Origin of the sequence: Slackia isoflavoniconvertens (genome assembly GCF_003725955.1) — a bacterium.
In the GTDB taxonomy this organism is placed as follows: Bacteria; Actinomycetota; Coriobacteriia; order Coriobacteriales; family Eggerthellaceae; genus Slackia; species Slackia isoflavoniconvertens.
The window spans coordinates 1-57,671 of record NZ_QIBZ01000002.1 but is presented as its reverse complement, the minus strand read 5'-3'; the positions used below and the strand labels follow the sequence as shown (position 1 = coordinate 57,671).

At 58.3% G+C, this 57,671-nt stretch carries 39 protein-coding genes, 3 tRNA genes and 1 pseudogene (1 of these 43 running past the window's edge); 27 read left to right on the top strand and 16 right to left on the bottom strand.

What is annotated here, in order from left to right; genetic code table 11:
- Positions 1–2,233 carry the 3' portion of an ABC transporter permease gene (locus tag DMP05_RS01300; RefSeq protein WP_123218820.1) on the top strand. It extends 1,259 nt beyond the left edge of the window, so 2,233 of the gene's 3,492 nt are visible here — the last part of the coding sequence; its start codon lies beyond the left edge, outside the window; the stop codon is at positions 2,231–2,233.
- A gap of 196 nt (positions 2,234–2,429) precedes the next feature.
- Here the strand turns inward: DMP05_RS01300 and DMP05_RS10055 are convergent, their stop codons facing one another.
- The 4 genes and pseudogenes from DMP05_RS10055 to DMP05_RS10265 form a co-directional block, all read right to left on the bottom strand.
- A complete protein-coding gene (locus DMP05_RS10055) occupies positions 2,430–3,677 on the bottom strand; it encodes a hypothetical protein (protein ID WP_244594992.1) in 1,248 nt (415 codons plus the stop codon).
- A gap of 419 nt (positions 3,678–4,096) precedes the next feature.
- Positions 4,097–5,023, bottom strand: coding sequence for a DegV family protein (locus DMP05_RS01290; protein ID WP_123218819.1), 927 nt, complete (start codon positions 5,021–5,023; stop codon positions 4,097–4,099).
- 59 nt (positions 5,024–5,082) lie between these two features.
- Positions 5,083–5,607 carry a LysR family transcriptional regulator substrate-binding protein gene (locus tag DMP05_RS01285; protein WP_123218818.1) on the bottom strand — a complete coding sequence of 175 codons (525 nt, stop codon included), beginning with the start codon at positions 5,605–5,607 and terminating at the stop codon, positions 5,083–5,085.
- A gap of 347 nt (positions 5,608–5,954) precedes the next feature.
- Positions 5,955–6,080 (bottom strand): annotated as a pseudogene (locus DMP05_RS10265) (LysR family transcriptional regulator); the annotation flags it as partial.
- A 126-nt stretch (positions 6,081–6,206) separates the two neighbouring features.
- Between DMP05_RS10265 and DMP05_RS10045 the strand changes: the two are divergent.
- The gene (locus DMP05_RS10045; protein ID WP_244594990.1) at positions 6,207–6,635 is read left to right on the top strand and encodes a hypothetical protein; all 429 of its coding nucleotides are present in this window, start codon (positions 6,207–6,209) and stop codon (positions 6,633–6,635) included.
- Positions 6,636–6,854: 219 nt separating this feature from the next.
- Here the strand turns inward: DMP05_RS10045 and DMP05_RS01270 are convergent, their stop codons facing one another.
- From DMP05_RS01270 to DMP05_RS01260, 3 genes are all read right to left on the bottom strand, one after another.
- Complete coding sequence (locus tag DMP05_RS01270; protein ID WP_123218817.1) at positions 6,855–8,042, bottom strand: pyridoxal phosphate-dependent aminotransferase; 1,188 nt, start codon at positions 8,040–8,042, stop codon at positions 6,855–6,857.
- A 127-nt stretch (positions 8,043–8,169) separates the two neighbouring features.
- Positions 8,170–8,820 (bottom strand): nitrous oxide-stimulated promoter family protein, encoded by a 651-nt coding sequence (locus tag DMP05_RS01265; protein WP_123218816.1) that lies wholly within the window; start codon positions 8,818–8,820, stop codon positions 8,170–8,172.
- Positions 8,820–9,455: a DUF1836 domain-containing protein gene (locus DMP05_RS01260; RefSeq protein WP_161957436.1), complete on the bottom strand. Its 636-nt coding sequence runs from the start codon at positions 9,453–9,455 to the stop codon at positions 8,820–8,822. Before DMP05_RS01260 ends, DMP05_RS01265 begins: the two co-directional genes overlap by 1 nt.
- 184 nt (positions 9,456–9,639) lie before the next feature.
- Between DMP05_RS01260 and DMP05_RS01255 the strand changes: the two genes are divergently transcribed.
- The 7 genes from DMP05_RS01255 (at position 9,640) to DMP05_RS01225 (ending at position 17,845) form a co-directional block, all read left to right on the top strand.
- Positions 9,640–10,704, top strand: a complete 1,065-nt coding sequence (locus tag DMP05_RS01255; protein ID WP_123218814.1) for a DegV family protein — start codon at positions 9,640–9,642, stop codon at positions 10,702–10,704.
- Positions 10,705–10,774: 70 nt separating this feature from the next.
- Positions 10,775–11,701, top strand: a complete 927-nt coding sequence (locus DMP05_RS01250; protein WP_123218813.1) for a LysR family transcriptional regulator — start codon at positions 10,775–10,777, stop codon at positions 11,699–11,701.
- A gap of 163 nt (positions 11,702–11,864) precedes the next feature.
- Positions 11,865–13,700, top strand: coding sequence for a glutamine--fructose-6-phosphate transaminase (isomerizing) (glmS, locus tag DMP05_RS01245; protein ID WP_123218812.1), 1,836 nt, complete (start codon positions 11,865–11,867; stop codon positions 13,698–13,700).
- A 348-nt stretch (positions 13,701–14,048) separates the two neighbouring features.
- On the top strand, positions 14,049–14,576 hold the full coding sequence (gene acpS, locus DMP05_RS01240) for a holo-ACP synthase (protein ID WP_123218811.1): 528 nt from the start codon (positions 14,049–14,051) through the stop codon (positions 14,574–14,576).
- A gap of 13 nt (positions 14,577–14,589) precedes the next feature.
- Entirely contained in the window at positions 14,590–15,507 is a 918-nt protein-coding gene (locus DMP05_RS01235; protein WP_123218810.1) for an ADP-dependent NAD(P)H-hydrate dehydratase, read from the top strand.
- Between the two features lie 277 nt (positions 15,508–15,784).
- Positions 15,785–16,381, top strand: a complete 597-nt coding sequence (locus DMP05_RS01230) for an HdeD family acid-resistance protein (RefSeq protein WP_161957435.1) — start codon at positions 15,785–15,787, stop codon at positions 16,379–16,381.
- Positions 16,382–16,507: 126 nt separating this feature from the next.
- A complete protein-coding gene (locus tag DMP05_RS01225) occupies positions 16,508–17,845 on the top strand; it encodes a TFIIB-type zinc ribbon-containing protein (RefSeq protein ID WP_123218809.1) in 1,338 nt (445 codons plus the stop codon).
- A 52-nt stretch (positions 17,846–17,897) separates the two neighbouring features.
- Here the strand turns inward: DMP05_RS01225 and DMP05_RS01220 are convergent, their stop codons facing one another.
- Entirely contained in the window at positions 17,898–19,358 is a 1,461-nt protein-coding gene (locus DMP05_RS01220) for a helix-turn-helix domain-containing protein (RefSeq protein ID WP_123218808.1), read from the bottom strand.
- Between the two features lie 284 nt (positions 19,359–19,642).
- Between DMP05_RS01220 and DMP05_RS01215 the strand changes: the two genes are divergently transcribed.
- Entirely contained in the window at positions 19,643–21,535 is a 1,893-nt protein-coding gene (locus DMP05_RS01215) for an FAD-dependent oxidoreductase (RefSeq protein WP_123218807.1), read from the top strand.
- A gap of 169 nt (positions 21,536–21,704) precedes the next feature.
- On the opposite strand, the gene ligA is transcribed toward DMP05_RS01215, so the two are convergent.
- On the bottom strand, positions 21,705–24,023 hold the full coding sequence (ligA, locus tag DMP05_RS01210) for an NAD-dependent DNA ligase LigA (protein WP_123218806.1): 2,319 nt from the start codon (positions 24,021–24,023) through the stop codon (positions 21,705–21,707).
- A 163-nt stretch (positions 24,024–24,186) separates the two neighbouring features.
- On the opposite strand from ligA, the gene DMP05_RS01205 reads away from it, so the two are divergent.
- Positions 24,187–24,591 (top strand): histidine kinase, encoded by a 405-nt coding sequence (locus tag DMP05_RS01205; protein WP_244594989.1) that lies wholly within the window; start codon positions 24,187–24,189, stop codon positions 24,589–24,591.
- Between the two features lie 130 nt (positions 24,592–24,721).
- On the opposite strand, the gene DMP05_RS01200 is transcribed toward DMP05_RS01205, so the two are convergent.
- Positions 24,722–25,480 carry a sulfite exporter TauE/SafE family protein gene (locus DMP05_RS01200; RefSeq protein ID WP_123218805.1) on the bottom strand — a complete coding sequence of 253 codons (759 nt, stop codon included), beginning with the start codon at positions 25,478–25,480 and terminating at the stop codon, positions 24,722–24,724.
- A gap of 141 nt (positions 25,481–25,621) precedes the next feature.
- Between DMP05_RS01200 and DMP05_RS01195 the strand changes: the two genes are divergently transcribed.
- The 14 genes from DMP05_RS01195 to DMP05_RS01125 all read left to right on the top strand — a co-directional run bounded on the left by DMP05_RS01195 (position 25,622) and on the right by DMP05_RS01125 (position 48,188).
- Complete coding sequence (locus DMP05_RS01195; protein ID WP_123218804.1) at positions 25,622–26,371, top strand: aspartate/glutamate racemase family protein; 750 nt, start codon at positions 25,622–25,624, stop codon at positions 26,369–26,371.
- A 217-nt stretch (positions 26,372–26,588) separates the two neighbouring features.
- Positions 26,589–27,641: an aminotransferase class IV gene (locus DMP05_RS01190; RefSeq protein WP_161957434.1), complete on the top strand. Its 1,053-nt coding sequence runs from the start codon at positions 26,589–26,591 to the stop codon at positions 27,639–27,641.
- Positions 27,642–28,599: 958 nt separating this feature from the next.
- Positions 28,600–29,610, top strand: coding sequence for a dipeptidase (locus DMP05_RS01185; protein WP_123218802.1), 1,011 nt, complete (start codon positions 28,600–28,602; stop codon positions 29,608–29,610).
- Between the two features lie 104 nt (positions 29,611–29,714).
- Positions 29,715–32,984 carry an FAD-dependent oxidoreductase gene (locus DMP05_RS01180; protein ID WP_123218801.1) on the top strand — a complete coding sequence of 1,090 codons (3,270 nt, stop codon included), beginning with the start codon at positions 29,715–29,717 and terminating at the stop codon, positions 32,982–32,984.
- A complete protein-coding gene (locus DMP05_RS01175) occupies positions 32,977–33,474 on the top strand; it encodes a DUF1667 domain-containing protein (RefSeq protein ID WP_123218800.1) in 498 nt (165 codons plus the stop codon). Before DMP05_RS01180 ends, DMP05_RS01175 begins: the two co-directional genes overlap by 8 nt.
- A gap of 667 nt (positions 33,475–34,141) precedes the next feature.
- Positions 34,142–35,362, top strand: a complete 1,221-nt coding sequence (locus DMP05_RS01170; protein ID WP_123218799.1) for an argininosuccinate synthase — start codon at positions 34,142–34,144, stop codon at positions 35,360–35,362.
- 123 nt (positions 35,363–35,485) lie between these two features.
- On the top strand, positions 35,486–36,913 hold the full coding sequence (gene argH / locus DMP05_RS01165) for an argininosuccinate lyase (RefSeq protein ID WP_123218798.1): 1,428 nt from the start codon (positions 35,486–35,488) through the stop codon (positions 36,911–36,913).
- A gap of 256 nt (positions 36,914–37,169) precedes the next feature.
- Positions 37,170–40,253, top strand: coding sequence for a DEAD/DEAH box helicase (locus DMP05_RS01160; RefSeq protein WP_123218797.1), 3,084 nt, complete (start codon positions 37,170–37,172; stop codon positions 40,251–40,253).
- 132 nt (positions 40,254–40,385) lie between these two features.
- A tRNA-Lys gene (locus DMP05_RS01155) sits at positions 40,386–40,461 on the top strand.
- A gap of 40 nt (positions 40,462–40,501) precedes the next feature.
- A tRNA-Gln gene (locus DMP05_RS01150) sits at positions 40,502–40,575 on the top strand.
- A gap of 362 nt (positions 40,576–40,937) precedes the next feature.
- A tRNA-Thr gene (locus DMP05_RS01145) sits at positions 40,938–41,013 on the top strand.
- 1,018 nt (positions 41,014–42,031) lie between these two features.
- A complete protein-coding gene (locus tag DMP05_RS01135) occupies positions 42,032–43,882 on the top strand; it encodes an NAD(P)-binding protein (RefSeq protein WP_123218795.1) in 1,851 nt (616 codons plus the stop codon).
- The gene (fdhF, locus tag DMP05_RS01130) at positions 43,875–46,592 is read left to right on the top strand and encodes a formate dehydrogenase subunit alpha (protein WP_123218794.1); all 2,718 of its coding nucleotides are present in this window, start codon (positions 43,875–43,877) and stop codon (positions 46,590–46,592) included. The genes DMP05_RS01135 and fdhF overlap by 8 nt, the downstream gene beginning before the upstream one ends.
- 321 nt (positions 46,593–46,913) lie before the next feature.
- Positions 46,914–48,188, top strand: coding sequence for an ArsB/NhaD family transporter (locus tag DMP05_RS01125; protein WP_123218793.1), 1,275 nt, complete (start codon positions 46,914–46,916; stop codon positions 48,186–48,188).
- Positions 48,189–48,316: 128 nt separating this feature from the next.
- Here the strand turns inward: DMP05_RS01125 and DMP05_RS01120 are convergent, their stop codons facing one another.
- The 6 genes from DMP05_RS01120 to ilvA form a co-directional block, all read right to left on the bottom strand.
- Positions 48,317–48,841, bottom strand: coding sequence for a CarD family transcriptional regulator (locus DMP05_RS01120; protein ID WP_123218792.1), 525 nt, complete (start codon positions 48,839–48,841; stop codon positions 48,317–48,319).
- Between the two features lie 361 nt (positions 48,842–49,202).
- Positions 49,203–50,267 (bottom strand): 3-isopropylmalate dehydrogenase, encoded by a 1,065-nt coding sequence (gene leuB / locus DMP05_RS01115; RefSeq protein ID WP_123218791.1) that lies wholly within the window; start codon positions 50,265–50,267, stop codon positions 49,203–49,205.
- Positions 50,268–50,506: 239 nt separating this feature from the next.
- On the bottom strand, positions 50,507–51,004 hold the full coding sequence (locus DMP05_RS01110; protein ID WP_123218790.1) for a 3-isopropylmalate dehydratase small subunit: 498 nt from the start codon (positions 51,002–51,004) through the stop codon (positions 50,507–50,509).
- A 221-nt stretch (positions 51,005–51,225) separates the two neighbouring features.
- Positions 51,226–52,485: a 3-isopropylmalate dehydratase large subunit gene (gene leuC / locus DMP05_RS01105; RefSeq protein ID WP_123218789.1), complete on the bottom strand. Its 1,260-nt coding sequence runs from the start codon at positions 52,483–52,485 to the stop codon at positions 51,226–51,228.
- 152 nt (positions 52,486–52,637) lie between these two features.
- Positions 52,638–54,311 carry a 2-isopropylmalate synthase gene (locus tag DMP05_RS01100; protein ID WP_211326826.1) on the bottom strand — a complete coding sequence of 558 codons (1,674 nt, stop codon included), beginning with the start codon at positions 54,309–54,311 and terminating at the stop codon, positions 52,638–52,640.
- 182 nt (positions 54,312–54,493) lie between these two features.
- Positions 54,494–55,714: a threonine ammonia-lyase gene (ilvA, locus tag DMP05_RS01095; RefSeq protein ID WP_123218788.1), complete on the bottom strand. Its 1,221-nt coding sequence runs from the start codon at positions 55,712–55,714 to the stop codon at positions 54,494–54,496.
- Positions 55,715–56,107: 393 nt separating this feature from the next.
- Here ilvA and DMP05_RS01090 point away from each other — a divergent pair, with 393 nt between their 5' ends.
- Complete coding sequence (locus tag DMP05_RS01090; RefSeq protein ID WP_123218787.1) at positions 56,108–56,488, top strand: RidA family protein; 381 nt, start codon at positions 56,108–56,110, stop codon at positions 56,486–56,488.
- A 9-nt stretch (positions 56,489–56,497) separates the two neighbouring features.
- The gene (locus tag DMP05_RS01085; protein ID WP_123218894.1) at positions 56,498–57,301 is read left to right on the top strand and encodes an ABC transporter ATP-binding protein; all 804 of its coding nucleotides are present in this window, start codon (positions 56,498–56,500) and stop codon (positions 57,299–57,301) included.
- Positions 57,302–57,671: the final 370 nt, after the last annotated feature.

Here is a 57,671-nt window from a genome sequence, read left to right as displayed (position 1 = left end):
GTTGCAGGCGCAAATTGATGCGTTGAATCCGGCCGATCCTACGCATGAGGAAACGAAAGCGAAAAAAGCAGCTCTCGAGCAGCAGTTGCCTCAAGCCAAGGCGGCTTTGTCGCAGCTCCAGCAGCAGCAAGCGCAGCTTGAATCCCAGAAAACTGAAATCGAGGCGGGCATCGTTCAGCTTCAGGCGGGCATCGCTCAAATCGATACGGAAACCGCGGGCGTGCCTGAGCAACTTGCGGCGGGCGAGCAGGAGCTTGCTGCCCAGAAGGCTGCGGCCAACCAGGGCTTCGCGAGCGGTCAGGCCTCGCTTGATGCCGCTGCGGCGCAGCTCGCCCAAGGCCAGGCGCAGCTCGATGAGGGCCGCGCTCAGCTCAAAAGCGGCCAGGCCGAATATGCCGACGGTTTGTCGCAGTGGGAAAACGGCGCTGCCGAGCTTGCTGATAAGCGCGCCCAGGCCGAGGCCGAATTCGCCGATGCCGAAGCGCAGCTCGCCGACGCCCAAGCCGAGGTGGACGACATTGCCACTATGGATGCCGACGTGTATGCGCTCGATTTGAAGAAGAACATCGGCGCCGAAAGTTTCCGTTCTGACGCGGGACGCATTGACCAAATTGCGCAGGTGTTCCCACTGCTGTTCTTCCTTGTGGCCGCCTTGGTTTCGCTTACGACTATGACGCGCATGGTCGATGAAGAGCGCGTGCTCATTGGCACGTTTAAGGCGCTTGGCTATTCCAATGGGCGCATCGCCTCGAAGTATTTGGTGTATGCCATGGTTGCCAGCGGCGTGGGTTCAATCGTGGGCATTGTACTGCTGTCGCAATTCCTGCCGTGGTTCATCATGAATGCGTACGCGATTATTTATGTTGTGCCGTGCAGGCCTACGCCAATCGACCCTGCTCTGTTCTTGCTGGCGGCGGGCCTTTCCGTGGGCATCACGGTTGCGGCAACGCTGTTCGCTGCGATGGCCACCCTGCGCGAAAAGCCGGCAGCCCTTATGCTGCCGCGCGCGCCGAAGGCCGGCAAGCGCATCCTCCTCGAACGCATTCGTCCGCTGTGGAGTCGCATGTCGTTCAGTTGGAAGGTCACCGCGCGCAACCTCTTCCGCTATAAGCGCCGTTTCTTCATGGCGATTATTGGCATTGCAGGCTGCACGGGGCTTTTGCTCACCGGTCTTGGCTTGCAAAACGCCATCAACGACATCATCGACAAGCAGTATGGCGAGCTGTACCACTACAACGCCATCGTGCGCATGGATCCCGATGCTGCCGATGCCGAAAAGAATGCCGTGGCCAAACGCGTCGAGGCCGACTCCGAAGGTCCGAAGGCATGGGTGCTTACCGAGAACAAAATTGTGCGCACTCCGGGCGCGTCGGATGAAATCGACCAACGTGTCGAGTTGAACGTGCCGCAAGATACGCAGGAATTCGGCAACTTCAACACGCTGCGCACGCGCGTGGGCCACAAGCCCCTCGCGATTGACGATGAAGGCGTGCTCATAAGCGAGAAGCTCGCGACGAAGCTGGGCGTTTCGGTGGGCGATTCCATCGCGATTTACGACGAGGATGCCATTGGCAACGCGACGGGCGAAGGCCGCGAGGTGCGCGTGTCGGGCATTATGGAGAACTACGTGGCGCAATACGTGCTCATGTCGCCTGCGTTGTACGAATCCACCATGGGTGAAGCGCCTTCGTACGCGACGCTGCTCGCGAACGTTGCCGAGGGCGATGACGTGCGCGAAGTGTTCAGCGACGAGGTGCTCGCGATGGATGGTGTGAAAACCGTGACGTATAACGACGAAACCATCAACAGCTATCGCAGCATGCTGAAGAGCGTCGATTCGGTCGTGGTGGTGCTTGTGGTTGCTGCGGCCTTGCTCGCGTTCGTGGTGCTGTACAACCTCACGAACATCAACATCACCGAGCGTGTGCGCGAGATTGCCACGCTGAAGGTGCTTGGTTTCACGCCGCATGAGGTGAACGCGTATATTTATCGTGAAACCATGCTGCTTTCGCTGATTGGCGCATTCGTTGGTTTGTTCCTTGGCATAGCTATGGAAGGCTATGTTGTAATCACCGCCGAGGTCGATCAAGTGATGTTCGGCCGCGAAATTCACACTTTGAGCTTCGCTATCGCATTTGCGCTCACCATGCTGTTCTCGGTTATCGTGACTTTGGCGATGAAATTCAAGCTCAAGAAAATCGATATGGTCGAAAGTTTGAAGAGCGTCGACTAACGAACGCGCAGGGCGATTAGCCAAATGGCAAACATAATTGCCCTGAACGGCGACGGGCCTGCAGAACGATGCAGGCCCGCTTTTGTATGTATGCATGCGCTTTCTTGGAGTTGCCTGTGGGGCTGAATTCGTTTTCACTTGGGCGCGTGTTGCCGCCTTGCGGCTTTTCTTGCCGAGCGAAATATTTCGCCGTGGGCTACTTGCCCGACCCCGCTTGCGACGATGCGCTCGATTCCGATCCCGTTGACCCTGAATTTGTGGCATTTCCGCCCGAATCCGTTGAGCCAGAGCCAGAGCTGTTTGCGTTGTTGGAATTTGAATTCGTATTATTGCTGGAAGTTTGGCCGGAGCCTGAGTCGCTTGAGGATGGGCTGTTGTTGCCGCTTGCGGAGCTCGAGTTCTCCGATCCCGAATTCGTGTTGCTGGAGTTTGTGCCCGATTCAGTTGCGGATGAAGAGTTGGAAGCGTTCTGCGTCGAATTCTGTTGAGGGGATTGCGGAGCGCTGTTCTTCTCGTTTTCGTTTTGAGTTGTTGTCTCGGCCTTCTTGGCATCATGGGCTTTTTCGGTGTCATTGCTGGTCGCAGCGCTGCTTTCGTCTGCAAGCTGGCTCGTTACGACTTCACCGGTGAACGGGGCTACTTTTGTACCGATGCCTTCGCCACCGGTGAACATAAGCACGAGGCCCGCGAACAGCAGGATTGCCGCAAGGGACGAGGCGACTGAAACCGCGAGCACGCGGCACTGCATGGTCTTTTGTTTTTGGGCCTCAATCTCGACGACGCCCGTTGCGTGGCTCGCATTGCCCGTATGGCCGGCTGCGCTATTGATGCGCGGCGTATTCGATTGGGCGCCTTGAGCGGCTTGGCTGCCGCGCATGTCGTGCGCATCGGCTCCAACGATTTGGCCTGCGGATAGAACGCTCGTTTCGGCGGAATTGGCCGACGGGACCGCCGCTTCGTTGAATGCGCGCGTCGCCGTGCCCACCGAAGGCAGCGTGGTGGTTTCGGCGCCCTCGAATGGTGCGCGTGTGATGGGTATAACGGTGGTTTGCGCGTGTGCGAAGCTTTGGGTTGCGCTTTGGGCGGCAACGGCGTTAGCCGCCGCATTTTCTTCCTCGTTGTCGCTCGAGGCAAAGCCGCGAAGTTTTTCGGCTGACCCCGCCAGGAATTTTTTGTAAAGCTGCGATGAAACGGTCGACACGACCGAGCCTACGGCGACGCCGATAACCGAGCCGGCAATGCCAATTTGGGCAGAAAGCAGCATCGAGGTCACCGCGGCCAAAGCACCTGCGGTGACCTGTGAAACCGAAAGCCCCTCAAAAAGGCCCTTGATTCCGGTTGGGTTGGGGGTTTCGGCTTCAGCCTTGGGCGAGATAACGACGGTTTTTGCCGCCGAATCGGCGCGCTGGTTGCGGTTTTCTTGACTGTATGCGCGTCTGTCCATGGTTGCCTCCTATCAAATAAAAGCAAGCGCTCGATTGGCTTGCGGTAAATGCGTTTGGTACGAGTCGAACATATCGCGCGTTCGCACAATGGGAAGAATCTGAATCGAAACGTTACCTCGGCGCCACGGAACCGCGACAAACATAAGAGACGGGGGATGGGCTTTGCAGGGACGGGATATTCGAGCGCGGGCCTTCGCGCCGATGGGCACTTGTGGGGATGAGGAAGAGAGGCAAGGTGCGAGAAGAGAGGGAAGGAGTGTAGAAGGTCCGTTCATATGCATGCAATACGAGTCTGCTACGATTGGCCGCGACAGGCAATTGCGAAAAAAGGGGCTCCGAGGTCGGTGAGATGACGGCAGTGAGTCGGGGCCTCAGAGCACCTTGATGTCCTGCGGCCCCGAACCGTCCGTTCGACTTGCTAGCCGCGCTTGATCTTCGCGGCGATGCGGTCGGCGACGGACATGTTTTCACGGCGGTCGCCGCCCCAGAACGAAATCGACACCATGCCGGGCCCAACATGGCTGCCGATGGTGGCACCAATATTGTGCTGTACCACGGTGATGCTCTCGTCTTGTTTGGCCAAAAGATCTCGCAGCGCTTCGGCGTCTTTCGGGCAGTCGGCGTTGCCGATGAGCACTACGGGCGAACCACCTTGCGTGTCATGCTCTTTTGCGAAGAAATCGGCCATTTGCTTCAGGCCCTTCTTGCGCCCACGCGCGGCGCCCGTGAGCGCCAAGTGCCCCGACGTATCGAAGGTGAGCAGGGGTTTCACATTGAGTGCCGAGCCCGCTGCGGCAACCGATGCGGGAATGCGTCCGCCGCGGTGCAGCGCATCAAGGTCGTCGACCATGAAAGCGGTTTGCACGAAGTAGCGCGCCTGTTCGGCCCACTCGACCAGCTCTTCTGCAGAAAGCCCCGAATCGCGCTGACGCAACGCCTCAAGAACGAGCAAGCCCTCGGGCGTAGAGCCGATCATAAGGTCGACCAAATAGAGCGGAGCATCGGGGAATTCCTCTTTCACCTGGGCAAGCAACGCCGCCGCAGTTGAGTAGTTCGACGAAAGGCCGCTCGAGAAACATAGGTATACCGTGGGAATGCCGTTTTCGGCAGCGCGGCGCCATGCCGCTTCGATTGCCGCCGGCGAAGCCTGCGAGGTGCTCGGCGTTTCTCCATTGCGAATCTTCTCGTAGAACTCGTGCGGCGTGATGGATTGATAGAAATCGTCCTCGTGGTCGCCATCGCTCATGACGTAATTGAAGTTCAGCGTATCGACGCCTTCGATTTGCAGCATGCTCAGCGGCAAATCGCAGCATGAATCGATGATTAAATTGCATTCCGCGGCCATGGAATCCCTTTCTCTCACACATATACGCAAAAGTCTACCATGGTTGACGCGGGGAATCGCTAGATATTCCAGCGGGCTTCGAATCGCTGAAGCAGGAACGAATAGAACTTATCGGCCTGCTCGTTCGAGCCGCCGTGGCGCGTTCGCGCGACTTCGATGGTGCGTACGAATCCCGGCTCAAGAATGGGAGCAAGGCGCGCGCCGGCGCCAAGCTCGCCCCAGCTGTGTTCGGGCCAAAAGCCAACGCCGAGGCCAAGGCCGATCATCTTGCGCACGACCGATGGATTATCGCTCTCGAAGGCGATTGTGGGGCGAAACCCCAGTTTGGCGCATTGCGACAGGCAGAGGTTGCTGATGTTGCGCGAGCCTGCGAGCATGATGAAGCCGCTGTTTTGCACCTGGGCCAGCGAAATCGCTTCGCCGCGGCCGTTGGCCAAGGCGTCGCTCGCTGCGATGTCGCGCTCTTCGCCTCCGAGTCTCTCGCCTTTTCCTGGATTGTCGCGAAAACCTGCGTCGGGCTCTTTGGTTTCGCGCAACGCGCACTCCTCGGTTTCGTCGCCGTTCGTTGTGGGCACGGCGAGCATGATGCGTTCCTTGAATAGGCGCGCGCCCTTCGCTTCCGGCGTTTTCCCGTTTGCATGCGCACTTCGATGTCGCACGGTTCAATTTTGCTGGCGGTTTCGCTGCTCACAATCTGAAACTTTGCCGCGGGGTGTTGAGCGCGCCATTCCGCGACGGCGTCAACGACGATGTTCGAGGCCGAAACAACGTTGATGCGCACAATCGAGCTGCGCTCTTCGTCGAACCGCGCAAGCTCGCTGGTCGCCGAGTCGATTTCTCCCACCGCTTTCGCGATGCGTTTGCTGTAGAAGCGGCCTGCTTCAGTAAGGCGAATGCCGCGCCCTTCTGGCTCGAAAAGCTGTACGCCCAGTTCTCGCTCGAGGCGGCTAATCGCTTGGGTGAGCGAGGGCTGCGATACGCGAAGTTTCTGGGCGCTGTGCGTGACGTGCTCGCTTTCCGCAACTTCCAGAAAATATCTCAACTGCAAAAGCTCCATGGCGCTCCCTTCGTTTTCTTGAATCATAATGTAAAAGTGATGATAAATAACCAATTCATATATTAGACGCTATGATGCGCGCGAACTATTCTCAAAGGGTTTGAAATCCGAGAAATCGAGGGTGCAATGGCGGAATTTCTTGAAGCGGTCATGCTGGTTTGTTTTGGCTTGTCGTGGCCGATGAATGCGTATAAGGCGGCGAAGGCGCGCACGGCTGCGGGCACAAGCTGGCAGTTCATTTTGCTTATTACGTTGGGCTACGTTGCCGGTATTGCGGCGAAGTTCGTATCGGGCCAAATCAACTGGGTGCTGGCGGTCTATTTCCTGAACATGATTGCCATCGCGGCGAACTGGATCGTGTACTTCCGCAATGTGAAGCTCGATGCTGTTGCGGCGGGCCGCTATCAGGAAAAACACGATGCGCGACGCGAGGCGCTGCGTGCGGAAAGCGTCGATGAGCTGCTTAAAGATGGCGGCAAAGATCCGAAAACCGCGAAATATGGCGCCTCGATGGAGGGCGTCGAAGCCGAAGAGGCCAAGAAATTCCAGAAGTGATAGGGCCGAATGGCGCGGCGTTCGCGCGGCAGCGGCCTAACGTTGTTGCCTGCACGCATGCGCTGAGCCTGCGTAAGTCCGCAGCTCATGCGGGCGCGGAACGCGAAATACTCAGCCCGATTTGCCCGCGCGGTTTCGGCACCTCTATGCAACGAAGGCTCGCCTGCGGTAGGCGAGCCTTCGTGTTTTTGCGTCAAAAAACGCATTGTCTAAGATGCGCTATCTCGTTTGATACTCGCGCATAAGCTCGGCAAATGCGGGCATCGAATTCACGATGGTCTCATGGGCGACGCAGTAGCTTACGCGCAGCCAGCCCTCGACGCCGAAGCTGTTGCTGGGAACGAGCAGCAGCTCATGTGCCTTCGCGGCCTCGGCGAAAGCCTGAGCGTCGGGTTCGAGCGCGCGAACCCACAAGTAGAATGCGCCTTGGGGCGCAACGCACTCGTAGCCGAGTTTCGTAAGGCCGCCATACAGGGCTTCGCGGTTCTTCGCATAGGCCTCAACATCGCTCGGCTCGTCGACGCAGCGCTCGATGACGTACTGCAGAAGCGACGGGGCGCACACGAAGCCAAGCGCGCGGCCCGCGCCGCACACGGCGTTGAAGGTGTGCTCCCAGTCGGGCATGGTGTTGGGAACCAGAATGTAGCCAATGCGCTCGCCCGGCAGGCTGAGCGATTTGGAATACGAGTAGCACACGAGCGTGTTCTCGTAGATAGGCGGAACGAACGGCACGCGCACGTTGCCGTAGACGATTTCGCGATACGGCTCATCGGCGATGATGTAAATGGTGGTGCCGAATTCGTCCTGCTTGCGGCGCAGCGCGTTGGCGAGTTCGATCAAGTCGCATTCGGGGTACACCGAGCCAACTGGGTTGTTGGGCGAATTAATCACGATGGCCTTGGTTTTCGGCGTAATGGCGCCTTCGATGGCCTCGATGTTCATTTGGAAATCGTCGCGGCGAGCGGGCACCTCGATGCAGTTGCAGCCGGCGTTTTCAATCCAAACCTTGTATTCGGGGAAATAGGGCGAAATCACGATGAACTCGTCGCCCGGGTTTCCAACGGCGTTGAAGCAGATGGAAAGCGATGCGGCGGCGCCGCAGGTCATGTAGATGTTCGCACCTTCGTACGACGTATCGAAGCGGCGGTTGAGCGATGCGGCCACGGCGGCGCGAACGCTCGGTGCGCCCTGGCTGGGGGTGTAGCCGTGCACTTGGGCGGGGGGCTGCTCCATCACATCGAGAATTGCTCGCTTAACCGCTTCGGGCGCCGGAACGCTGGGGTTGCCGATGCTGAAGTCGAAGACGTTATCCTCGCCGATTTCGGCCTTGCGTGCTTGGCCGTATGCGAACAGCTCGCGAATCGCCGACGGTTCGCTGCCCAACTCGTACATGCGTTGATTGATCATGGTGCCCTCGTTTCCCCGCGCGCGCCTACGGGCGGCGTTGCTGGTTTCCTTCACGCGTCTATGATAAAGCGCAAAGGGCGAGAAAGTTGGGGAATGGAATCTTTTTTCTGCAGATGGAAACGCTGCCTTAGCTCTTTCTGGTGTGAATGAGGTGGCGAATTGCTTCAATCGCGTGTCCGCGGAACATTGCCCTGGGGCCCGCATAGGCCATGGCGCGGCGTTGCCATGCCGATTCGGTGGATGTGTAGCAATGGCTCTTGCACGTTTTGCATGCGGGGCGCGGCTCGCGTCGGCACAGTGCTCGGCGAACTTCGCCGTAGCGCAAATGTGCGGCGCATTCGGGGCAAAGGCGCGGAATCTTGTGCTGGGGATACATGCCCACGGCGGTGGCTTCGCTTTCGTATGGCGTGCGGTCGGCGGCGGCGTGGTGGTCGGCGCAATAGATTTCCGTCATGCCAGCGAGCGTTACGATGTCGCGTGCGATTTCCTTTTCGGCAATGCGGTTAAGAATGCGCGCACGATGTTTCTTCCACGCTTTTGCGGCGGCTTGGTTTGCGGCCGCGGCTATGTCGGCTCCATCGAGGCGGGGCGCGTGCTGTTTGGCGGCTATTTCGGCTGCGGCCTTAGTTTCTCGAGCCGGGGTCGCCTCGGCAGAGGTTGCGTTGGCTGTGGCGCCTGCGGCTTCGGCTGATTCGTTCCGGGTCTTCGTTGTTAGGTCGCTTTCGGTCGATTTCCTTTCGGGCTCGACGAGGGCATCGTGTTCGCTCGTTTTGGCCATTAGTTTTCTGCCTTTCGCAGCTGCGCATTGCGTGCTCCATCGAGAATACCCAGCTCAAAGCACTTCTCGACATAAATTTTATTCGCGACGCTCGTTGCCGCCGAAAGCGCGAGTCGACGTTCAGGTGAAAGGTCGGCGGCGTTGCTTACCTGGAGGGCGAATGCGGGGCCGTCTGGTTTGCGGATGTCGCACGACCCAAGGTTCGTGTGGGCAATTTCGCCGCAGAAGAGCTGGCGAAGGCTTTCCTCTACCGCCTCGCAGAAGAAGTTGTATGCGTGGTCGATGCCGTGGGTCGCCGCCGAAACTCGCAGCAGCGAATGGATGTCGTCCATCGAGAATGTGCGTTTCATCAGGCAAATCACGGTAAGCATGGCAACATGGTTCGCGGTGTAGCGCTTGGCCTTCGGTGCGGGGATAATGCCTTGTTTCACATAGTTGTTCACCATGGAAGCTGTGAGCAGCTTTTCGTCGGGCGCCACGAGCGGGCGCAGTTGCGCATCTATATAGGTGAGCAACTGATCCATGTACAAGTCGATCGTGGGAATATCGGCATAGCGCGCCAGGCGCAGCTCGCGAATAAGCTCGACGTATTCCGCCTCGCTGAGTGCTTGGATATGTTTTGCTTTGCGTGTCATGGACGCAAGCGTAGCACGTCGCATGCTCCCGTGCGGGCACCGGAAACGTTACCGTTGCGAAGCGTCCAATCAAACTCCATATTGCTTGACACGGTTTTGCTGCGCACATAAGCTGGCTTTCAAAACGAGATGTATTGAACGCCGGCATCGCGCAAGCGTTGTTGGGTGAAGAAGGGAAGGCTCCATGATCGGCAACAACGGCATTAATGGCGCCATTAAGCAGGGGATTGAAAAAGTTCGTGGCCTCGGCGACGTCGTTGCCGCCGACGCAGCCGCGGTTTTTGGCGAGGCGGCGGAAGCGGCCGCAACTGCTGTGGCTACGGCGTCTGACGCCGCCGAGACGGTTGCCGCCACCGTGGCCGCCGCGGTAGGCGAAGGCGACGCGGAAAATCAGCGTATCGCCGTGCTGGTCGATTCCGCGACCGATGTGCCGCCGGAGGTCGTCGAAAAGTACGGCGTGTTCATCGCGCCCCTTCATGTGAACTATTCCGATGGCGACTTTCTCGATCGCGTGACTATTCAGCCCGAAGAAGTCTACCGTCGCTTCGAAACCGAAATTCCTAAAACCTCGACACCGGCGCCTGCCGATATCATGGCCCTGTTCGATCGAATTGCCGCTGAAGGCTACACCCATGTGATTGCCGTCACGATTTCCTCGGGGCTTTCGGGTACCTACGACTTGGTGCGCAGCATCGCATCCAGCCGTGCCGATTTGCAGTGCGCTGTGATTGACACGAAGAGCATCGGCATCGCTGCGGGCCTTACCGCAGTGCTCGTGTGCGAGCTCGTTGGCTCGGGCATGCCGTTCTCGCAGGTTATCGCCCGCGCCGAGGGTACCGCCGAGCGCTCCGAGGGCTTTTTCTGCGTGAACACGCTCGAGTATCTCTATAAAGGCGGCCGCATTGGCGCCGCGACGTACGCGATTGGCTCGAAGCTCGATATTCGCCCCACCATCAAGTGCAATGAAGAGGGCAAATACGTGGTGTGCGCGAAAAGCCACGGCCGCAAGGGCTCGCTGAAGAAGACCGTTTCGCTTGCGAAGAAGGTTGCTGCTGCCGCTCTCGAAGAGGGCCGCTCGGTTCGTTTCGCCGTGGCTCACGGCGACGCCGAGGCCGAAGCGCGCATCATTGCCGACGATTTGAAGGCCGAATTCCCTCAGGCAATCGACGTGATTTTCTGCCAAATCTCGCCCGCGCTCGTGGTGCATACCGGTCCTGGACTGGTGGGAGTTGGAGTTTCCGTTTTATAGCGCGCGGCGCGGTAGAATTCGGTTCGACGCATTTGCCGGCATAAAGCCGAATTCGTAAAGGAAAAACCCTATGGCCACACTGCAACAACTTCGCTACCTTATCGCCGTCGCGGAATACGGCTCCATCAATGCTGCCGCGCGCGAGCTGTTCGCGACGCAGTCGAACTTGTCCACGGCCATCAAAGACCTCGAGCAGGAGCTGGGCGTCACTATTTTCACGCGCAGCAATCGCGGCGTGGCGCTGACCAACGACGGCACCGAGCTTTTGGGCTATGCGCGCCAGGTAATCGAGCAGGCCGACATGCTCGAGCGCCGCTATGCCGAGCACGGCTCGAGCCATGTGCGCCTGGCTGTTTCCACGCAGCATTACGCCTTCAGCGTGCAGGCGTTCGTAAATGTGGCCGAAACCTGCACGGGCGATGAGTACGACCTGGTGCTGCGTGAGAGCACCACGGCCGAAATCATCGAAGACGTGCGCAGCTTCCGCAGTGAAATAGGCGTGCTGTATACCGACGATTTCAACAGGCGCGTGCTCGAACGCGCTTTTGAAGAAGCCGACGTGCGGTTCCACCCCTTGTTCGAGGCTTCTGCGCATGTGTTTGTGGGCGAGAGCCATCCGCTCGCGAAACGCGAGATCATCTCGCCTGAAGAATTGGCGGCTTATCCTCGCTATTCGTTCGAGCAGGGTACGGTGAACTCGTTTTATTATGCCGAAGAGCCGCTCGCGTGGCTGCCGAGCGCGCGCAATATTCGCTGTTCCGATCGCGGCACACTTTCGAATTTGCTTGTGAGCCATAACGGCTACACGCTTTCCACGGGCGTGCTTTCGAGCGAAATGTCGCACGGCATTGCAAGCGTTCCCCTCGATGCCGACGAGCGCATGCGCGTGGGCTACATCATGCATCGCGAACGCCGCCCGAGCGAACTTCTGCTGCATTATATCGACGAGCTGCATGCCATCGCGCAAACCGACCCCGATGTCGAGATGCTTGGGTAGCGCGATGGTTGGGTGGCGCGGTGCGCCGCTCGCTTTCTCTTTGGCGCCGTTTACCCGTCAGCGTGTAAACAACCTGTGACGACCTTCCTTTCCGTGGCTCCCCCGACACTACAATGAAGCGTTGTGTCAGGCTCACGTTCCTGATAAGGAAAGGAATTTCCCTATGTGCGGCATCATTGGATACATCGGAAGCTTGCAGGCGAAGGACGTTTTGATTCGCGGCCTGAAGCGCATGGAATACCGCGGCTACGATTCGGCGGGCATCGCCGTGCAAACGCCGCTGGGCCTCAACGTGAAGCACAAGGTTGGCAAGGTCGCCGGCCTTGAGGCCATGGTTGAGAGCATGGATATCGATGGCACGTGTGGCATTGGCCATACACGTTGGGCGACCCATGGTAAACCGAGCGAGAATAACGCGCACCCGCATACGGCCTGCGCGAACGATATCGCCGTGGTGCATAACGGCATCATTGAGAACTACGCCACGCTCAAAGAAGAGCTCATTGGTCGCGGGCACGTGTTCTCGAGCGAGACCGACACCGAAGTCATTGCCCATTTGGTTGAAGAAGCATACGACGGCGATTTGCTCGACGCTGTGCGCCGGGCGACCTATCGCTTGGCGGGCGCGTACGGCATCGCGGTTGTGTGCGATGCCGAGCCGGGCGTCATCGTGTGCGCCCGCAAAGATTCGCCCATCGTGGTGGGCCAGGGCAAAAGCGGCGCGCTCGTCGCGAGCGATATCGTGGCGCTTATCGACGAGACGCGCGATGTGGTCGTGCTCGAAGACGACACCTTCGCGAAGCTCACGTTTACGGACGGCGAGTCGACGATTGAATATTTCGACCAAGAAGGTAGCGAAATCCACCCGTCCGTCACGCATGTTGATTGGGATGTTTCCGCAGCTGAAAAGGGTGGTTTCCCTGATTTCATGTTGAAGGAAATCTATGAGGAGCCGCGCACGATTCGCGACACGCTTGCCGGTCGTATGGTGAACGGCCATTTACAGTTCGACGAGTTGTCGCTCAATTACGACGAGCTGGCGGCCATCGATCGCGTGTATATCATCGCGTGTGGCACGAGCTACCATGCGGGCCTTATCGCGAAGAACCTTATCGAGGCGTGGAGCCGTATTCCTTGCGAAGTCGAGGTGGCGAGCGAGTTCCGCTATCGAAACCCCATCATCACGCCCTCGACGCTTGTAGTCGCCGTGTCTCAGTCGGGCGAGACGGCAGATACGCTGGCCGCCATTCGCGATGCACGCATCAAGGGCGCGAAGGTGTTCGGCATCACCAATGTGGTGGGCAGCCCCGTGGCGCGCGAGAGTGACGGAGTAATTTACATCAAGGCAAACAAGGAAATCGCCGTGGCAGCAACGAAGAGCTTCTTGGGCCAGGTGGCGGCGCTCACGCTGCTCGCGATGCTGCTCGGCCAGCTGCGTGGCGGCCTTACGACGGCTCAAATTCGCATGTTGTTCCGCGAGATGGCGGATACCGCACAGCACATTGAACAAATCCTGGCCGACACGAGCGCTATCGAGGAAGCGGCGCTCGCATGCAAAGATGCGCAGAATGCCCTGTTCATTGGCCGTGGCATTGGCTCCACCATTTGCTACGAGGGCGCGCTGAAACTCAAGGAAATTTCCTACCTGCATGCCGAGGCGTATGCCGCCGGTGAAATGAAGCATGGCCCCATTGCGCTGCTCGACGAGGGCTTCCCTGTGATCGTGGTTGCCACGAAGAGCCCCACGTACGACAAGGTGATTTCCAATATTCAGGAATGCAAGGCCCGCGGCGCCCTTGTGGTGGCGATTGCCACCGAAGGCGACGAGGAAATCAAGAAGCATGCCGACCACGTGATATATATTCCGAAGGTGCGCGATTGCTTCAGCGCCATTACAGCGAGCGTGCCGCTGCAGCTGTTCGCCCGCGATATTGCCATCGCTCGCGGATGCGACGTCGACCAGCCCCGCAATTTGGCGAAGAGCGTCACGGTCGAGTAGTGGGTTCCGCCGTTCTTCCGAACGGCGGAACCTGCCGACGCTGCGCTGGGCCCTGGCGGCTGGTTTGTGCCGCCGTTCTGCCGAACGGCGGCGTTGTTGACGCTGCGCGCGGGCCGGGCACGCCATCTTGCCCCTTGTGCATGGCACGGCGCGTACCGAAGTACGCTTGGCCATGCGGCGGGACAACCTGGCGCACCGGGCCCGCGCTCGCTGACTTTTAGCGTGAATGGCGGCCGGGCCCGTTTGCCCGCAATGGCTTGACGCGTGGATTGTGAAGCGTTTTTGCACGCCTTCTTTATTGGCTAAACTGATGAATGCAGAAAACCATGCGCATAAAAGGAGGGTGTTGTGTCGGTTGGTTTGGGTGTAGATATCGTCGAAATCGAACGCATGCGGCGCATTTTGGATCGCACGCCGTCGTTTGCGCACAAGGTGTTCACCGATGCTGAGCAGGACTATTGCAACCGAAAGGGCAATCCGGCGACGCATTACGCCGCCCGATTCGCTGCGAAGGAAGCGGTGTGCAAAGCGCTCGGCACCGGCATTTTGGCAAGCGGCATAGGCATGCGCGACGTTGAAGTCGTGCGCGATTCCCACGGCAAACCCGCCATCGCGCTGCATGGCGCTGCTGCCCGCATCGCCGAAGAGCAGGGCGTTGTTGATGTGCCCCTGTCAATTACCTATACCCATTCGGTCGCGGTGGCCAATGCTGTGGCTATTACGAAGGCGTCGCAAGCCGAACGCGAAAAGCGCCGCGACGTGAAAGCCGAGCTTGCCCAGCAGTTCAAGGAAATGCGTGGCATGCTCGACGATTTGGGCGAGCAAACCGCAACGAGCGCCGAGGCCAAGGGTGCCGGCGAGCCGGTGTCCGAATAAGGAGACCCCAATTATGAAGACGATTACTTCGAAAAAGGCCGCGCGCCTGTTGCCGGGTCTTCTTCCTGACGATAATAAGTACACGCGCGGTTTGTGTGAACTCGTCGTGGGCGACCCGATTTATGCAGGTGCGGGTGTGCTTGCCGTAATGGCTGCGACGCGCATGGGCGCAGGCTATGTTCGCGCCTACACAAGCTTCGAGACCGCTGCCGCGCTGCGCGTGGTGCAGCCGTCGTGCGTCTGCCAACCCGTTGACGCGTTTGTGGAGCATCGTCATGCAGCGTGCGAGGGGCGCCCGTGCGCCGTTGTCGTAGGAAGCGGCTTTGCCGTAAGCGATGCGGCGAAGGCAACGGTGCTCGATGTGCTTAGGCTCACGCAGGCGCCCGTGCTTGTCGATGGCGGCGGGCTTGCGACGCTTGCAACCGACGAGGGCGCTTCCGCGCTGCGCGAGCGCTTCGTCGCGGGGCTTCCTACGGTTATTACCCCGCATAGGGGCGAGGCCGACCGCATTCTTGCAACGCTCAATACTGAAGAAGTCCAGGCATCGCGCACTCGTTGCGAAAAGAAAGGCATCCCGGCGGCGGCGTTTGACGCACTGCTTATTGCAAGGGCCTTTGGCGTGGTATGCGTGCTGAAGGGCCCCGATACCTATATCGCCGACGGCAATGAGGAAAGCGCCGATGATGTGCTCGTGCTCACGTGCGGCACGCCGGCGCTCGCGAAGGCGGGAACGGGCGACGTGCTCGCAGGCTCAATTGGCTCACTGCTCGCACGTGGCATGGAACCTAAAGATGCCTGCGCCTTGGGCGTGTTCGTGCACGCCCGCGCCGGTGTGCTTGCTGCTGCCGATTCCGCCGAGCTATGCGTAACGACGGAAGACGTGCTCGCGCACCTTCCGCATGCCATTCGTGCGCTCGACAGGAAACTGTAGGCGCTAGCAAACGCGACGATTCGTCAGCTTGACTGCCTTTTGGTGACGCGGCGTGCGATCGCCGATGAGGTTTCCCCAATTCGGCGGGTCGACCTTTGCCGTCCTCGCTTGGAGAGGCCTGTTTTAGCCGATCGTTGCAGGGGCCTTTCGAATTTCGCGTTTCGGTTTCCGATGTATTCGATTTGGAAACAACCTGCGCAAAACTCGTGCGTGCGACGGGAATTGGTCACATACTCGAACCATGCCAAATAAGTGGCTTGAGCGTAAGGAGGCTGCGATGGCAAACGACAACATTCAAGTAGAGGTGCTCGATTCGAGCAGCGAGTTCCGCCCCGGCCGAAAGGGCGGGTCGGTCAATTGGATGCAACTGCTTTCGGGCGTGCTGCTGTTGGTGTTCGGCCTTGTGTGCGTGTTCTGCCCGTTCGAGGTGCTCATGGGCATTTCTGCGATTATCGCCGTGTGCGTGATTGTCGCTGGTGGCATTGGCGTTGCTTCGTATGTGCGCTATCGCAACACGCTGTTTTCGCAAAGCGTATGGAGCCTGTTCTTCAGCGTCATGATCGCGCTGCTCGGTGTGTTGCTGCTCATGTTCCCCGCGGTTGGTGTGGCGACGATTGCGTGGGTTTTCGGCATTGGCGTCGTGCTTTTCGGCGTGGTTCAGCTTGTCGCGGCACGCCCGTTTTTCCTGGTGGGCGCGGGTCTTGGTTCCATGGTTGGCATTTCTGGCATCGCTGAAATCGTGCTCGGCGTGCTTATTTGCGTGTTCCCTTCCTCGATTGGCCTGTTCCTGGGCTTGTTCGCCATTGTGCATGCCGTCGACACCATCGTGTTCAGCCTGCCCATCGGGCGCGATCGCACGAACACGCTTTGGTAGGGGCGCCTTCATCAAGCTAGCCTTTTCATCAGGAATAGCGCGTAAATTTGGGCCATGGGGGTCTGCCGCGAATGCGGGCGTTGCTGCATGCTGTAAGGCAGCAACCCACACAAAGGAGGCCAGGCTATGGAAGAGATGTTCGCCATCAAGTGTCAAAATTGCGGCGGCCCTATGTATTCCCACCAGGCGACGCGAAGCTTCGATTGCGCATATTGCGGAACGAGCGTGCCGTGGGAGGCTGGCGGGCAGCAGCCGGCGGACACCGTTGGCATTCGCCATCAGCCGATTCAGATGGTCGACGGTCTGATGAAGCTGACTCACGTATCGCAGCTTGAGCCTGCGAAAGATGCCGATTGGTACTATTTCGAGCCTTACTGGCGCAATTCGTCGCTGCTCGAGTGGCTTTTCCAAGAAGACCGAGGAACCGCCGAAGAGCTTGAGCAGGCAACGCATGTGAGCATTCCGTGCCCTTTCTGCGGTGCCGCGTTTGAGGGCGAATCGACCCAGAGCGTGTTCGAGTGCCCTTCGTGCGGCAACAAAATCGGCGCGGGCGATTTGCTCAAGCCAGGTAAGTTCAGCAAGCGCCTTACGATGGGAACCGGTGCGGAATACGTTCCTGAGCAGGCGATTCCGTGCAGCATTTCCGAGCAGCAAGCCCGAGCGAATGCCCTTCAACTCGTGCGGCAGTACCCCGAGGTGTTCGCCGGCCACGCGGTTGAAGAGGCCATTCAAAGCCAGATGGTGCTCATGTATATCCCCGTCGCGCTTGCCGATTTGCGCATGATGGTGTCGTTTTCCGGCAAGGGAATGAAGAAAGAATCGCTCGTGTACTACGAGGTGCTCGATTGGCCGTATCCCAAAACGCACTACGTCGATGTGCCTCTCATGGGCCTTCTTGAGCCGTGGGATTTCTCGAAGGTTGTGCCGTTCGACCCCGCCATGGAAGAGGGAAATTTCCGCATCGTGGCGGTCGAAGGGATTCAGAAAGACAGCGCCGTCATCGACAAGCTCGCCTATTCAATCGCGGGCAACGACGCCGAAAGCGCGTTCGGCTTCAGCAAGAACAGCATGCGCCAGTGGTCGCGCAAGGTGAAAAAGCATGAGTCGGCGCTCATGCTCGTGCCGGTATTCTATGTCGATCGCCCGATTTCCGATGGCCGCGAGGGCGAACAGGTGCGCATTGCCGTGAACGGGCAAACGGGCCGCGCGGCTGCCGTCGTGTTTGACGAGAAGCGAGACACCCATGTGGTTGCGCCGCTGAGCCCGAGCGTGCACCTGTCGAGCGAGAGCACCGTGCATGCGACGCCTGTCGAAGTGCGTTACGTGAAATCGCCCTTCCTTTACGAGATTGTTCGAATTGGCGGCAACGCGGCGGCCGTTGGGGCCACCACGGCGAGCCAGGGCGTGCTTCGTGAGGAAAAGCGGAAGCGCAAGGGATTTCTGATCAGGCTTTTTGGAGATTAACCAAAGGGCGAGCGCATGCCTTCAGCGACCTTCGAGCCTAAGTCCGGGCTTCCTAATTGCCCTCAACGAGCGTCAACAGTTCCTGCTGCGTTTTCACGCCCATTTTGCGATAGATGCTCTTACGATGCGAGGCAACCGTATTCTTGCTGATGAAGAGTTCCTTCTCGATGTATGCGCTATTTCTTCCGCATGCAAAAAGCTCGAGTAATTCCTTCTCGCGTTTCGTGAGACCGAATCGCTCGCCGAGTTCTGCGCAGCGCGCTTCGAGGCTTTCAGTGCTCAAGCCGAACATGGTGGGGCTGAGGGAGATAAGGTCTCGTTCGGGAAAGATCCATACGTATGCGACGCTGAAAGCGAAAATAACTGTCGTGCAGATATATGCGGAGAGCTCGTTGCCGTACGACGAATATCCAAGAGGCTTAAGGGCATCGACAAGGGCGAACCCAATGAGAAAGCCAGCATATTCGGCGGTGCTCAAAAGACTCAAGGCGTTCGTGATGGAACTCTTCGTCATGAAGGAAAAGCCGAGCGCCATCATCCATAGCGTGGGCACGACGAGCGAGAAGCCAGCGTAGATGCTCATGTAGGCAAGTACCGAAGCCTGCGTCGCAAGCGAAAAGGCGCCCGCGGAGCACACGCAAAGCAGAAACGCCATGCGGTAGTACAACTCAATGCGATAGCTCTTTTGACGCTGCATGGCAAAAAGGGCAAGCCCCATAATCGCGAAAGTGAGCACGGTAAGTACCGCGAACACGACTGGGAAAAGCGAGGGCTCCAAATTATTCGTGAACATCTTGATGAAGAATGTCCAGATGAATTGGATGGTTGCCGAGAAGATGAAAACCATGATTGCCATGCGGTTCAGTATGGAGCTGTCGGTCTTGCGTGGTTCGCGAGATGCCTCGAACGCTGGGGTCTCGCCGGTGGCGGCGTGGCGAAGGAGCAATGCGACAGACGCGCTTGGGAGCGCCAAGACGAGCGCCATTCGTGCGGCAAAAGGAACAAGCATCATAATCACAAAGGGCACCCATTGCATGCACATTGCGGTCGATACCAATACGAGCGATTCTCTCAGGTCGTGCGCGACGAGCAACTTGCCCCATGCAATGGTGATTGCAACGACGCCGACGCCGATGCATACGCCGCATGCTGAGGAAGCGGCGGGTGGCACGATTTGGGCAATGTGCACCAATGCGGTTGCGACACCCGATCCAATAATCCCAAGCGCAGCGGCAGCAATGAACAGTTTCTTTTCGGCGACTTTTCTTGGGTGGTTTTTGCGCGATCTTAAGACGATGAACGCGAGGGCTGCCGTGGCCGTAATGCCATAGAAAACGGGGTCATGCACAAGTCCGCCTTCGTAGATGACCTCGTCGCGCAGAGCGCCCTCGAAACACAGCATGACGTTTACCCATGAAAGGAATGCGGCCATGCCGGCCCATGCCTGCCAGTTTTCAATTATGGCGCCGAATGGCAGGAAATCAGGATTCGGGCGAGCCCCTTCTTGTTCCATTTACATGACCTCTTGTTGTTGAAAATGCCGCATGATACGGCTCCCCTCTCAAATGCTGCCCCATTGTACCGTTTACTGCGACCGCTTGCGACGATTGCGGCATTAATTGGGATTTACGTGGCTTTTCACCTCAGAAGGGTGAGAGGTTTTTGCCTTCTTCACCTCTCTGCAGCGGAGAATTTATCGCCGAAACAGCTCATCATCGGTGGCGTCGAAAGCGATTTCGACAGCGAGAAAAAACGCATCGAGGGAATGCGTTGGGGAATGTTGGATAGGAGGATCCAATGGCAATTGATGAGAAATCCCTTGAAGATTTCGGCAAGCTGCGCGGCAAAATCGATATTTCGCGTCGTGGCTTTCTGAAGAATGCCGGCGTTGTTGTCGCGGGCGCCGCGGGCGCCGCGGCGTTGGCCGGTTGCTCTTCGCCGAAAACGGCTTCATCCGATAAATCCGAAGGCGGCTCTTCCACGAACGCGTCGTCGGGCGCGTCGGCGTATGCGGGCAACGAAGGCAAGACCATGGGCGAGGTGCTTGGCGCAGGCTGGCTCGGCGAGGAGCCCGAAATCGCCGCAAGCGACATTGCCGAGACCAAGACGTGCGATATCGTTGTGTGCGGCGCAGGCCATGCGGGCACCGCGACGGCCCGCCGCGCCGCTGAAAAAGGCGCGAATGTCATCGTCGTCGAAACGCAGACCGAGGCTGATTTCGCCGTTCTGGGCAATGACATCGGACACCTGAACTCTTCGTGGCAGACCGAGCGTCACGGAATTCCGAGCTATGACGTTGTCGACTTCATGAACGAGTACCAAATTTGTGGTGCCGGTCGTGTTGAGCCCACGCTTTTGAGCGATTTCGCGAACCGTTCGGGTGAGGCGTTCGACTGGTTCATTGATAACTTCACCGAAGAAGAAAAGGCTCAGATTGTACCTTTGAACTGGCCTGTTCCCGATGGCTATGACTACAAGAAGGGCATGTTCCACTCCTATGTGGGCACGGCGAACTTTGGTGAAGGCGTTTCGCTGAAGGATGCTCTTATTCGCAGCCAAGACATCGCTAAAGAAGCGGGCGTTGAATTCTTGTATGAAACCACGGGCGTCAAGCTTGTGCATAACGACGATAACACCGAGGTCACGGGCATTATTTGCCAGCAGGGTGACAAGTACGTCGAGATTGATGCCAAGGCTGTGGTGTTGTGCTGCGGCGATATTGGTTCCAATTCCGAAATGTACAACGCCATTTGCGCAGAAAACTACTGGCTTGGCGAATTTACCGATTGCAAGGCTATGTCGGGGCGTGACGGTTCGGGCATCGCGATGGCTATGCGCATGGGCGCCAAGGTGGAAATCGGCACGGGCGGCGATATGGGCAGCCATGCCGCGTTCCCGATGAGCCCGCTCGAGGCGTGCGAGACTATTTGGCTGAACAAATATGGCAAGCGTTTCTGCAACGAGGGCTTGGGCGGTCCGCTCATGTCCGGCTGCACTCCGGCACGCCAGCCTGGCGACATTCTGTACAGCATTTGGGATGCCGACTGGAAGCCGATGCTGCTCAACCAAATTGCAGGCCATTTGGCGCTGAAATATTGGGACGATGACACCATCAACAAGATCGATGGCTACATGCAGGCCGCTGAGCAGGCTGGCAAAGACGGCTCCGATGAATCGGGCAAGTACCTCTACTGTGCCGACACCATTGAAGAGCTGTGCGATTATATGGGCATGGAAGAAGGCGTGAAGAAGCAGGTCGTTGCCGCCGTCGCCGATTGGAATGCCGCCATCGAGGCTGGCGCCGATATGAAGTTTGGTCGCGACGTCAACACCATGTACCCCATCATCAAGGCTCCGTTCTATGGCTTTGCCGGCTCGAAGCGTGTTGGCGGCGGTTCGCTCGTGTCCACGTCTGGTCTGCTTGTTACGGGTGACCAGCAGGTGCAAGGTCAGGGCTTCGAGCCTATCAAGGGCTTGTACGCCTGTGGCAACACCGAGGGTGGCCGTTTCCCCATGGGCTATAACGGCATCATGAACGGCGTTTCCATTGGCATGTGCCTTACGCTGGGCTACACGCTGGGTGAGTTCCTTGCGACTGGCGATTTGGACGAGGCGACCACGCTTGGTTTGAACAACGCCGAGCCCAAGCAGTCTGACAAGGGCATGCCTGGCCCTCCGCCGGCGGCATAATCCGATTATTTCGAATGCGAGCAAGCCCCCTCAACCCTCCCTCCCCATTGGCTTGCATCGCAAAAAAGGGCCAAGAGCTTTTGCTCTTGGCCCTTTGTCTTGCTTGAGCGGGGTATGCGGCTCGCTTATTTGCGCCCAGGCGCGTCGCTGGCGATGCGCCCGCCATCTTCTACGCTTGCGGTACGCGTCCCGTGGCGAGCACTTCTTCCATCTGGGCCTCGTCAAGCACGGTGACGCCGAGGCTTTCGGCCTTCGTGAGCTTTGATCCGGCATTCGCTCCAGCCACCACGAAGCTCGTCTTTTTCGAAACCGAGCCCGTGACTTTGGCGCCGAGTGCTTTCAGCGCTGCGCCCGCTTCGTCGCGCGTGCGGTTTTCGAGCGTGCCGGTGAGCACGAACGTGAGTCCCTCGAGCGGTTGCGATTCTGCGAGCGATGCGTCAACACCGGTTTCCTCCGCCGCGCGCGCCGCTGCATCGCTTGCGTTGTCTTCGAGCGGGAACCCTGCCGAACGCAAACGCTCGATGACCTCGAGATTCTCGGGCACGGCCAAGAACTGCTTCACGCTTGCGGCGATTTTCGGGCCAATGCCATCGATTTCAGCGATGTCTTCTTCCTGAGCGGCTATGAGTGCGTCAATCGAGGGGAATTTCGCGGCGATAACTTCGCCGACGCTTTTGCCGACATGGCGAATGCCGAGGGCGAACAGCACGCGGCCAAGCGGCTGCTGCTTTGATTTTTCCAGCTCATCGTGAATTTTCGTCGCGGTTTTCGCGCCCACGGGAATAGGGTCGCCCGCCTCGATGCCGCGCTTGGCGTTGGCCGCCGAATAGAAGCGTCCTGTGTCGAGCGTGGCGATGTCTTCGACGCTCAGCTTGTAGAAATCGCTTACGTCGCGCACGAGCCCGGCTTCGAGCATCTTGTCGACGATTTCCTCGCCCAGACCGTCGACATCCATGCAGCCTCGGCTCACCCAATGCAGCAGACGCTCCTTGGTTTGCGCGGGGCAATCCATCGACACACAGCGATAGGCGACTTCGCCTTCGTCATTCACCACAGGGCTGCCGCACGCGGGGCAGTGCGTGGGCATATTCCACTCAACGGCGCCAGCGGGGCGTTTTTCCAGCACGGGGCCAACAACCTCGGGAATCACGTCGCCGGCTTTATGCACCACGATGGTGTCGCCCACGCGCACGTTCTTGCGGCGAATCTCGTCGATGTTATGCAGCGTGGCGCGCGCGATGGTCGAGCCGGCTACGGTAACGGGGTCGAATTCGGCGACCGGCGTGAGCACGCCAGTGCGGCCCACCTGAATGCGAATTTCGCGCAGCACGGTCTGCTTTTCTTCGGGCGGGAACTTGAACGCAATGGCCCAACGCGGTGCTCGGGCGGTAAAGCCCAGGTCAGCTTGTTGCTCGAACGCGTCGACCTTCACCACCACGCCGTCGATGTCGTAATCGAGGTCGGCGCGATGGGCGAGCGCGTTCGCGCAGAACTCGTGCACCTCGGCAGGCGAGGTGCAGCGTTTTGCGTTGGGGTTTACCGAAAAGCCCGCGTCGCGCAGCCAGTCCAAGAACTCGCGTTGCGAATGCACGTGCAAGGGGTCGGTGCTTGCGACGGCATAGAGGAACGTGGCCAAATCGCGTTTGGCGGTGACTTTCGGGTCTTTTTGGCGAAGCGAGCCTGCTGCGGCATTGCGCGGGTTCGCAAACGGTGCGCGCCCTTCCGCGTCGGCTTCCTCGTTCAGGCGCGCGAAGCTGCCCTTGGGCATATAGACCTCGCCGCGAACCTCGATGCGCGCGTTGCGATCGGCGCCCATGTGCGCGAGACCTGCTTCTGCCAGGTGCATGGGCACGTCGCGAATAGTGCGCACGTTGAGCGACACATCTTCGCCGGTTGTGCCGTCGCCGCGCGTCGCCGCGCGTACGAAGGCGCCGTTTTCATACGTGAGTGCCACGCCCAAGCCGTCGATTTTCAACTCGCAGGTGTATGCGGCCTTGCCTGTGCCTAGCGCGTCTTCAGTGCGCTGCAACCATTCATCGAGCTCGGCCAAGTCCATGGCGTCGTCCATGGAATACATGCGTGCCATGTGAGTGACGGGTGCGAACTGCTCGCCTACGTAGCCGCCCACGCGCTGCGTGTAGCTGTCGGGCGTAACCAAATCGGGGAACTTTGCCTCGATGCGCTGCAGTTCGACGAGTAGCTTGTCGAAGGCGGCGTCGGTGATTTCTGGCGCGTCGAGCGCGTAATAGCGATAGGCGTGGTAGTCGAGCAAGTGGCGAAGCTCGGCCGCGCGTGCGGCAGCCTGCGCGTGTTCGGGCGCCTTAGCGGTGGTGAAGTCCTCTTTGCTCAATAGTTCCGCTTCTTTCGCGGCTCGACCTGCGTTTTCCGTCAAAGCCGCGGCGTTTTTCGCGCGCTTCGAGTCGCCCTTGCTGAGCGCGTTCTTATTTTCGCTGGCCACTTCAGTATCGAAAAGGCTTGCCTGGTCCATGCCGTCTCCCTTGGCGTAGAATTAAACGGCTATCAGGGTACCACCAACCCCCGCGCGCTCGCCGATTTGCGCTGAAAAGCAATGAATTTCGAAGCTCGCGCGTCGGTGCGCTATACTGCTCGTATCTTTTAGTAATTATTGGGTGCGGAAAAGGGTGCCGCACGTGAGCGAGATAGGGAAGGTTTCGAGCATGCAAGACAGGCTGAGCACATACGACGAGAAGGTTCTTCGCCGGCTTATCCAGCTCGAGACCGCGCGTAGGCAGGAAGGTCGCCAGGCGCCGCTTGCATTCATCAAGCGAGACACCGAAGCGGGCGCGGCTATGCGCCGCCTCGACCAGATGGGCATGATTGGCGCCATCTACAAAGAGGGCAACCCCTATGTGGTGGAAGTGCTCGCGAAGGGCTATTCCTATGTGGGCTATATCGATTCTGAGAGAGCCGAGATTCAGCGAATCGAGCGCCATCGTCAAGAAGACCGCCGCCACGATTGGCTCGTGAGCGTGTTCACCGTGCTTGTGGCCATGGTGGGCGTGATTGCTGGGTTCCTTATTGGGCATTTCATCTAGGCGATCGGGCGTTTCATTTAGACGAATTCGCTCGGTTGCCCGCGGAGCGACGAACGGCTGAGGCGGATATTGAACCGCCTCAGCCGTTTTTTTTGATATGCGATAGTTTTCAGACCACTTCGCGTATTTTTTAAAATACCAGGTCGTAAAGCACCTTCACGAACAGGAGCGCGAGCGCGACGAGCATGATGGGGCGCACGACTTTTGCGCCGTTTTTCATGACCAATCCCGAACCCACATAGCTACCGGCAATCGCGAACAGCGAAGCAACAAGGCCCAGGCCCCACCAAACGGCGCCATTGGCGGCGAACGTCACGAGCGCGGCGACGTTTGACGCGAGGTTTGCGCACTTCACTTCGCCGTTCGCTTCGCGCACGGGCAGCTTCGCTGCCGCCGTGAATGCGAGCAGCATGAACGTGCCCGTGCCCGGTCCGTAGAAGCCGTCGTACATGCCGATGAAAAACGACGAAATGGCGATGATGGCGATCTGCTTTTTCGTGGAGATCGTGGCGTCGGCGGGTACGTCGAGCGCGCGCTTGCGCAGCACGAAAAACGCGACCACGGGCAGGGCGAACACCATAATCATCTGAATGACGCCGTCGGGTGTGTGCAACGCAACCTTCGCGCCGATGGCAGAACCTGCGAGCGCGAAAATCACGGCGGGAATTGCGAGTTTGATTTTGATGAGGCCGCTTTTTGCGAAGCGGGCCGTCGCAACGACGGTGCCAATGGCGCTCGAAACCTTGTTGGTGCCCAGCGCGACGTGCGGCGGCAGGCCGGCTACCAGGTACGCAGTGAGCGAGATGAGCCCGCCGCCTCCCGCAATGGCGTCGACGAGCATCGCCAGAAACACAAGCGGGCACACGATGAGCAGCGTTATGGGGTCCATGGATTCCTTACCGTATCTTTACTGTCGCAATAGCGTTGAAGCCTTGCGGATTATAATTCATGGCAGCAAACCGAGGAAGCTGGGCGGGCGAGCGGCGCGAAAGCGCAGCAAACCGCCAAACGGTAGGAAAAGAGGCTTCGTATGGGCAACGAGAATTACAAGAAGCTCGGAATTATTGGCGGATTGGGTCCGGCGGCAACGGCGACCCTGTTTGCGCGCGTTATCGACCTTACCGAGGCGGAAACCGATCAGGACCACCTCGATATCACCATTTTGAATCGTCCGCAAACGCCTGATCGCACGGCGTTTATTTTGGGTAAAAGCGATGAGTCGTATTTGCCGCCGTTGCACGAGGCTGCGCTTGAGTTGGAAGATTTGGGATGCGAGGTGCTCGCCACTCCGTGTGTGACCGGGCATTATCGCAGCGACGAATGGTCGGCTGGCCTGCAAACGGCGCATTTGGTGCACATGCCGCGCGAAACGGCGCGCTATTTGGCTCTTGCGGGCAAGCGCTGCGTGGGCATTATGGCGACCGACGGCACGGGGCACGCGCGTGTGTTGCAAAACGAGCTCGAGGCATATGGCCTGAAAGCGGTGCTGCCCAATGCCGAAAATCAGGCGAAGGTCATGAGCATTATTTATGACGACGTGAAGCGTGGCCGCCCCGCAAACATGCGCGCGTTCGACGAGGTGAGCGCCCATTTGCGTGAGCAAGGGTGCGACAGCGTGATTCTTGGCTGCACCGAGCTTTCCGTGATTAACGCGCCCGCGAAATCGCACGGCATGGTTGTGGTCGACGCCATGGAAGTGCTTGCAATTCGCAGTGTTCAGGAATGCGGCGCCCCTGTGAAGTGGGATCATACTGCACTCGACAACGTATACGGCGAATAACGTCGGAGCGGTTCGACAAAACCCCGCCCCGGGCCCCTTCGGGGCACAGCAACATCCTCGGGCTTCTTTGGAGGCGAGACGGGTCGGGCGGCTTTCCGAAGGCGCCTGATTGGCAATCCCTCGGGACCTGCCCGCATTGCGGGCAATGCTCCGAGCGAGTGCCGCCCTGCTTGACCGTTCTGTGGTCGTCCATTTTTTATGCTTCGAAAGGAATTCCGTGGAAACGAAAACCATATGGCTCGATGGCAAATTTGTGGCGGCTGCCGAGGCAACGTGCGCGATTTCGTGTGCTTCGCTTATGGATGGCATGGTCGTTCTTGAGGATGTCCCCTTGTTCAAAAACGAGCGCGGCGGCTTCGTGTTTCGTGTGGACGACCATGTAAAGCAGTTCGAACGTTCGGCGAAAATCGCGCAGATAGAGTTGCCGCATACATCGAGCAAGCTCGCAAAAGCCGCCCTTAAGGTCGCGAAGGCGAGCGTGGCCGACGGGTGCGACGAAGGTATTGTGCGCTTCATCGCGTATTTCGGCGGTGCGGCCTCGACCGACGGTCTGCTTCCATTGGGTGGCCAGGCGAGCGTTGCCATATTCTGTATGCCGTTTTCGGGCGAGGCTAAATCGATTTCCGCAGGAAGCGATGCGTGCTCCGGTTGCGGCGACTCGCTTCCCGGCGCCGACGGGTCGTTCCGCGATGACGAAGGCGCTCATTCGGGCGAGCGCGGTTTGTCGTGCTCCGATTCTGAAGTGGCCACCGCGGGAATCTCCTCGTGGCGTGCGATTTCGAACAACGCGTTGCCGCCGCAAGCAGAGTTTGCCGCGTCTCGTGCGAATGCGGCATTCGCCTTGCGCGAGGCGAGACAGCGCGGTTTTGATGAGCCGATTCTGCTGAACGAAGCGGGCGATGTGTGCTCTGGAGCGCGTAAAGCCGTGTTCGCCGTGCGCGACGGCGTGCTCTCCACGCCGCCCCTCGCGTGTGGTGTTCGCGAGTCAGTCGAGCGTGACACCGTGATCAACTTTGCTATGGATCTCGATGTCCCTATCGTTGAAGAACGCATGACGCGTGCCGACCTTTGCATTGCCGACGAACTGTTCTTGTGCGATGCGGTGCATGGCGTGATTCCGGTTTCTTCGATTGACGGTTGTGCGATAGGTAAGCCTGGGAAAACGGGACCAAAGCCAGGCTCCATAACGAAGGCAATCCAGGAACGCTATGCAAAGATGCTCGCGGGCAAGCTGGATGAATACGAGGCGTGGCTCGCTCAGGTTGAATAGCCCAAGGCTGAACGGTCAGGCTCAACCAGGTTAAACGGTTCGATTCAGCCAAGCTGGGCGATTCGGTCCAAGCCGCGTGGCCAGGCCGAAAGATTCGGGATGGAAGAGTCGGGCCGAGGGGCCGTGTTTGGTAGGCGATCCGAACGAGCGGGTCGGGAGAGCGGAGCGAACGGTCAGGCCGGGCGTTAGGTTGAGTAGCCTGATTCGGGGTCTTTGGCACGGGCTGGGCACTTTGCCTTGGTCTAAGTCGGGCGCCTTGATTCGGATTGGATGGTTCGAGTCGATTGGGCAAATCGATCGGCCAGAATCGAGCGGCCTTGGCCATGCGATTCCGATCGGGCGCGGGCGGTTCGGGCCGGTCGCATGACTGTGGTTTGCTCGGGGCCAAGTAGCTGCGAGCTATTCGGAGCCAAATTCTGATTTTGGTCCCGAAAAACAATTTCCTGGCACAAATTTGCGGTTGTGAACGATTTCATGAGCTCCATCGTGTTTGGGAAAATGCATAACCCCAGTTCACGGAATTCCTAAGGTACGGAAGGCTCTTCCTAAGACATCCGCCATCGTTCACAACCGCAAATTTGTGCCAGAAAAAGGGAAATCGGGACAAAACGAGAGTCCTCGCAGTGGATAGGGCTCGGAACATAGGAGGCCGCGCTGCTTGCTGTGCTTTCGAGCGAGGCGAACGTGCTGAAAGGTTCCGTGGACAAACGGTGCACCAGTTGCGCCGAGGGTCGCAGTTTGCATCGAGCGGCATATCGTTTTGCTGTGGGAGTTGCGCCTGTGAACTATTCTCATGAGCCGCGTGGCGCCCGCCGCTCCAGAAAAAAGCTCGCCGTGTTGAAAACGGGGCTATCATGTCCGATGATTGAACGAACGCACCAATGCGGGGTGCCGGCGCCGAGTGGTGCACCGAGCAGCATCCTGCCCGTCCGGCCGCATCGAGCAAAGGAAAGCAACTATGCCATTTGAAACCGCACCGACTTATATTTTCGACCTGCATTGCGACACGCTCGATAGGCTCGCCCTGCATAAGTCGTTTCCCGACGCTGGTTTCATGGAGCAAGACGCTGCGATTCCTGATGCGCGCATGTCTTCGCTCGCGAGCAACGATTGCCATATCGCGCTCGACCGCATGGCGAAAGCCCAGTATGCCTGGTGCCAGTGCTTCGCGGCGTTCATTCCCGACCATATGTCGGCCGATTGGGGCTGGCAGGTTTTCTGCGCCGTGCGCGATTTCTTCCAGTCCCAGCTCGCTGAGCATGCCGCGCTCATTGAACAGGTGCACGACGCTCGCGATATTCGCGGCATTGTCGATAATGGGAAATGCGCTGGCATGTTCACGGTCGAAGGCGGCTCATTCATCGAGGGCTCGCTCGATCGCCTGCACGCGGCTGCCGACGCGGATGTGAAAATGCTCACGCTCACGTGGAACGGCAAAAACGCCATCGCGTCGGGCAATGTTACGACCGATGGGCTTTCGACGTTCGGCGCCCAGGTGGTGCGCGCTATGGAGCAGCGCCGCATGGTGGTCGATGTGTCGCATTTGAACGACACGAGCTTCTGGGACGTGGTGAAGGCGAGCTCACGCCCGTTCGCGGCGTCGCATTCGAACTCGCGCGCCGTGTGCGGCCACCCGCGCAATCTCACCGACGATATGTTCCGCGCGCTCGTTGACCGTGGCGGCATTGTGGGCTTCAATTTCTGCCGAGATTTCGTGCGCGGAGACGGCGCCGATCCCACGCGCGACGACGTGCTGTTCCACATCGACCATTTCCTGAAACTCGGCGGCGAGCACGCTATCGCTCTTGGCAGCGATTACGACGGCTGCGATGTGCCGAGTTGGCTCGAGCCTGCGCAGCGCGTAGGCGAGTTGCATACGCTGTTCGCGCATGAATTCGGCGCCGAAATCGCCAATGCCATTTGCTTCGAAAATGCAGCGGCGTTCTTTGAGCGCAATGAGGTGCTGTAGCGCCCCAACGCCCGTTCTTCCATTTGGCCAAATTCGTCCAACGATGTCGCGGAAAATAGTTCACTGATGTAGCATTATGCCGTTACCGTCGCTAGGAGGGCTCCATGCGCGAAGTGGATGTCGCCATTGTGGGAGCGGGCGTTGCGGGCTGTTGCGTGGCTCGCGAATGCGCCCGTTTCGCATTGAAAGTTGCAGTGTTCGAGGCCGGACTCGATGTGGCCGATGGTGCCACGCGCGCAAACAGCGGAATCGTGCATGCGGGTTACGATCCGAAGCCCGGCACCCGCAAGGCGCGCTATAACGTAGAAGGCGCGAAGTTGTATCCGCAATGGGCGAGCGAACTGGGATTTCCCTATATCAACAACGGATCGATGGTACTCGCTTATACGGAAGACGAGCTCGAGGCGATTCGCGGGTTGCGCGAGCGGGGCGAGCATAATGGCGTCGAGGGCCTGCGCGTAATCGATGCACGAGAACTTCGCGAGCTTGAACCGAACGTGTCGCCCGAGGCACTTGGCGCGTTGCTTGTTCCCACGGGCGCGATTTGCGATCCGTATCAAGTGGCGTTCCGCGCTGGCGAAAACGCGGTCCGCAATGGCGTCGAATTTAATTTCTCAAGCAAAGTTGTGGGCATCGAGCCTGCGCAGACTCCGACCGCCGATTCCGTCCAAGCCGTCGCCGCCGGCTCCGTCCAGTCCGTTGCTGTCGACCCCGCCCGGGGCGCGGGCTACATTCTTCACATCGAGGGCGCCCAGGGCGACGTTGCCGAAGCGGTGCGCGCCCGCGTCGTGGTGAATGCTGCCGGCGTGCATGCTGACGAAATCCACGACATGGTCGCGCCGCACGCGTTTTCGATAACCCCCCGTCGCGGCGAATACAACCTCATGGATACCGATATGGGCGGCTTGTTCGCGCATACGATGTTTCAGGCCCCCACGAAAGCGGGCAAGGGCGTGCTTGTCTCGCCTACGGTGCATGGCAACATGCTCGTTGGTCCGAATGCCGTTCCCCAAGGTGACAAAGACGCCACGTCAACCACCGCCGAGGGCTTGGCCGCAATCACGGCCGCTGCGAAAAAGACGTACCCCGCGCTTAATATGCGAGCCCGCATTACCACGTTCGCCGGCGTGCGCGCCACGGGCGATACGGGCGATTTCGAAATTGGCGAGGTGCCGAGTGCGCCAGGCTTTTTCGACATCGCGTGCTTTGAATCGCCGGGCTTGACTTCCTCTCCCGCTGTTGCCGTTGATATGGCTGCGTGCATTGCCGAAAAGCTCAATGCTGCGGAAAACCACCAGTTCAATCCCGTATTGTCGCTGCCTGCGCTGTTCAAGAACATGAATGAAGAAGAGCGTCGCGCAGCCATCTCTGCCAATCCCGACGCAGGCCATATGCTCTGCCGCTGCAACGAGGTGACCGAAGCTGATGTCGCTTCCGCGCTGCACACGAAGCTGCCCGTGCTGTGTCTCGACGCGTTGAAGTGGCGCACGGGCGCGACCATGGGTCGCTGCCACGGCGGCTTCTGCATGCCCGAGCTCGCAAAGGTCGTGGCGCGCGAGGCCGGCATCGCTCCGAGCGAGCTGCCGAAGCGCTTCGCTGGTTCGCGCATCGTTGCCGAAGCGCCCGAAAACTACGTTGAGCTTGTGCGGAACGAATCGAACCGCGCCGTTGGCGGCGTTGCCGATGCGGCGGCGAAGCACGGGGGCGAAAGCGAATCTTCGGAAGAGGGCTTATCCTCGAATGTCCAAGCCAATCAAGGGAAGGCCGGCGGTTTCAAGGTTGAGGAGCCCGCGCCTGCCGTTCCTGACGCCGACGGCTTCAAAGCCGGGGCCCTTTCGGCCAGCTTTGAAGCTGGCGTCGAAACCGGTGCCCTCCAAACTCTCGAAGCTTCAATCGCCGCGTGCTCCTCGCTCGAATACGACGTTGCTGTTATCGGTGGCGGCGCGGCGGGTATCGCCGCGGCTGCTTCGGCTGCGCGAAAAGGCGCGAGTGTGGTGCTCGTCGATCGCGAAAGCCACCAGGGCGGCATTTTGAAGCAGTGCATCCACAATGGCTTCGGCTTGCACCGTTTTGGCGAGGAACTCACCGGTCCCGAATACGCTTCGCGCGAGCTCGCGACGCTCGAAGGCCTCAATGTGCACGTCGTTCGCGATGCGAGCGTGCTGCGCGTGAAAAACGGCGGCGAAGGCGCGCGCGACATTTCGGTGGAAATCGTGTCGCCGCAAGGCGAGCAAACCATTTCGGCGGGCGCGGTGGTGCTTGCGACGGGCTCGCGCGAACGCGGCGCTGGCGCGCTCGGAACGCCGGGCACGCGCCCCGCGGGCGTGTTCTCGGCCGGGTCGGCGCAGAACTTCATGAACTTGCAGGGCTGTGCTCCCGGCAGCAACGTGGTGATTCTTGGTTCGGGCGACATCGGCCTCATCATGGCGCGCCGCCTCACGTTCGCGGGCGCGCGCGTGGCCGGCGTGTTCGAAATCAACCCCACGCCAAGCGGCCTGCGACGCAATATCGTGCAGTGCCTCGACGACTTCGGCATTCCGCTGCATACGTCTACGACGGTCGTGGGCATTGAAGGCACCTCGAAGCTTGAAGCTGTCATCGTGAGCAAAGTTGATGGCCATTACGCACCTATTCCGGGTACCGAGCGTCGCATTCCGTGCGACACGCTGCTGCTTTCCGTGGGCCTTATTCCCGAAAATGCGCTTGCGACCGATGCGGGTGTGGCGCTCGACCCCATGACGGGTGGCGCCATCGTCGACGACAATTTTGAGACAAGCGCGGCGGGCCTGTTCGCCTGCGGAAACGCGCTTCATATTCACGACCTGGTCGATTTCGTGTCCGATGAAGGCGACCATGCAGGAGCATCGGCCGCGCGGCGCGCGCTTCGCCGTTCCGTAACGCCTCACGCTACGCCGCCGGCGGCTACATCGCGCGAAGGATCCGCCCCCACGCGTGCAGGCATAGGCGTGCGCTATATCGTTCCGCAATACGTGCATCCGCAAACGAGCCGTGTCACGCTGCGCTTCCGTACATCGGCGTCGTTCGAAAACGCGTCGATCGTCATTGAAAAACGCCTGGCGAATGGTGAGATTGAGCTCGTGAAGCGTCGTCGTGTGCTCGTGGCGGTTCCTGCTGAGATGCAAAGCGTCGCGCTTGCGGGCGACGCGTTTGCCGGCGCGAAGGAAATCATGGTCCGCATTGAGCCGAAGGAAGCAGAAGAAGCGAACGGCGAAGCGAAATCCGGCGGATTCGATGGTGCAGAAAATGCGCCAGAAGTTAGCGGTGCGGCGAAGGTAAACGGCGCAGCCGAATCTGACGGTGCGACAAAAAACGCGCCCGTAAGTGCGCAAGGGGAGGAGGCGAGTCATGAATAGCAGGGCCAATGGCGGAATTTCCGCAGGTGATGGCAAGAACGTTCAGAACAATCCGCCTCGCTGGCAGGGCGTGCAAAGCAGCCATGCGGGCGTTTCTGTGCAAACGGGCCTGCCTTCCCGATCCTATGAGGAAACGTACACGTGCATCTGCTGTCCTTTGGGGTGTCAGCTTACGGTTATGTTGCAGCAGGGCCCTGCGGGTTTGGACGTGACGGGCGTCGTCGGCTATACCTGCCGCCGTGGCAAAGACTACGCGCGCCAAGAAGCCACGCATCCCGTGCGCATGGTCACGGCGGCGGTGCCTGTCGATGGCCGTTTATGCCCAGTAAGCGCGAAAACGGCCCAGCCCATCGCGAAAAATCGCATGCTCGCGGCGCTCGAGGAAATCCGAGCGCTGCGCGTGCAGCCGCCGGTGCGCGAAGGCGACACCTTGCTCGAAAATGTTGCCGGCACGGGTGTTGCCTTGGTGGCTACCAAGACCGTACAATAAGGAGCGAAATCGAAATCATCGGGCGGCAAAACGTCCTCTCTTATGGCGCATCGGCTTTCTTCGGGCCGGTGCGCCAGCTTTTTTATGCGTGCGAGAACGCGGGCGCTTCATGCATGTTTTTGCATGTTTCAACCGAGTACGTGCCCATCATTTTGCATTAAGCCTCCCGATCCATAAGCGGTGCTCCCTCGTTTTTGGCAGATTTATGCATAAAACTAAAAAATTCGACTATTTTGTGAATTGGGGTTGCAATTAACGCAAGCCTCGAATATTCTCACTGTCACACTCCAACGTACTGGAGTGGCGGGGAAGCCCGCAATCATCGCCTGTAAGGAACTGACCAAGGAAAGGAGCTGCGCGATGTTCTTCAACTTCACCAACGCTTCTCTCCGACGCCAGAGCCGACGAAACACGCTGCGACGAGCGCGTGTGTTGTCTGCTGTCCTTATAAGGTAGTCCCTTATTTTCTGTCGCAATACAATCGGACGCATGACAACACCCGGCCCCTGCCGGGTTTTTTGTTGTCCGCAGTTGCCTCGCCGCAGCGATTTGGCTCCGTTTTCGTGCAACGGAGCATCCAATCGGGGTCGAAACGCAACCCACGCACGGAGAAAACGTTGATCTGAAATTGCCGCCGCCTTGGCGGCGGAATGAGAAAGGCACAACCATGGCTGAGAAAGAAAAAGTTGTACTCGCATACTCCGGCGGTCTGGACACCTCGTGCTGCCTGAAGTGGCTGCAGGTTGAAAAGAACCTCGACGTTATCGCTATTTGCGGCAACGTCGGCCAGGACGAAGCCGACCTCGAGTACATCAAGAACAAGGCGCTCGAATGCGGTGCAATCGCTTCCGAGGCCATGGACATGCGTGAGGAATACGCTAGCAAGTACCTCACCAAGGCGCTTGCCGCCAACGGCCTCTACGAGAACACCTACCCGCTGCTTTCTGCGCTTTCTCGTCCGCTGCTCTCTAAGCACATGGTCGAGGCTGCGCACAAGTACGGCGCGAAGTACATTGCCCATGGCTGCACCGGCAAGGGCAACGACCAGGTTCGCTTCGAAACCGCCATCAAGGCCCTCGACCCGAAGCTTGAGATTCTCGCTCCCGTTCGCGATTGGGAACTTCACACCCGTGAAGAAGAAATCGACTGGGCTGCCGAGCACGGCGTTCCGGTGAAGGCGTCCAAGGCTTCGCCGTACTCCATCGACGACAACGTGTGGGGTCGCGCCATCGAATGCGGCGCGCTCGAGAACCCCTGGAACGAGCCTCCCGCGGACATCTGGACCCTTTCCGTCGACCCCGAGAATGCTCCCAACGAAGCTGAATATGTCGAGATTGGCTTCGAGAAGGGCGTTCCTTGCTCGCTCAATGGCGAAGAGAAGAGCTTCCTGCAAATCGTCATGGACCTCAACGTCCTCGCCGGCAAGCATGGTTGCGGTCGCATCGACATGGTCGAGAACCGTCTCGTTGGCGTGAAATCGCGCGAGTGCTACGAGACCCCTGCCGCCGAGGTGCTCATTGTCGCCCACAAGGCGCTTGAGACCCTGTGCCTCGATCGCGAGACGCAGCACTTCAAGCTCAACCTCGAGCATCAGTGGTCCACCACCGTGTATTACGGCCAGTGGTTCAGCCCGCTGAAGAACGCTCTTGACGCATTCTTCGCCGAAACCCAGAAGTTCGTCACCGGCACCGTGAAGGTGAAGCTGTACAAGGGCAGCTGCACCGTGGCTGGCCGTACGAGCGAATACTCGCTCTACGATTACGGTCTGGCGAGCTACACCGCGGCCGACACGTTCGACCACAAGGCCGCGAAGGGCTTCATCGACCTCTCCGCGCTGCCGTTTGCAGTCTGGGCGGAGAAGCAGGGCCACGAAGCGCAGGACCTGTAATTCCACGCTAGAATAGAGCGTTGTTCGAAACGCATTGAAGCTGGTGCGGGCTTTCGGGCCCGCACTTTTATATAAGAGTATTGCGGCGCACGGGCGTCCGTTTGAAACAAGAAAGGCTATTCCATGGGTGCTTTGTGGGGCGGCAGGTTTGAGAAGAGCGTCGGGTCGTTTACCCAGGCGTTCGGCGCATCGTTGCAGGTCGATAAATCGATGTATTCGCAGGACATCAAGGGTTCCCTCGCGCATGCCCGCATGCTGTGCGAGAAGGGCATCATCTCCAAGGCCGACTTCGACAAAATCGAGGTGGGCTTGGTCGAAATCGAGAACCAAATCGCTCAAGGCCGCTTCCAGTTCGACATCAACGACGAAGACATCCATATGGCCATCGAGAAAACGCTGATCAAAGACGTCGGCGTTGCGGGCGCGCGCCTGCATACGGGCCGCTCCCGTAACGACCAGGTTGCCACTGACACGCGTTTGCATGCGAAAGACCTGCTCAACGAGCTGCTTGCCCAGAACTGTGCGCTGCGTAGCGTGATTTACGCCAAGGCCTGCGACAACTTCGACGTTATCATGCCTGGTTACACGCATTTGCAGCATGCCCAGCCCGTGCTGTTCAGCCATCATATGCTCGCGTATTTCTGGATGTTCACGCGCGACTTCACGCGCCTCGTGGCCGCCTTCGACGCCGCCGATGCCAACCCGCTGGGTTCCGCGGCGCTTGCCGGCACCACGTATCCGCTCGATCGCCACATGACAACCGAGCTGCTCGGCTTCGATCATCCCATTCCGAACTCCATGGATGCCGTTTCCGACCGCGACTATCTGCTTGATCTTGAATACGCCTGCAGCGTCTCGATGATGCACTTGTCGCGCCTGTGCGAAGAGATCATTCTGTGGTCCACTACCGAATTCGGTTTCGTCACGCTTTCCGACAGCTTCGCCACGGGTTCGTCGATTATGCCGCAGAAGAAGAATCCCGACTTTGCCGAGCTCACGCGCGGCAAGATGGGCCGCGTGGTGGGCGACTTGGTTGCGCTGCTGGTAACCATGAAGTCGCTGCCGCTTGCCTACAACAAAGACTTGCAGGAGTGCAAGGAAGGCGCCATGGACGCCGCGAAAACCCTGCACGACTGCATGGTGTGCATGGAGGGCATGATCGAAAGCATGGAGCTGCACGTGCCCGAGATGCGCAAGTCGGCCGGCAAGGGCTTCACGGCTGCGACCGACGTGGCCGACTACCTGGCCAAGAAGGGCATGCCGTTCCGTCAGGCGCACGAAGTGGTTGGTGAGCTCGTGCTGTATTGCGAGAAGCACCACAAGGGTCTGGAAGACCTCACGCTTGACGAATTCAAGCAGGCAAACGAGCTGTTCGAGGCCGATATCGTGAGCGCGCTTGACATGGAAACCATTGTTGCCGCCCGTAAGACGTATGGCGGCACGGGCTATGAGGCCGTGAAGGTTCAGATGAAGGAAGCCGAGGCCGCGTTGAACGCCGACAAGGAAAAAATCGGCTACGACGAAACCGCAACCCCGGTATATAAGCAATAAGAAGCCATGAAGGCCTGCGGCGCGAATTGTTGCAGGCCTTCTGTCTTGTTGTTTGGCAAATTGCGAGCCCCGCGGCATTGGTTGCCACGGGGCTTTTGTTTTGGCGTTCTGGCGAACGCATGGTGGCTTGCGCTACAGCTGCCATGAGTCATTCTCGTGGGCGTTGTCGTCATCTTCGCGAAACAGCGTGCTGTATGATTAGTGGCGTGCCGCTAGCCATTGACGCGGCTGTTCGTCTCGTTTGTTGGGGGTCTTTGTGGCGAAGTCGTTCTCATTTGGCGATGCAAAACGTCTACTGCGCGATGTTGCAGAGCTTCAAAGACGAATCCGCATGGCCCCGACGAGGATGGACGAGCTCAAGGGCGATATTGTTCAAGCGGCGGAAGCATTGAAAAGCGCCGAATTGACGAAATCCTTGTTAGAACTTCCCGTAGAGGATCTTAACAAATATAAAAAAGGGCTAAGAACTTCCCTCCTGAGGGAAAATGGTTATACATCAATAGCGCATGTGTGCAATACGTCTTATTCCAATTTGTCTGCAATATACGGAATCAGCGAATCCTCTGCTCGTGACATGAAAAAGATTGCGGGGGAATATGCAAAGCAGGTTCAAATTGAAATTCGGGTCCGATTGAGCTCAGATAATCGAACCGCAGAATCCACGTCGCTGATTCGCGCTGTCGCGGCGTATCGACGAGCTGATATTTTGGTTCGTGACATTGCCGACAATGCATTTGCCGATTCGGATAAGATGGAATACGCTCAATCGGACCTATCGTCTGTCATGGGCGTGAGATGGTTATTGTCGTCGAAAGCCAAAAAGGCGCGCGCTGAAGAAGCATATTCATACTTGCGAGAAGCGTATCTAGGGTCATACGGAAGCATTCAGCGCTTGACCTTGAAAAAGCTCGATGAAGTTAGCGACGTGTCCGGCGAAGATGCCTGGCGGGCATTTGAGTCGGATCCCGTGGGCTTTTCAAATACGATCGAGGATACTGCGCCTGGATTTCTTGGTCCAGATGGTTCTATGGGCTACGGGCTCCCCGAAGACTTAGCACTGAAAATTCAAGAGGAGTGCTTTTATCCGGATGGCTTGCTTGTCGAGTTGAGGAATTATCAAGAATGGGGCGTTAAGTACGCTCTCCATCAAGGGAAAGTTCTGTTGGGCGATGAGATGGGCTTGGGAAAGACCATTCAAGCTATTGCGGTGATGGTCTCTTTAAGAAATACCAAAGCAACCCATTTTGTTGTCGTCTGCCCTGCAAGTGTTCTTGCTAATTGGTGCCGCGAGATAGCAACGAAAAGTAGGCTTCGCGTAGAGAAGGTTCATGGCTCAAGGCGGGAAGACGCGCTGTCTTGTTGGCGGAGAAATGGCGGAGTGGCAGTAACTACTTTTGAGACTTTAGAGCATTTTGATTTGGAGGACAGCCTTGGTTTTTCTCTTCTCGTTGTCGATGAAGCTCATTATGTCAAAAACCCCGGAGCTCGTCGTTCTTGCAATGTTGCGAAATTGAGCCAGCATGCTGAGCGTATTCTTCTCATGTCGGGAACACCGCTCGAGAACAACGTCGATGAAATGATCTCGCTTATTCGACTGCTGAGGCCCGATATCGCAAAATCGATTTCCGGTATGACGCATATTTCGTCTGCTTTGCGTTTCAAAGAGCTTGTAGCGCCAGTTTATTACCGAAGAAAACGCGAAGACGTTCTGTCGGAACTCCCTGAGCTGATTGAAAATGAAGATTGGTGCAGCCTTTCCCCCGAAGAGGAGCTCGCTTATGAAGACACCATTCAAAGTAAGAACATTATGGCGGCTCGTCGTGTCTCATGGAACGTTGGAGACGTCAGAAGGTCAACGAAAGCACGACGTTTGTGCGAAATTGTTCGGGAAAGCAAGGAAGACGGAAGGAAAGTGCTGGTCTTCTCTTACTTCCTAGACACACTGAATAAGGTAATTCAATCACTTGGCGAAAATTGCTATGGGCCAATCAACGGCTCGGTCTCCCCTCAGCGGCGTCAGCAGGTGATTGATGAGTTTGATAAAGCGCCTGCTGGGTCTGTGCTGGTTTCTCAGATTCAATCTGGGGGTACAGGTTTAAATATTCAATCGGCAAGCGTGGTAATTATTTGCGAACCGCAATTCAAGCCGTCTGTTGAAAACCAGGCAGTGGCTAGGGCATACCGAATGGGGCAGGTAAGAAATGTGATGGTCCATCGCTTGCTGTGCCTTGATAGCATCGACGAGCGCATTGTTGAGATCCTTGAGGATAAACAGAGGATATTTGACGCATTTGCCGACGAGTCGCTCGCAGCGAAAGAGGGCTTCGGCATAGAGGAAAAAGAATATAGCAATATCATCGAAAAGGAGATTGAGAGGATCAATGCTAGGCGAGATGCGAACGTTGCAGGCGTTTTAATTGAAACGAACGTGGCCAAGGCTACTAGCATTGGCGATGGCAAAGGTAGCTTTGTTGCCGATAGCGGCAAGGGGCCATCAGCGGCCTTTTCCGACGAGATGTCTCATATTGAAAAGACCGTAGTTCCCAAAGGAGAGGATGGTTTAAGGAGCACTTTGAAGGGTGTGTCGGTTACGCGGCGGATTAGGGAATATCCTCAGCCGCGAGGGGGCTTTCTAAATCCGAAACTATTTGAAGTGGTTCAGCTTGACGGGGGAATTTCGGAGCTGGCCTCGTACGAGAATGTTGTTCCGGGTGTCGTTGGCATTGCCGTCGACTACATGGTACGTTTTTGCACGGGATCATCTGTTTTTGACTCATTCGCAATTTCTCGCAAAGGGGCGTTTCGTGTTGGGAAGGTTGATTTGTTTAACAAGCTTGCTGCTGAAATTGTAGGTCTGGACGATAAATCGATAGCAAACGCCATAAAGCTTGCGGGATTTGATGTGGCGTATCGCATGGATCCTCGGGCATATAGACCAGTTGAAGAAATCAAACCAGATTCCCAAACGTTGAAGAATGTCAGAATCATGGTAAAGAGGGGCTGTGCTTTCCTTAATGAGTGCGGGCCAAAGATACTCGATGGACTGACCTTTGAGGGCGGCTATACCGATATTGTCTCAAATGGGGACGGAGATTTTCTGACTCCTGATACTCTTTGGGATTTTAAGGTTTCGAAGAATCCACCAAACTCACGACAGACATTGCAGTTATTGATGTACTGGCGCATGGGGCTGCATTCGACCCATACCGAGTATCAGCAGGTAAGGCAATTGGGCATATTTAATCCGAGGATGAATCGTATATATCGATTACCGGTTGGATGTATATCCGAGGAGATAATTGCGGAGGTCGAAAAAGACGTAATCGGTTATCGTGCGTGATGTAAAAGGTATTTTCGTATGTCGCGCTATGATGCTGGGGTTTCTGGGGCAATTATGATGCAGAAATTCTCATTGACGGCGGGCGCGTGTACGGGTACAATTCATTCCTGCGCGTAATCGCGTCGTGTATGTGGGCCGTTAGCTCAGCTGGTAGAGCAGGGGACTTTTAATCCCAAGGCCGCGGGTTCGATTCCCTCACGGCCCACCACCGATTTTTCTAAGACGGGTTCAGCCCGCCTTTTTCTTACTGGGCCATGGTGTAATGGCAGCACAGGGGTTTTTGGTGCCCTTAGTCCGGGTTCGAATCCTGGTGGCCCAGCCATTTTTCAACAACGAAAAGCATATAGGTTCGTAACGGCTATGGTTAAGTGTGTTTTATGCCACCAGGGTTCGAACCGATGGGGCGGAATTCCGTTAAGAAAACTGCCCAGTGGGCAGTTTTTAGGAATTCGCCCGAAGGCTTTAGCCTGAGGGATCGGGGCGCGCGTAGCGCGGCCAGGAATCCTGGTGGCCCAGCCATTTTTCCAACGTTGTTGCGCCGTTCTAACGAACGGCGCTTTTTCGTTCGGGGCGTCCTGATGCTGCGAAGTAATTCGCAAAAGAATTTCCTAATTAATCGGAAAAAGTTCTAGACGTATCGAAGAGCTTCCTGTAATATACTCATTCGCGTTACGAACGCCATGCGCCGTTGTGGCTCAGTTGGTAGAGCAGCTCACTCGTAATGAGCAGGTCACCGGTTCGAGTCCGGTCAACGGCTCCATGAATTCTCAAAGGTCCGCTTTTCAGCGGGCCTTTTTGTTTTCGGCTCCTCTATGGTTCCGCAATTCTTGAAACGCCTCGACCTGTGCGTGTTTCAAAAGAACAGTGCTCTGCAAAAGTACCTTGCTCTGTATTTTGTTTCGCGGGTTCCAAAGACGCTCTGATCGGCTGCATTTCAGATTGCCTTGCTCCGTTCGTGCTCTGGGACCGCCTTGATTGATTCTCGCGCTTTGCATCCCCATCGCTTTCCTTGTTGCGTTCGTTTGAAATCCGAGTTCCTGGCAGAATATTCGAGCCAAGGGTCGCGAATTTGCCCTTTGAGACGCTGTCGGGCTCGAATTTCGCGAATTTGGTTGAAATAATGCCAGGACAAAAGTTGACTGTCTGTAAAGGGCCAGGTCAGATAGGTGCTGAAATATGTCCACGCCGCTTCGTTTCTGCTGTTCTGCTCCGTGTCAGGAAACGCGTCCCTAGGGACGATTTTCCTGCCAGCAAGTGCTAAATTCCGCGAGAATGCGACCCTTGCACGGTATATTCTGCCAGCAGGCGAAAAAGATGTTCGCCTTGAAATTGGGCACTCGCTCCAAATTCCGGCATGCGCCCTGGGGCTTGGGTCGTTTCTTCGCTCAAGCGCCTGGAGGCGATTTGCGCTTCGCACCACACCGGCCTTCGGGGCAACCGGTGTCCCGTCCCAACGCTCAGGGGCGATTGGCGTTTCGTTTCGCCGCTCTGCCAATTCCTTCTTCGCGGCCTTAGAACCATCGCGATTCGCTCCGGTCAGGGGCATTTTGCGCAATAGCCGAAGCGTCCGATCCTCCTTCATGTTCCAGGCTTCCATCCTCCGTTATGTTTCAAGCCTGTTAAAAACCTCGTATTGAGGTGCGTATTTGGTGCTTTCGCGGCGCCATTCGCAATGTTGGTGCGGCCTTATCTTGTCGAGCGTTCTAAAATTGTGCATCTAACAACGTGCGCCGGAGCATCCGAAGCGTCGGCGGCGCGTCCTAGATATAGGGGGTATTGTGACTAAGCTTTCTATTGCGCCGAAAGGGTCGAGCGACGCGAGCTACGCCGCCGAACTCGAAGCGTTCGCGCGCCGAATCTCAACCACGCCGCCGGGGGCTTGTCCCGTTGCGGCGCAGCTTTCCATGCTCGAGACCGGCGCGGCTCAAACGTGCGGCAAGTGCGTGCCGTGCCGCGATGGCCTGCCCCAGCTTGCCTTGTTGGTGCGCAGCATTCTCGACTGCAAGGCGACGGCCGTCGACCTCGATCGCGCTCGCGTTTTGGCTGAAATGATTCGCGATGCCTCCGACTGCGCCATTGGCTATGAAGCCGCGGCCCAATTCCTGGTGGGCCTTAAAGCCCACGCCGACGAATATGCGAGCCACATCGAAAACCGTGCATGCACCGAAGGCACCGAGCAGAAGGTTCCGTGCGAGGCGCTGTGCCCAGCGCATGTGAACGTGCCGGCCTATATCGCGCTTGTTGCGGCGGGCGATTACGCCGGCGCCGTGAACATGGTGCGCAAAGACAATCCGCTGCCCACCGCATGCGCGCTTGTGTGCGAGCACCCGTGCGAGCGCCGTTGTCGCCGTGGCTTGCTCGACGCTCCCATCAATATTCGCGGCATCAAGAAATTCGCGGTCGATTCCTGCGCGGCCGATAAGGCTCCCGTGCCTGCGCGGTCGGCCCAAACCAACCGTCGCGTTGCGGTGATTGGCGGCGGCCCCAGCGGTTTGACCTGCGCTTATTTTCTTTCGCTCATGGGTCACGATGTAGTGATCTTCGAGGCTCGCAAGCACCTCGGTGGCATGCTGCGTTACGGCATTCCCGCGTATCGCTTGCCTCGTGAGCGTCTGGATGAAGACATCAACGCCATTCTCGCCGTGGGCGGAATCGAAGTTCGCCTCGAAACGAAGGTCGACACCCAGACCATGGCCGAACTGCAAAACGAATTCGATGCCGTGTATGTTGCCATCGGCGCGCAAAAGGGCAAGGGCCTGCGCATCGACGGCGCGAAGGCCGAAGGCGTCATTTCCGCCGTTGACCTGCTCGGTCGCATCGGCGATGGCGATTATCCCGATTTCAGCGGCAAGCGCGTGGCCGTCATTGGCGGCGGCAACGTTGCCATGGACTGCGTGCGCACGGCGGTGCGTGCCGGCGCCGACGAGGTGTCGTGCGTCTACCGTCGCCGCGTAGCCGACATGACTGCGCTCGACGCCGAAATCGAAAGCGCCATTGCCGAAGGCGTGGAAATGATCACGCTCGAATCGCCCGATTCCATCGAGACGAACGAAGCGGGACAGGTCGTGGCGCTCATCACGCAGCCGCAGATGATTTCCGCGGTGAAGGGCGGCCGCCCGTCGGTGAAGGCCGCCGACAAGCCCAAGCGCCGCATCGAAGCCGATGTAATCCTCGTTGCGGTGGGGCAGGGCATCGAGTCGCAGCCGTTCGAAGACGCGGGTATGCTCGCCGAATGGGGCGAATTCAAGGCAAACGAATTCCTCGAAGCCCAAGGCGAAAACGGCACGCTCGCCGGCGTGTTCGTCGGCGGCGACTGCCAAACCGGTCCCGCGACCGCCATTAAGGCGATTGGCGCTGGCAAGGTTGCCGCGCGCAACATCGACGAGTACTTGGGCTACCACCACACGCTCGATTGCGGCGTTGACGTCCCCGCGCCCGCGCCCAACGACCGCGCACCCAAGGGCCGCGTGGAAATTTCCGAACGTCCCGCGCGTGAACGCAAGCATGATTTTGCCTATGTCGAAATGCCCATGAGCCGCGAAGAAGCGGTTCAGGAATGCGGGCGTTGTCTGCGTTGCGACCACTTCGGTTGCGGCGCTGTGGAAGGGGGTCGAATCCAATATGTCTAACGTGAATCTCACGATCGACGGCGTTTCCGTCGAAGTGCCGCAGGGCTCAACCATTTTGGACGCGGCCCGCGCGGCGAACATCCACATTCCCACGCTGTGCTTCCTGAAGAACGTGAGCGACATCGCCTCGTGCCGTATGTGTGTGGTCGAAGTCGAAGGCGTGCAGGGCCTTCTGCCCGCGTGTTCTACGTTTGCCGAGGAAGGTATGCAGGTCACGGCGACCTCCGATGCGCTTGATGCCACGCGTCGCCTCACGCTCGACCTTATTTTGTCGAGCCACGGCTTGAACTCGACGAACTTCTGCTTCAGCTGCAAGAAGAACGGCGCGTGCGAGCTGCAAGATCTCGGTCGCGAGTTCGGCATGGAAGAGCTCACCTTCGAGGCGCCCGCCAAAAACGCCCCCGTGCTCGACAGCAATCCGTTTCTCTCATTCAATCCGAACCTGTGCATCGCGTGTCAGCGATGCGTCGGCGCATGCAACACGGCGGCGGGCAATCACACGCTGCGCACGGGCAAGCGTGGCGTTCGCACCACCATCCAGGCGCCGTTTGGCCCCAATTGGAAAGCAACCCAGTGCGAGAGCTGCGGAAATTGCGCCCAGGCGTGCCCCACGGGTGCGCTCACGGAAAAGCGCCGCGGCAATTATCGTGAATGGGAAGTCTCGCGCGTGCGCACCACGTGCCCGCATTGCGGCGTTGGCTGCCAGCTCGACCTTATTGTGAAGGGCGACGAAATCGTCGACGCGCAGGCCGTGAACGGCCCCTCGAACGCGGGACTTTTGTGCGTGAAGGGCCGCAGCGGAAGTTTTGACTTCGTGAATTCGCCCGACCGCATCACCTCGCCGCTTGTGAAGAATCGCGAAACGGGTGAGTTTGAGCCCGTGAGCTGGGATGACGCGCTCGCTCTTGTTGCCGAGCGCTTTGGCGCGATCAAGGCCGAGCATGGCGGTGAGTCCATCGCCGCGTTCGCGTGCTCGCGTTCCACCAACGAAGACATTTACATGCTCCAGAAGATGGCGAGGTGCGCATTCGATACCCCGAATATCGACAACTGCGCACGTGTTTGTCACGCTCCTACGGTCGCCGGTCTGGTGACAACGCTTGGCTCTGGAGCCATGACTAATTCCATCGAAGACGTGTGCGAGCAAGCGCAGGTCATTTTGCTCGTGGGCAGCAACCCCGAAGAGGCGCACCCCGTTATGGGCATGCGCATTCGTCGGGCGGTTGAGCGCGGCGCGAAGCTTATCGTCGTCGACCCGCGCGATATCGGGCTTGCGAGCAAGGCCGATATCCACCTGAAGCTGCGCCCTGGCACCAACGTGGCATTCGCCAACGGCATGGCACATGCCATTATTGCCCAGGGGCTCGCCGATAAGGAATTCGTCGAAAATCGTACTGAGGGTTTCGAGGAATTCGCAGCCATGGTTGCCGACTATACGCCCGAAAAGGTGGCGGAGATTTGCGGTATCGATGCGGATGATCTTGTTCAGGCCGCAACGATGTATGCGAAAGCCGATCGCGCGCCCATCATTTATTGCCTGGGCGTGACGGAGCATTCCACGGGCACCGAAGGCGTTATGTCCATGTCCAACATGGCCATGGTCTGCGGCAAATTAGGCAAACCCGGTTGTGGTGTCAACCCTCTGCGCGGCCAGAACAACGTTCAGGGCGCGTGCGACATGGGTGCCGGACCGGCCGATTTCACGGGCTATCAGAAGGTTGCTAATCCCGATGTGCTTGCGAAGTTCGAGACGGCGTGGGGCGTGAAAATGAATCGCACGCCGGGGCTTATGGCAACGGAGTGCTTCCCCGCGATGATCGATGGACGTATCAAGGCCCTGTTCCTTTTCGGCGAAGACCCCGTTCGCACCGACCCCGATACGCATCACGTGATTCATGCCCTTGAGTCGCTTGATTTCTTGGTTGTCGAAGAACTGTTCATGACCGAAACCGCAAAGTATGCCGACGTTATTTTGCCTGGTCGCAGCTATGCGGAAAAGGAAGGAACCTTCACCAATACCGAGCGCCGCGTGCAGCGCGTGCGTAAGGCCGTGAAGGGCCCCGATGGACCGCGTCTCGACACTGAGGTGTTTGCCGAAATCATGCGTCGCATGGGCTATGACCAGCCCTCGCTTTCTGCCTCTCAGATTATGGAGGAAATCGCAAGCCTCACGCCGTCGTACGCTGGCATAAGTCATGCGCGCCTCGATGGCGCCCAGGTTGCAGGTCGCGGTATCCAGTGGCCATGCCCGTCGGAGGACCATCCCGGCACGGCCATCATGCATGTGGGACAGTTCTCTCGCGGCAAAGGCGGCTATTCGCTCGCTCAGTATCGTCCGTCGGCGGAGCTTCCCAATGCGGAATACCCGCTTATGCTTATGACCGGTCGCGTGCTCGCTCAGTACAATGCTTGCGCCATGACGGGTCGTACGGAAGGCCTCAATGAAATTGCGGGAGAATCGTTCATCGAGCTGAACTCGGTCGACGCTGAACAGCTCGGCGTAGCCGATGGCGATCGCGTGCGCGTGTCGAGCCGCCGTGGTGAAATCGAAACTACGGCGCGCGTGTCGAGCAAGACAAATCCCGGTCAAACATGGATGCCGTTCCATTTCCAAGACGGCAATTCCAACTGGCTCACGAATGCCGCGCTTGACCCCACCGCGAAGGTGCCTGAATACAAGGTCTGTGCCGTGAAGGTCGAGGCGATTTAGCGAATCGCGAGCTCTTCGCCGCACGAGACGTTGGCGGCCTCTGGTATGTACAAACCGCGCTCTGAGGCTTGGCCCCTTCGGGCCAGCCACAGGGCGCGGCTTTTTTGCTGCATCCGTGCCTTTGGATGCACGAGTGCACCTTGCATCGCTGCAGCCGACATGCGTCAGCCGCAGCGATGCGTCCTGGTCGTCGCGCGTCGCATTTCGGCCCGATATTCCTGCTTATCACACGCTTTTAATGAGGGCGTTACTTTCGAATCGACTTTATTCGGCTATAGTAGGGGGGTTACTAAAAACCGTTTAAGAAGAAACGCAGAGCCTATGGATTTCAACGCAATATTCGCTGTTGCGGTGTTCCTTATCGTCATCGCGCTCGTGATGTCGGAAAAGGTGCATCGTTCGCTCGTCGCCATTGGCGGCGCGGCCGTGCTGCTTCTCGCGCACGTTATGACGCTCGACCAAGCTGTGGCGCATGTTGACTTCAACACCATTGGCGTGTTGTTCGGCATGATGCTGTTCGTGGCCGTCGTGAAGCAGTCGGGCATGTTTGGCTACCTGGCCATTAAAACCGCCCACATCGCCAAGGGCGACCCGTGGCACATCATGATTATGTATGTGCTGCTCACCGCCGTGCTTTCGGCATTCCTCGACAACGTCACCACGGTGCTGCTCATCGGCCCCATGACGCTTACCATTTGCAAGCTGCTCAAGGTAAACCCGATTCCGTTCTTCATGGTTGAAATCATGGCGTCGAACATCGGCGGCACTGCAACCCTCATCGGCGATCCGCCGAACATCATGATCGGTTCCGCCGCTGGCTACACGTTCCTCGACTTCATTATCGTCGACGCGCCTATCGTGTGCGTGATTTTGGCCGTCGTGCTCGTGGTGTTTTACTTCCTGTATGGCCGTGGCCTGCATGTTCCTGACGAAGACCGCAACCGCGTGCTCGAGCTCGACCCGAAAGAGCAAATCGAAGACATGCGTCTGCTGAAGATTTCGGTCGTCATGCTCGTGTGCGTGGTCATCGGCTTCATGTGCCATGGCGCGCTCGGTATCGAGTCGTCGGTTGTCGCCCTTACTGCCGCTGCCGTCATCATGCTCATTTCCCGCGTCGATGTTCCGCAGGCGTTGTTGCATGTCGAGTGGACTACGCTCACGTTCTTCTGTGGTTTGTTCATCATTGTTGGCGGCATGGTCGAGACCGGCACCATCGACATGCTCGCGAATGCACTTATGGACTTCACGGGCGACGACGTGCTGTTCACCATGATCATCTTGCTCGTGGCGTCGGCCGTTATCTCTTCGGTGCTCGACAACATTCCGTTCGTGGCAACCATGATTCCTATCCTGCTTGCCATGGAAGGCGCGGGCATGGATGTAACGCCTCTGTGGTGGGCAACGTCGCTCGGCGCATGCCTCGGCGGCAACGGTACGCTCATCGGCGCGTCGTGCAACGTCGTTATCTCCGATATCGCGGCAAAGAACGGCAACCCCATCAGCTTCGTGAAGTACATGAAGGTGGGCTTCCCTCTCATGCTGCTCACGGTGCTCATTGCGGGTATTTACCTTTATATCGTGTTCCAGCCGGTATAAGAGCTGCGCGTGTAACGAACGCCGCAAACTCGCTCGTTTGCCGCAAGGGGCTCGCATATGCGAGCCCCTTTTTTTTCATGCGGGTATCCTTATGGAAACATGCGAACGGAATGAACTAAAGAAACACCCTACGCTTGGCTCGTAGCCTTCTTCAAATACTCGTCGGCCTCTTCGATGGAAAGCCCCAGCGCAGCGGCGTATTCTTCCTGTACCTGTTTTCGTGCGGCATCGAGAAGACGAATATAGAGGGCCGAGGGCTTGTGTCCCGTTGCCTCTTGCTCGGCAATGCGATGCTCCATGGTGCGAGCTACACGCATGCTTGTGATGCAGTCGTGCTGAGCAAGCTCTTCGCGGAAGTGCTGGTCGGTGGTATGCATGTTCTTGTCGACATACATTTCCGGTTCGATTTCAGAAAGTTGCTGCGCAAGGTTGATGGCATCGGCGCGATCGATGACGGGACGAATGAGCTCTTCGGCTTTGTCGGCAGGGACGAACGCCTGCCCGCCGCGCGCGCTTTCCGATTTCAGTACGAAATAGAGGCGCGGCGGCACGTCGCCGCCCTTCGAGTTCATCGATTCCAATACGTAGTCGGTCTGCTCAATGGTACACACGCCGAAGCTCTTATAGATCACCTTATCGCCGCATTTGAACATACTTCACCTCAAGGAGCTTAAAATATAGGTTTGAACTGGGAAAACTAACTCCCATCATACTCCCTTTGCGAAGGTTGTGCCAAATAATCTCCACGTATCGTCACAATTGATGAATGCATTGTCGCAGGTCAGCGAGATGCAATGGCGGCAAGTGGCAGAGCGGAGCGCAACGAAGCCGAGTATTCAAGGATGAGGTGCGCGGCGGTTGCGGGAAAAGCAAAAGGCCAGCTCACGTGTCCGAACTGGCCTTTTGCTGTAATCTGTTGCGGGATGCGTTCAGCGAAACTGCAAGTGTGCTCATGCGGCAAATGCGATAGCAGTGTTCTTGCGGCTTTCGCGGGCGCGTCCGATAATCATGCTGCTAAATAGCGGCGCAGATGAGGTCGCCCATCTCGGTGCAGGTGAGCTTTTTCTCGCCGGCTTTGGCGATGTCGCCCGTGCGGTGGCCCGCTTCAAGCACGCTTGCCACGGCGTTTTCGATGGCGTCGGCTTCCTCGGCCAAATCGAAGCTGTACCGAAGCATCATTGCCGCAGACAGAATGGTTGCGATGGGGTTCGCAATGTTCTGGCCGGCAATGTCGGGTGCGCTGCCATGAATGGGCTCGTACATGCCAAGCTTCGTATCGGAAAGCGAGGCGGAAGGCAGCATGCCTACGGAGCCGGTGATGCAGGAAGCCTCGTCGGACAAGATGTCGCCGAATAGGTTGCCGGTCAAAATAACGTCGAACTGGCTGGGGTTGAGCACCAGCTGCATGGCGCCGTTGTCAACGTAGAGGTAATCGGTCTCGACGTCGGGGTACTCGGCGGCGATGCGCTGCACGGTTTCGCGCCACACGCGGCTCGTCTCAAGAACGTTCGCCTTGTCGATGCTTGTCACCTTGCCGCGACGCTTGCGGGCCATATCGAAGGCGACGCGTGCGATGCGTTCGACTTCGGGCGTGGAATAGTTCATGTCGTCGTGGCCCGCGCCGGCCTCGTCGCGCCACTTCTTGCCGAAGTACACATCGCCCACGAGCTCGCGGCATACAACCAGGTCAAGGCCATCGCCCAGTCGCTCAGGCTTCAGCGGGCATGCGTCGGCCAGAGGAGCCCATAGCTTGGCGGGGCGCAGGTTCGCGAACAGGTTCAGCTCTTTGCGAATGCCCAGAAGGCCGCGCTCGGGGCGGTTGGTGGAGGGCTCAATGTGGTCCCATTTCGGGCCGCCAACAGCGCCCAACAGCACCGAATCGGATGCCTTGCACGCGTCGATGGTTTCCTGCGGCAGGGGCACGCCGAACTCGTCGATGGCCGCACCGCCAATGAGACGTTCATCGTAGTTGAAGGTGTGGCCGAATTTTTCGCCAACCTTGTCGAGGGCCTTCAACGCCTCATCGACGATTTCGGGGCCAATTCCGTCGCCCTTCAAAACGCAAATATTGAAATTCATAATTCTCCAATCACCAGGTCAAGCGCTCTCAACGAAGGAAAGCGCCCAATCAAAAAAACCGTGCGTCCAAATCTCAGCCGATAACTCGTAAGGCTAGTTGGGTTTGTGGCGCGCCGGGATGGGCGGGATGGCGTCGCACGCGAGTTCCGCACGAGCTGAACAGCGCTCATGTGCTGTTCGTGCGAGCAGGACTGTCTGAGCTTAGTGCGACGCCCTCCCGCCCATCCCGGCGCCGAAAACTAAACGCCTCGAGCTTTGAGGCTGTTCAGCAATCCGTCGTTGTCGATGATGTTCTGAATGAACTCGGGGAAGGGCAGTGCCTGGAAGGTTTCGCCCGTGGTTTCGTCGGTAATCACGCCCGTGCCGAAATCGATAGACACGGTGTCGCCCGCAGCAATGGCTTCGGCTGCCTCGGCGCTCTCCAGAATGGGCAGGCCGATGTTGATGGCGTTGCGGTAGAAAATGCGCGCGAAGCTTGCAGCAATTACGCAGGCCACGCCGTTGTCTTTCAGCACGCGCGGCGCATGCTCGCGAGAAGAGCCGCAGCCGAAGTTTTTGTTGGCAACAATGATGTCGCCCGGCTTTACGTTCTTCACGAACTCGGTGTCGATGTCTTCCATCGCGTGCGATGCGAGTTCCTTGGGGTCGGCAATATTGAGGTAGCGGGCGGGAATAATAACGTCGGTGTCGACGTTATCGCCATACTTGAAAACAGTGCCCTGAGCGGTCATCTTCATATGTGTTCCTTTCGTCGTTCTGACGAACGACGAAGAGGCCGACGCTGCGAGCGAGCCGGGCACCGAATCTTCGCCCGACTGGCCGAGCTCGCGTACCGAAGTACGCGTCGCTCAACCATTCGGCCGAATCTTCGGCGCCGGGCTCGCTCTCGCTGACTTTTGGTCGACCTGCTTCGTCAACGTGGTTCGAGCAAAGCTAAACGGCCTTCAGGCCGCCTGACCTACAGAGAGGCCGGGTCGGTGATATAGCCCGTGATGGCCGATGCGGCTGCAACGGCAGGGCTAGACAGATACACTTCCGACTCCACGTGGCCCATGCGGCCTACGAAGTTGCGGTTCGTGGTTGAAATCGCGCGTTCGCCCGCGGCCAGAATCCCCATGTGGCCACCCAAGCACGGACCACAGGTCGGCGTGGAAATAATCGCGCCTGCCTCAATGAAGATTTCAGCCAGGCCTTCGCGAATGCACTGCAGTTCGACTTCCTGCGTTGCGGGCATTACGATGGCGCGCACGCCGTCGGCGACTTTGCGGCCCTTCAGAATCTCGGCAGCAATGCGCATGTCTTCGATGCGGCCGTTCGTGCACGAGCCAATAACCGCCTGGTCGATTTTCACGTCGGCGAATTCGGTGACGGGCTTGGTATTTTCGGGCAGGTGGGGCGCTGCGACCGTGGAAGAAACGGTGGAAAGGTCGATGTCGATCACGCGCTCATATTCGGCGTCGTCGTCGGCGGCAAACACGACCGGCTCATGCTGCGCGCGGCCCTTCATGTATTCAATCGTCTTCTCATCGACGGGGAAAATTCCGTTTTTCGCGCCGGCCTCAATAGCCATATTCGCAATGCTGAAGCGGTCGTCCATGGAAAGCGATGCAATGCCCTCGCCCTGGAACTCCATACTCTGGTACAGGGCACCGTCAACGCCAATCATGCCGATGATGTACAGAATCACGTCTTTGCCCGAAACCCAAGGGCTCAGCTTGCCCGTGAGGTTGAACTTGATGGCGGAAGGCACGCGGAACCAGGCCTTGCCCGTAGCGATGCCCGCTGCGCAGTCGGTGGAGCCCACGCCCGTCGAGAACGCGCCCAGTGCACCATAGGTACAGGTGTGGCTGTCAGCGCCAATAATCACGTCGCCAGAAGCGACGATGCCCTGTTCGGGAAGCAGCGCGTGCTCAACGCCCATGCGGCCCACGTCGAAGAAGTTCACAATGTCGTGCTTGCGTGCGAAATCGCGGCACTCCTTGCACTGCTCGGCGCTCTTGATGTCTTTGTTCGGGGCGAAGTGGTCCATAACAAGGGCGACCTTCGTGCGGTCGAACACCTTGTCCATGTCGGCCTTCTTCAGCTCACGAATGGCTACCGGTCCGGTGATGTCGTTGGCGAGCGCGAGGTCGATGTTCGCCTCGATCAGCTGGCCGGGCACTACGGAATCGAGCCCGGCGTGCGCCGCCAAAATTTTCTGGGTCATGGTCATGCCCATATGGAATCCCCCTTAAGGATGGCTAGTGGCAATAAGTAAATGAGTGTTGAGGGGCGGTGCATACGCCTCGGGGCGTTTGAAGCGTTGATCCCGAGGAAGCGCGCTCGCCCCTCAACGTGGGGCCGGGGAGTACGTCCCGGCCCCGAATGGTGCTACATGCGGTTCAGGGCAGAAATGAGGCCCTTGATGGATGCGGTAATAATGTCGTGATGCTCGCCTGCGCCCCAAACAATTTTGCCGTTCGGGTCCTCGACGCCCACGTAGGCCATAGCCGAGCTGTCGGAGCCGCCGGTCATGGCGTGTTCGCTGTAGCTCGCGATATGCGCCTTCAGCCCCAGCTTCTCCATGGCGTTGCACACCGAGTCGAGGCGACCGTTGCCGTTGCCGATTACGTCCTGCTCGTCGCCATCAATCTTCACGGTCACGAACGCCTTGAATGCCTTGTTGTTCTCGGCATGCGTGAAGTGGAAGTCCATGAGTTCAATGCGGCCTTCGTGGTTCACATAGTTCTCGTGGAAGATGCGATTCACTTCTTCAGGAGACAGCTCGGCATGCGTGTGGTCGGAAACGTCCTTAGAGGCGTAGCTCAGCTCTTCGCGCATCTTCGGGGGCAGCACGTAACCGAAGTTCTGCTCCAGAATGTAGCCGATGCCACCCTTGCCAGACTGGCTGTTGATGCGAATGACGTCGGTTTCGTAATGGCGGCCCACATCGGTGGGGTCGATCGGCAGGTACGGCGTGGTCCAATGCTCGGGGTCATGCTCCTCGCGCCACTTCAGGCCCTTAGCGATAGCGTCCTGATGGCTGCCCGAGAAGGCGGCGAACACGAGCTGGCCAGCGTAGGGGCGGCGCGGCTCAACCTTCATGTTGGTCACGCGCTCGTACAGCTCGACTAGCTCGGGCATGTTGGCGAAGTTCAGCTGCGGGTCAACGCCATGGGCGAACATGTTCATGGCGACGGTGATCAGGTCGGTGTTGCCCGTGCGCTCGCCATTGCCGAACAGGGTGCCCTCAACGCGGTCGGCGCCAGCCAGAATGCCCAGCTCGGTTTCGGCAACGCCCGTGCCGCGGTCGTTGTGGCAATGCAGCGACAGCTCAACGGCGTCGCGGTACTTCAGATTCTTGCTCATGTACTCGACCTGCTGTGCGAACACATGCGGCAGGCTCATTTCGACCGTCGCGGGCAGGTTGATGATGGCCTTGCGGTCGGGGGTCGGCTGCCATACGTCCAGAACGGCGTTGCATACCTCGAGTGCGTACTCGGGCTCGGTGCCGGTGAAGCTTTCGGGCGAGTACTCGAAGCGGTAGTTGTCGTGGCCGGCTTCGTCGGTGAGCTCCTTCAGCAGCTTAGCGCCGGTCAGAGCGATTTCCTTAATCTGCTCTTTGTCGCGCTTGAATACCTGTTCGCGCTGCGCGAGACTCGTGGAGTTGTATACGTGAATGATGACGGGAGTCTTGCAGCCCTCGAGGGCGTCGAATGTCTTCTTGATAATGTGCTCGCGTGCCTGGGTGAGCACCTGAATGGTGACGTCTTCGGGAATCATGTCGTTCTCGATGAGCGTACGGGCCAGCTCAAATTCGGTTTCGCTGGCAGCGGGGAAGCCGATCTCGATTTCCTTGAATCCGATCTCGACGAGCTTCTTGAAGTATTCCAGCTTCTGCTCGAGGCTCATAGGAATGATGAGTGCCTGGTTGCCGTCGCGAAGGTCAACGCTCACCCACTTCGGGGCTTTCTCGATGTATTCCTTCTTCGCCCAGTCGAAGCACGGCTCGGGCGGCATGAAATATCCGCGTTGATACTTTACATGGTTGGGCATTCCGGTCATGGGAGGCTCCCTTTCTGTGGTTGGCCGCATGGCGGCACTTTTAGATTACAGACATGGAGCGCTCTCGCTTTCATCCGGTCGTCGGCCGCACGAGGGCGCAAATTCCGGGCATGCGAACGCACGCCCGGTTAAGTGACGAAGGGATTTATAAGGCGCAGACCCGTGGGGTGCCGAAGTGGCGCTTACAGGTGCGCCTGAATAAGCTTGGGGCGGAAGCCAGCGGCTTCAAGTGCCGCAACGATTTGGTTTTTGTGGTCGGTGCCGTAGGCCTCGATGGTCACGCGCAGTTCGACGCCTTCATTGCGGTTCGTATTCACGAACTGGTTGTGGTCGAGGCGAATGACGTTGCCGTTCATGCTGGCGATGGTTTGCGCAACGCGAACGAGCTCGCCGGGGCGATCGGGCAGAAGCGTCGAAACCGTGAACACGCGGTCGCGCTGGATGAGGCCGTGCTGAATGACGGAAGACATGGTGATAACGTCCATGTTGCCGCCCGACAGAATCGAAACGACCTTCTTGCCGGTGAAGGACAGGTGCTTCAAGGCCGCCACGGTGAGCAGGCCGGAATTCTCGACGATCATCTTGTGATTCTCGACCATGTCGAGGAAGGCGGAGATGAGCTCGTCGTCTTCGACGGTGATGATATCGTCGAGGTTCTGCTGAATGTACGGGAAAATCTTGTCGCCCGGCTCCAGCACGGCGGTGCCGTCGGCGATGGTGTTCGCGCTCGGCAGCTTCACCACATGGCCAGCTTCCAAGGAAGCCTTCATGCACGCTGCGTTAGCGGGCTCGACGCCAATGACCTTGATATGCGGGTTCAACAGCTTGGCCAGCGTAGATACGCCCGTGGCCAGTCCGCCGCCACCGATGGGAACCAGAATGTAGTCAACGAGCGGCAGCTCTTTCACGATTTCCATGGCAATGGTGCCTTGGCCCGTGGCAACTGCGGGGTCGTTGAAGGGATGGATGAAAGTGTAACCGTTTTCTTCGGCCAATTGCATGGCGTATTCGCATGCCTCGTCGTACACGTCGCCGTGCAGAACGGCGGTGCCGCCGTAGTGCTGCGTGCGCTCGACCTTGATGAGCGGGGTCGTGGTAGGCATGACGATGGTTGCCTTGGCGCCATAGCGGCTTGCGGCGAAAGCGACGCCCTGCGCATGGTTGCCCGCCGAAGCGGTAATAAGGCCACGCTCGCGCTCTTCATCGGTCAGCGTTGAAATCTTGTAGTACGCGCCGCGTACCTTATACGCGCCGGTGCGCTGCATGTTTTCGGGCTTGAAGAATACCTTGTTGCCGGTTTGCGCGCTGAAGTGAGGGCTTTCGATGAGTCCCGTCTTCTGCGTGACCTCCTGCACTTTGGCAGATGCCTCTTCAAAAGCGTCGAGCGTGAGCATCTCGGTCATGTCGGTTACTTCCTTGATAATATCGTACTCTATCGTAGTAAAGCAGTATACTCATTTGTGCCGACAATGGAAGAATTCATGCATGAAACCTTGCGTGATGCTCACATTGTATGCGCATTCTCGCGAGGTTCGAGGGAGCGCGGCGCCCCTTTGCGCATTCGGTTTTCGGTAACGGCCAGGGCCTTCTGCTGCTCGTTCATCCGCATCGTGCATTCTTCCGGCAAGGACGCATGATAGGGAAAATACGCGTCAGATTGGTCGTCATTGCTGGAGTCGAGTGAAGGAAGGGACGTTTTCGACCGCCCTCGCGGCGCGGCGAACCTGCCTTGAGCAACACCTACATATATATGTAGTAGAGTTGCCGCAACACAGCCACAAAGAAGGAGGCTTTCAATGAAGACCATTTCTACCCCTAACGCCCCTGCAGCCGTTGGCCCTTACGCCCAGGGCAATATCGTGAACGGCCTGCTGTTCGCATCGGGCCAAATCGCCCTGGTTCCCGAGACGGGCGAGTTGGCTGGCGACACCATCGAAGCGCAGAGCCGACAGGTCATGAAAAACGTCGGCGCTTTGCTCGAGGCTGCCGGTACCGACTTCGACCACGTGGTGAAAACCACCTGCTTCCTCGACGACATCAACGATTTTGCCGCCTTCAATGCGATTTATGCCGAATCGTTCGGCGAAACGCTGCCCGCCCGTTCGTGCGTCGCAGTCGACAAGCTGCCCAAGGGCGCCCTTGTTGAGGTCGAGGTCATCGCCGAGGTCGTGGGGTAGTTCGTGGCAATGCAAGAAACTCCGTTGTTCAAAATCCACGATGCCACGGTGCGTCGCAAGGAAAAGGTCATTCTGCATGTCGACGACTTTGAGCTTGCGGAAGGCGAGAACATCGCGCTGCTCGGTCCGAATGGTGCCGGCAAGTCGACCTTTATCCAGCTGCTCACTCGTGAGGTGCTGCCGCTGCACCGCGACGTGCCGCCCGTGATTTTCCGCGGTCAAGAGCGACCGTCGCTCGCCGATATCAAGGCGTGCTTCGGCGTGGTGAGCAACACGATGCACGATCAGGTGCGCGTTCACCTGCCTGCACGCGATATCGTGTGCGGCGGCCTGTTCGGCACGCTCGGCATTCCGCGTCATGTTCATGCGACCGAGGCCGATTTCAAAAAAGCCGAAGAGCAGCTTGAACGTTTGGGCATTAGTGAACTTGCCAATCGCGACATTATGACAATGTCAACGGGCCAAGTGCGCCGCGTGCTCGTCGCACGCGAGCTCATCCATGACCCGCAGGCGCTCATTTTCGACGAGCCATGCACGGGCCTCGACCCCGAAGGCATGTATCAACTGCGCGGTGTTATGCGCCAGCTGGCATCCGAGGGCCGATCGGTCATTTTGGTCACGCATTATCCCGAAGACATCATTCCCGCCATCGATCGCGTGCTTCTTATTAAGGACGCCGCGATTTATGCAGATGGCAAAAAGGAAGAGCTTCTTACGGGCGATTGCATGACGGAACTTTTCGGTGTGCCCTTGGCCGTTGAAAGCAATCACGGCTGGTATTCGCTTCGTGAGAAGTTTGACGAAGGCGAATGAGGAAGCGCCAACGATAGGGAAAGCGTAGCTTGCATGATGAAGGCGGAAGGACTCCTGGCCTGAAGGCGAGCCCAATCCTTCTACTTATATATAGGTAGTTGAATACACGCAGTTGAACCGGCCGCCCCGGAGGGTCGAGTCGCGCAAGCGCCGGGCATCCGGGGCGGTTATGTCTATGGACCGGGGCGAAACGCCGGGGCCGCGGGGCGGGACAAAACGCCAGCCCGATGCCGCTCTCCGCCCGAGACCCCCCTCCGCTTTACCGCGCTGGAGTTGTCGGCATCCTGTGTGCGGGCGGGTTTCCCGCCCCCGGGTCGCCGGGGGCGCGTATAATACCGAACTCGCCGCCGCGAAGGGCTCAAGCCCGGAA

Bases quoted from the DNA above. Each gene is read 5' to 3' on its own strand.
- DMP05_RS10055 (WP_244594992.1), bottom strand. From the start codon at position 3,677: ATGGACAGACGCGCATACAGTCAAGAAAACCGCAACCAGCGCGCCGAT.
- DMP05_RS01290 (WP_123218819.1), bottom strand. From the start codon at position 5,023: ATGGCCGCGGAATGCAATTTAATCATCGATTCATGCTGCGATTTGCCG.
- DMP05_RS01285 (WP_123218818.1), bottom strand. From the start codon at position 5,607: ATGCTCGCCGTGCCCACAACGAACGGCGACGAAACCGAGGAGTGCGCG.
- DMP05_RS10045 (WP_244594990.1), top strand. From the start codon at position 6,207: ATGGCGGAATTTCTTGAAGCGGTCATGCTGGTTTGTTTTGGCTTGTCG.
- DMP05_RS01270 (WP_123218817.1), bottom strand. From the start codon at position 8,042: ATGATCAATCAACGCATGTACGAGTTGGGCAGCGAACCGTCGGCGATT.
- DMP05_RS01265 (WP_123218816.1), bottom strand. From the start codon at position 8,820: ATGGCCAAAACGAGCGAACACGATGCCCTCGTCGAGCCCGAAAGGAAA.
- DMP05_RS01260 (WP_161957436.1), bottom strand. From the start codon at position 9,455: ATGACACGCAAAGCAAAACATATCCAAGCACTCAGCGAGGCGGAATAC.
- DMP05_RS01255 (WP_123218814.1), top strand. From the start codon at position 9,640: ATGATCGGCAACAACGGCATTAATGGCGCCATTAAGCAGGGGATTGAA.
- DMP05_RS01250 (WP_123218813.1), top strand. From the start codon at position 10,775: ATGGCCACACTGCAACAACTTCGCTACCTTATCGCCGTCGCGGAATAC.
- glmS (WP_123218812.1), top strand. From the start codon at position 11,865: ATGTGCGGCATCATTGGATACATCGGAAGCTTGCAGGCGAAGGACGTT.
- DMP05_RS01235 (WP_123218810.1), top strand. From the start codon at position 14,590: ATGAAGACGATTACTTCGAAAAAGGCCGCGCGCCTGTTGCCGGGTCTT.
- DMP05_RS01230 (WP_161957435.1), top strand. From the start codon at position 15,785: ATGGCAAACGACAACATTCAAGTAGAGGTGCTCGATTCGAGCAGCGAG.
- DMP05_RS01225 (WP_123218809.1), top strand. From the start codon at position 16,508: ATGGAAGAGATGTTCGCCATCAAGTGTCAAAATTGCGGCGGCCCTATG.
- DMP05_RS01220 (WP_123218808.1), bottom strand. From the start codon at position 19,358: ATGGAACAAGAAGGGGCTCGCCCGAATCCTGATTTCCTGCCATTCGGC.
- DMP05_RS01215 (WP_123218807.1), top strand. From the start codon at position 19,643: ATGGCAATTGATGAGAAATCCCTTGAAGATTTCGGCAAGCTGCGCGGC.
- ligA (WP_123218806.1), bottom strand. From the start codon at position 24,023: ATGGACCAGGCAAGCCTTTTCGATACTGAAGTGGCCAGCGAAAATAAG.
- DMP05_RS01200 (WP_123218805.1), bottom strand. From the start codon at position 25,480: ATGGACCCCATAACGCTGCTCATCGTGTGCCCGCTTGTGTTTCTGGCG.
- DMP05_RS01195 (WP_123218804.1), top strand. From the start codon at position 25,622: ATGGGCAACGAGAATTACAAGAAGCTCGGAATTATTGGCGGATTGGGT.
- DMP05_RS01185 (WP_123218802.1), top strand. From the start codon at position 28,600: ATGCCATTTGAAACCGCACCGACTTATATTTTCGACCTGCATTGCGAC.
- DMP05_RS01180 (WP_123218801.1), top strand. From the start codon at position 29,715: ATGCGCGAAGTGGATGTCGCCATTGTGGGAGCGGGCGTTGCGGGCTGT.
- DMP05_RS01175 (WP_123218800.1), top strand. From the start codon at position 32,977: ATGAATAGCAGGGCCAATGGCGGAATTTCCGCAGGTGATGGCAAGAAC.
- DMP05_RS01170 (WP_123218799.1), top strand. From the start codon at position 34,142: ATGGCTGAGAAAGAAAAAGTTGTACTCGCATACTCCGGCGGTCTGGAC.
- argH (WP_123218798.1), top strand. From the start codon at position 35,486: ATGGGTGCTTTGTGGGGCGGCAGGTTTGAGAAGAGCGTCGGGTCGTTT.
- fdhF (WP_123218794.1), top strand. From the start codon at position 43,875: ATGTCTAACGTGAATCTCACGATCGACGGCGTTTCCGTCGAAGTGCCG.
- DMP05_RS01125 (WP_123218793.1), top strand. From the start codon at position 46,914: ATGGATTTCAACGCAATATTCGCTGTTGCGGTGTTCCTTATCGTCATC.
- DMP05_RS01120 (WP_123218792.1), bottom strand. From the start codon at position 48,841: ATGTTCAAATGCGGCGATAAGGTGATCTATAAGAGCTTCGGCGTGTGT.
- leuB (WP_123218791.1), bottom strand. From the start codon at position 50,267: ATGAATTTCAATATTTGCGTTTTGAAGGGCGACGGAATTGGCCCCGAA.
- DMP05_RS01110 (WP_123218790.1), bottom strand. From the start codon at position 51,004: ATGAAGATGACCGCTCAGGGCACTGTTTTCAAGTATGGCGATAACGTC.
- leuC (WP_123218789.1), bottom strand. From the start codon at position 52,485: ATGGGCATGACCATGACCCAGAAAATTTTGGCGGCGCACGCCGGGCTC.
- DMP05_RS01100 (WP_211326826.1), bottom strand. From the start codon at position 54,311: ATGACCGGAATGCCCAACCATGTAAAGTATCAACGCGGATATTTCATG.
- ilvA (WP_123218788.1), bottom strand. From the start codon at position 55,714: ATGACCGAGATGCTCACGCTCGACGCTTTTGAAGAGGCATCTGCCAAA.
- DMP05_RS01090 (WP_123218787.1), top strand. From the start codon at position 56,108: ATGAAGACCATTTCTACCCCTAACGCCCCTGCAGCCGTTGGCCCTTAC.
- DMP05_RS01085 (WP_123218894.1), top strand. From the start codon at position 56,498: ATGCAAGAAACTCCGTTGTTCAAAATCCACGATGCCACGGTGCGTCGC.